The organism is Streptomyces sp. NPDC038200, from assembly GCF_055600785.1.
The window spans coordinates 223,826-265,165 of the sequence record NZ_JBVJYH010000013.1 but is presented as its reverse complement, the minus strand read 5'-3'; the positions used below and the strand labels follow the sequence as shown (position 1 = coordinate 265,165).

41 protein-coding genes and 3 tRNA genes (1 of these 44 running past the window's edge) are annotated in these 41,340 nt (G+C 69.0%); 39 read left to right on the top strand and 5 right to left on the bottom strand.

Going from position 1 to position 41,340, the window contains the following annotated elements; translation table 11 throughout:
- Positions 1–291 precede the first annotated feature (291 nt).
- The 4 genes from ACZ7KF_RS26170 (at position 292) to ACZ7KF_RS26155 (ending at position 2,222) form a co-directional block, all read left to right on the top strand.
- Entirely contained in the window at positions 292–1,026 is a 735-nt protein-coding gene (locus ACZ7KF_RS26170) for a GbsR/MarR family transcriptional regulator (protein WP_471079621.1), read from the top strand.
- 245 nt (positions 1,027–1,271) lie between these two features.
- On the top strand, positions 1,272–1,625 hold the full coding sequence (locus ACZ7KF_RS26165; protein ID WP_471079618.1) for a DUF6233 domain-containing protein: 354 nt from the start codon (positions 1,272–1,274) through the stop codon (positions 1,623–1,625).
- A gap of 44 nt (positions 1,626–1,669) precedes the next feature.
- A complete protein-coding gene (locus tag ACZ7KF_RS26160; RefSeq protein ID WP_225824972.1) occupies positions 1,670–1,894 on the top strand; it encodes a hypothetical protein in 225 nt (74 codons plus the stop codon).
- Between the two features lie 115 nt (positions 1,895–2,009).
- Complete coding sequence (locus ACZ7KF_RS26155) at positions 2,010–2,222, top strand: hypothetical protein (RefSeq protein WP_471079615.1); 213 nt, start codon at positions 2,010–2,012, stop codon at positions 2,220–2,222.
- A 318-nt stretch (positions 2,223–2,540) separates the two neighbouring features.
- Here the strand turns inward: ACZ7KF_RS26155 and ACZ7KF_RS26150 are convergent, their stop codons facing one another.
- On the bottom strand, positions 2,541–3,197 hold the full coding sequence (locus ACZ7KF_RS26150; RefSeq protein ID WP_471079612.1) for an NAD(P)H-binding protein: 657 nt from the start codon (positions 3,195–3,197) through the stop codon (positions 2,541–2,543).
- 296 nt (positions 3,198–3,493) lie between these two features.
- On the bottom strand, positions 3,494–4,759 hold the full coding sequence (locus ACZ7KF_RS26145; protein WP_471079609.1) for an amidohydrolase family protein: 1,266 nt from the start codon (positions 4,757–4,759) through the stop codon (positions 3,494–3,496).
- 578 nt (positions 4,760–5,337) lie between these two features.
- Between ACZ7KF_RS26145 and ACZ7KF_RS26140 the strand changes: the two genes are divergently transcribed.
- The 8 genes from ACZ7KF_RS26140 to ACZ7KF_RS26105 all read left to right on the top strand — a co-directional run bounded on the left by ACZ7KF_RS26140 (position 5,338) and on the right by ACZ7KF_RS26105 (position 10,460).
- A tRNA-Thr gene (locus ACZ7KF_RS26140) sits at positions 5,338–5,410 on the top strand.
- A gap of 46 nt (positions 5,411–5,456) precedes the next feature.
- Positions 5,457–5,529, top strand: a tRNA-Met gene (locus tag ACZ7KF_RS26135).
- A gap of 90 nt (positions 5,530–5,619) precedes the next feature.
- Complete coding sequence (gene rpmG, locus ACZ7KF_RS26130) at positions 5,620–5,784, top strand: 50S ribosomal protein L33 (RefSeq protein ID WP_003948671.1); 165 nt, start codon at positions 5,620–5,622, stop codon at positions 5,782–5,784.
- A 156-nt stretch (positions 5,785–5,940) separates the two neighbouring features.
- Positions 5,941–6,393 carry an FAS1-like dehydratase domain-containing protein gene (locus ACZ7KF_RS26125; RefSeq protein WP_471079606.1) on the top strand — a complete coding sequence of 151 codons (453 nt, stop codon included), beginning with the start codon at positions 5,941–5,943 and terminating at the stop codon, positions 6,391–6,393.
- Between the two features lie 7 nt (positions 6,394–6,400).
- The gene (locus tag ACZ7KF_RS26120) at positions 6,401–6,829 is read left to right on the top strand and encodes a MaoC family dehydratase (protein WP_471079604.1); all 429 of its coding nucleotides are present in this window, start codon (positions 6,401–6,403) and stop codon (positions 6,827–6,829) included.
- Positions 6,830–6,948: 119 nt separating this feature from the next.
- The gene (locus ACZ7KF_RS26115; RefSeq protein WP_471079601.1) at positions 6,949–7,518 is read left to right on the top strand and encodes a TetR/AcrR family transcriptional regulator; all 570 of its coding nucleotides are present in this window, start codon (positions 6,949–6,951) and stop codon (positions 7,516–7,518) included.
- Positions 7,519–7,615: 97 nt separating this feature from the next.
- Entirely contained in the window at positions 7,616–9,082 is a 1,467-nt protein-coding gene (locus tag ACZ7KF_RS26110) for a DHA2 family efflux MFS transporter permease subunit (protein WP_471079598.1), read from the top strand.
- Positions 9,083–9,404: 322 nt separating this feature from the next.
- On the top strand, positions 9,405–10,460 hold the full coding sequence (locus ACZ7KF_RS26105) for a UDP-N-acetylmuramate dehydrogenase (protein WP_471079595.1): 1,056 nt from the start codon (positions 9,405–9,407) through the stop codon (positions 10,458–10,460).
- A gap of 10 nt (positions 10,461–10,470) precedes the next feature.
- Here the strand turns inward: ACZ7KF_RS26105 and ACZ7KF_RS26100 are convergent, their stop codons facing one another.
- Positions 10,471–11,103 (bottom strand): NAD(P)-dependent oxidoreductase, encoded by a 633-nt coding sequence (locus ACZ7KF_RS26100; RefSeq protein WP_471079592.1) that lies wholly within the window; start codon positions 11,101–11,103, stop codon positions 10,471–10,473.
- Between the two features lie 104 nt (positions 11,104–11,207).
- Here ACZ7KF_RS26100 and ACZ7KF_RS26095 point away from each other — a divergent pair, with 104 nt between their 5' ends.
- Entirely contained in the window at positions 11,208–11,819 is a 612-nt protein-coding gene (locus ACZ7KF_RS26095) for a TetR/AcrR family transcriptional regulator (protein ID WP_471079589.1), read from the top strand.
- A 2-nt stretch (positions 11,820–11,821) separates the two neighbouring features.
- Here ACZ7KF_RS26095 and ACZ7KF_RS26090 read toward each other — a convergent pair whose 3' ends face one another.
- The gene (locus ACZ7KF_RS26090) at positions 11,822–12,862 is read right to left on the bottom strand and encodes an adenosine deaminase (RefSeq protein ID WP_471079586.1); all 1,041 of its coding nucleotides are present in this window, start codon (positions 12,860–12,862) and stop codon (positions 11,822–11,824) included.
- 126 nt (positions 12,863–12,988) lie between these two features.
- Complete coding sequence (locus ACZ7KF_RS26085) at positions 12,989–14,215, bottom strand: pyridoxal phosphate-dependent aminotransferase (protein ID WP_471079583.1); 1,227 nt, start codon at positions 14,213–14,215, stop codon at positions 12,989–12,991.
- Positions 14,216–14,476: 261 nt separating this feature from the next.
- Between ACZ7KF_RS26085 and ACZ7KF_RS26080 the strand changes: the two genes are divergently transcribed.
- From ACZ7KF_RS26080 to rpsC, 26 genes are all read left to right on the top strand, one after another.
- Positions 14,477–14,549 (top strand) — tRNA-Trp (locus tag ACZ7KF_RS26080).
- A gap of 106 nt (positions 14,550–14,655) precedes the next feature.
- Positions 14,656–14,943 (top strand): preprotein translocase subunit SecE, encoded by a 288-nt coding sequence (secE, locus tag ACZ7KF_RS26075; RefSeq protein WP_471079580.1) that lies wholly within the window; start codon positions 14,656–14,658, stop codon positions 14,941–14,943.
- An 80-nt stretch (positions 14,944–15,023) separates the two neighbouring features.
- Entirely contained in the window at positions 15,024–15,893 is an 870-nt protein-coding gene (gene nusG / locus ACZ7KF_RS26070; RefSeq protein WP_471079577.1) for a transcription termination/antitermination protein NusG, read from the top strand.
- Positions 15,894–15,919: 26 nt separating this feature from the next.
- Complete coding sequence (locus tag ACZ7KF_RS26065; protein WP_471079574.1) at positions 15,920–16,375, top strand: hypothetical protein; 456 nt, start codon at positions 15,920–15,922, stop codon at positions 16,373–16,375.
- A 141-nt stretch (positions 16,376–16,516) separates the two neighbouring features.
- Positions 16,517–16,951, top strand: a complete 435-nt coding sequence (gene rplK, locus ACZ7KF_RS26060) for a 50S ribosomal protein L11 (RefSeq protein ID WP_037858373.1) — start codon at positions 16,517–16,519, stop codon at positions 16,949–16,951.
- A gap of 82 nt (positions 16,952–17,033) precedes the next feature.
- Positions 17,034–17,759 (top strand): 50S ribosomal protein L1, encoded by a 726-nt coding sequence (gene rplA, locus ACZ7KF_RS26055; protein WP_225824988.1) that lies wholly within the window; start codon positions 17,034–17,036, stop codon positions 17,757–17,759.
- Between the two features lie 166 nt (positions 17,760–17,925).
- A complete protein-coding gene (locus ACZ7KF_RS26050; protein ID WP_471079570.1) occupies positions 17,926–18,837 on the top strand; it encodes an SCO4651 family lipoprotein in 912 nt (303 codons plus the stop codon).
- A 462-nt stretch (positions 18,838–19,299) separates the two neighbouring features.
- On the top strand, positions 19,300–19,830 hold the full coding sequence (gene rplJ, locus ACZ7KF_RS26045; protein WP_100569727.1) for a 50S ribosomal protein L10: 531 nt from the start codon (positions 19,300–19,302) through the stop codon (positions 19,828–19,830).
- Positions 19,831–19,946: 116 nt separating this feature from the next.
- Positions 19,947–20,333, top strand: coding sequence for a 50S ribosomal protein L7/L12 (rplL, locus tag ACZ7KF_RS26040; protein ID WP_471079567.1), 387 nt, complete (start codon positions 19,947–19,949; stop codon positions 20,331–20,333).
- Positions 20,334–20,923: 590 nt separating this feature from the next.
- Positions 20,924–24,409 carry a DNA-directed RNA polymerase subunit beta gene (gene rpoB / locus ACZ7KF_RS26035; protein ID WP_471079564.1) on the top strand — a complete coding sequence of 1,162 codons (3,486 nt, stop codon included), beginning with the start codon at positions 20,924–20,926 and terminating at the stop codon, positions 24,407–24,409.
- A gap of 99 nt (positions 24,410–24,508) precedes the next feature.
- On the top strand, positions 24,509–28,408 hold the full coding sequence (locus ACZ7KF_RS26030; protein WP_471079561.1) for a DNA-directed RNA polymerase subunit beta': 3,900 nt from the start codon (positions 24,509–24,511) through the stop codon (positions 28,406–28,408).
- Between the two features lie 846 nt (positions 28,409–29,254).
- Entirely contained in the window at positions 29,255–29,626 is a 372-nt protein-coding gene (rpsL, locus tag ACZ7KF_RS26025; protein ID WP_003948652.1) for a 30S ribosomal protein S12, read from the top strand.
- Between the two features lie 2 nt (positions 29,627–29,628).
- The gene (rpsG, locus tag ACZ7KF_RS26020) at positions 29,629–30,099 is read left to right on the top strand and encodes a 30S ribosomal protein S7 (protein WP_003992340.1); all 471 of its coding nucleotides are present in this window, start codon (positions 29,629–29,631) and stop codon (positions 30,097–30,099) included.
- Positions 30,100–30,138: 39 nt separating this feature from the next.
- Positions 30,139–32,265, top strand: coding sequence for an elongation factor G (gene fusA, locus ACZ7KF_RS26015; RefSeq protein ID WP_471079558.1), 2,127 nt, complete (start codon positions 30,139–30,141; stop codon positions 32,263–32,265).
- Positions 32,266–32,426: 161 nt separating this feature from the next.
- Positions 32,427–33,620, top strand: a complete 1,194-nt coding sequence (gene tuf, locus ACZ7KF_RS26010; protein WP_471079555.1) for an elongation factor Tu — start codon at positions 32,427–32,429, stop codon at positions 33,618–33,620.
- A 309-nt stretch (positions 33,621–33,929) separates the two neighbouring features.
- Positions 33,930–34,289, top strand: a complete 360-nt coding sequence (locus ACZ7KF_RS26005; protein WP_471079552.1) for a hypothetical protein — start codon at positions 33,930–33,932, stop codon at positions 34,287–34,289.
- Between the two features lie 16 nt (positions 34,290–34,305).
- The gene (locus tag ACZ7KF_RS26000) at positions 34,306–36,354 is read left to right on the top strand and encodes a hypothetical protein (RefSeq protein ID WP_471079549.1); all 2,049 of its coding nucleotides are present in this window, start codon (positions 34,306–34,308) and stop codon (positions 36,352–36,354) included.
- On the top strand, positions 36,351–36,887 hold the full coding sequence (locus ACZ7KF_RS25995) for a hypothetical protein (RefSeq protein WP_471079546.1): 537 nt from the start codon (positions 36,351–36,353) through the stop codon (positions 36,885–36,887). Before ACZ7KF_RS26000 ends, ACZ7KF_RS25995 begins: the two co-directional genes overlap by 4 nt.
- Before the next feature lie 757 nt (positions 36,888–37,644).
- Positions 37,645–37,953, top strand: coding sequence for a 30S ribosomal protein S10 (gene rpsJ / locus ACZ7KF_RS25990; protein WP_003948644.1), 309 nt, complete (start codon positions 37,645–37,647; stop codon positions 37,951–37,953).
- Positions 37,954–37,970: 17 nt separating this feature from the next.
- Positions 37,971–38,615, top strand: coding sequence for a 50S ribosomal protein L3 (gene rplC, locus ACZ7KF_RS25985; protein ID WP_020135811.1), 645 nt, complete (start codon positions 37,971–37,973; stop codon positions 38,613–38,615).
- Between the two features lie 8 nt (positions 38,616–38,623).
- Positions 38,624–39,277, top strand: a complete 654-nt coding sequence (gene rplD, locus ACZ7KF_RS25980; RefSeq protein ID WP_471079543.1) for a 50S ribosomal protein L4 — start codon at positions 38,624–38,626, stop codon at positions 39,275–39,277.
- The gene (gene rplW, locus ACZ7KF_RS25975) at positions 39,277–39,696 is read left to right on the top strand and encodes a 50S ribosomal protein L23 (RefSeq protein ID WP_225825001.1); all 420 of its coding nucleotides are present in this window, start codon (positions 39,277–39,279) and stop codon (positions 39,694–39,696) included. Before rplD ends, rplW begins: the two co-directional genes overlap by 1 nt.
- 40 nt (positions 39,697–39,736) lie before the next feature.
- Complete coding sequence (gene rplB / locus ACZ7KF_RS25970) at positions 39,737–40,573, top strand: 50S ribosomal protein L2 (RefSeq protein WP_471079541.1); 837 nt, start codon at positions 39,737–39,739, stop codon at positions 40,571–40,573.
- Between the two features lie 12 nt (positions 40,574–40,585).
- On the top strand, positions 40,586–40,867 hold the full coding sequence (gene rpsS, locus ACZ7KF_RS25965) for a 30S ribosomal protein S19 (protein WP_023547380.1): 282 nt from the start codon (positions 40,586–40,588) through the stop codon (positions 40,865–40,867).
- A 45-nt stretch (positions 40,868–40,912) separates the two neighbouring features.
- On the top strand, positions 40,913–41,260 hold the full coding sequence (gene rplV, locus ACZ7KF_RS25960; RefSeq protein WP_019329637.1) for a 50S ribosomal protein L22: 348 nt from the start codon (positions 40,913–40,915) through the stop codon (positions 41,258–41,260).
- On the top strand, positions 41,260–41,340 hold the 5' end (the start) of the coding sequence (gene rpsC / locus ACZ7KF_RS25955; RefSeq protein WP_003998826.1) for a 30S ribosomal protein S3. 741 nt of this gene lie beyond the right edge of the window; the window shows 81 of its 822 coding nt (coding positions 1–81); the start codon lies at positions 41,260–41,262; the stop codon falls past the right edge of the window. Before rplV ends, rpsC begins: the two co-directional genes overlap by 1 nt.

Genomic DNA, 41,340 nt, shown 5'->3' with positions numbered 1-41,340 from the left:
GTCCAGGACGGCGGTCACCTGGGCGGGGGTGTCGAACTTCTGCATCGTGGCTCTCCTTCTTCCGCACCGTGCGCTCCTTCGGCGCGGTGCTTTCTTATGACGGAAAAGCTACGTTGCGTTCGCGTGATCGGCAACGTATTCATTGCGTGATTCCGCAATAAGCGCAGGTGAGAGCCAGAAAATCGTTGCAACGCTCTGCGGCGTAACGCAACAGTAGCCCGCTCCTCCGTTGCAATGGATTGAAAGTGAACGCTATGCTGGAAGGCGTCGGAGACCACGAAGGAGGCCGCGATGCCGGGAGGCAGGCTCACGCAGCAGGAACGCCAGCAGATCGCACTGGGGCTGGCCGACGGCCTCGCCTACGCCGAGATCGCCAGGCGGCTGGAGCGTCCGACCTCGACGATCACGCGCGAGGTGATGCGCAACGGCGGCCCCACCGCCTACCGCGCCGACCTCGCCCACCGTGCCACCGAACGCCGCGCCCACCGCGGCAGACAGGCCGCGCCCCGGGGCCCGAAGGCGCCCCCGCACGCCCACGGGCGCGACGCCGAGGCGGTGCGCGAGTACGAGGAGACGTTCACCACCGTCCTCATGCAGTCGGGCACGCCCAAGATGATGGCCCGGGTGCTGGCCTGCCTGTGCATCAGTGACGCGGGCAGCCTCACCGCGTCCGAACTCGTCCAGCGCCTGCAGGTCAGCCCGGCGTCCGTCTCCAAGGCGGTCGCGTTCCTCGAGAGCCAGGGTCTCGTCCGCCGGGAGCGCGACGAACGCCGCCGTGAGCGCTACGTCGTCGACGACGACGTCTGGTACCAGTCCATGATGGCCAGCGCCCGCGGCACCGCCCAGGTCGCGGAGACCGCGCGGCAGGGCGTCGGCGTCCTCGGCTCCGGCACCCCGGCCGGCACCCGCCTGGAGAACATCGCCCGGTTCGTCGACTTCGTCTCCGAGAGCATCATTCGCGCCGCGGATCAGGCCCGCGAAGTCCTCCACACCAAACCGGAACCGACCTCGGACGGCACTACGTGACCCCTGTGCGGTCCGCTCGCGGGTGCCTGGCTCGCGCCTCGCGCCCGTCTTGCAGCCGTCGCCGTCGCCGCGCTCGCTGTTCTGGCCCCTGGCCGGCCTCCCCTGCTTCGCCCGCGCGCTGAGGCTCTCCCCGCGGTCGTGACCGCCCGCTCCCGAGCCGGACGCGCGATCGGTGCGGCGTCCAGGGCACCGGGTGGGAGGGGCCGATGCTCGCGCTTCCCGCCGACTTGACTAGAATCGAACGTGTGAACGAGGACCGTCCGCTGACGCGTCTCGACATGCTGCGCTTCGCCCGCCGCGTCGTCGAACATCAGGCTGCCAGGCAGCTTGCGTTGATGGACCGGTGGATCGCCGACGAGGAGCGGCGGGACGCCGAGCGGCAGCGCGGTCTCACCGCCCGGCGGAAGGCTCCGGAGTGGACCATCGAGCGGGGCCTGAACGGGCGCAGCGCGGTGTACGTCCATGTCGGCGGCTGCACCGGCGCCGGCGGACGGGCGAAGGGTGTCGGCCGGGAGCAGGCGGTACGGGCCCTCACTGACGGAGGTGTCCCGGCGTGCCCGCTGTGCCGGCCGGACACCGTGCTGGGGATTCTCGAATGACCGGCCGGGGTGCGGGCCCGGGCGGTCCGGATGATGCTGGAGCCATGGCCGGGAAACGTCCGATCATCGTGCACCTGCCGTCCCCGACCGGCGGTCGCCGGGTGCGGGTGGACGGCGAGATCCTCGGCCTCGCGCACAACGTGCGGGACCTGGTGGAGTTTCTGCGCCGGGCGGGGCTGGAGATCGAACCGGAAGACGTGGCCGACTCGCCGCTGATCGACTGGCGTGGAGTGGGCCCCGACCGGTGGGAAGTGGAGACCCGGACCTGAACGCACCACCGCACTCGCCGGGCGCCCGCGCACAACGGCCTCTTCCGGGGGCCGGCGTGCCGCAGTACTCGTTCGGGGCAGGCGCCCGACGGCCTGTTCCGGGCACACTGGCGACATGTCCTCCCGACGCAGAACCTGCCCCGTGTGCCGCCGCGAAATCGCCGTCGTGGCGGGCCGCTTCGCGCGGCACGACCCGCCCGGGACACGGGAGAGCGGCGAACTCGTCTCCTGCACCGGGTCACGGCTGCAGGCACAACTCGGTGCCGTTCAGCCCTCCCTGGACGGCTATGCCGTGCCGGACTTCCCGGGGCAGTTGCCGCTGTTCTGAACGCCGACGGGTCGACGGCCGGCCGGTAACCGCATCCGACGGGTCGCTCGCCACTCGGCAGCCGAAACCGACGGGCGGACAGCGGGGCGTACCGGAGCGGGCGACAGTGCTCCGACAGAGCGTCAGCAGGGAGTCGGAGGAGGCGCGCAGCGGGCCGGAGCCGCCCGCTCGGTGCTGCCCGCCGGTCCGTGCTGCGGGGCGTGCACTGGCACGGGCGTGCAGCGGGAGGTGCAGCACGGGCGACGGTTACCTCGGGGCGAGCGGGTCTTGTCGCGGGTCGTGCGGCGGGTTCGACCCGTCAACGGACGGCGGCCGGTCTCAGTTCCCGGCCACCGACTTGACCGCGACCGACACCGGCGTCGACCCGCTGATCAGCTCCAGCGTGAGACCGGCCGTCGCCGGCGTGTCCACGAGTTCGGCGAGGACGGCCGCCACGTCGTCCCGAGGGATCGAGCCGCGTCCGGTGTGCGCCTCCATGCGGACCAGACCGGTCCCCGCGTCGTTCGTCAGCGAGCCCGGCCGCAGGATCGTCCAGTCCAGCGCCTCCTGCCGGGTGACGTAGGCGTCGGCCTCGCCCTTGGCGCGCAGGTACGCGTCGAAGACCTCGTTCCCCTGGTGCGCGGGGTCCGCGCCCATCGAGGAGACCACCACGAAGCGTCGTACGCGCGTGCGTACGGCCGCGTCCGCGAACAGCACCGCCGCGCCCCTGTCCACCGTGTCCTTGCGGGCAATGCCGCTGCCCGGGCCCGCGCCGGCCGCGAAGACCGCGGCGTCCGCGCCCTGCAGGTGCGCCGCGACCTCCTCCAGCGACGCGGACTCCAGGTCGAGCAGGACCGGTTCGGCGCCGGCCTCCCGCAGATCGTCGCCCTGTTCGGGCTTGCGGATGATGCCCGCGACCTCGTCTCCGCGCGCGGAGAGCAGACGCTCCAGCCGCAGCGCGATCTGTCCATGACCACCAGCGATGACAATGCGCATGATTCCGACCGTACGCCCGAAGGGGCGCAGCCGCCGCACGACTTAACCGGCGTGACCCGAGCGCGCCGGGCCCCCGCGACACAGGCACTCCGACACGCCGGGCGCACGGACGTCCCCGCACTCCGCGCCCGCCCCGCCCCACACCGGCCCGCACGCTCAGGACCGCTCCCTACGCCGACCCGAACGCTCAGGACCGCTCCCCACGTCGGCTCACACGCTCAGGACCGCTCCCCACCCCGGCTCACACGCTTAGGACAGCTCCCGGACGGCTCCCCACCCCCCGGCGGCCCCCACGCTCACGACAGCTCCCCACGCCCCTGCCGCGGCAGCCCCAGTTCCGCTGCCGCCGCCGAGTTGCAGTACTCGCGGACCGCGCTGGTGCGGGCCACCACCCGGCCCCTGTGCACCACGATCCGGCTGTAGGCCAGGGAGAGCGCTCCGGCGAGATGGTCACCGCGCACGGCCAGCAGTTCGGCGGGGAAGCCCGCCTCCACGCGCACCTCCGGCAGCCCCAGCACCGTGCGGGCGGAGGCGCACACGGCGTCGTAGGCGTCCTCCGGGCGCAGGCCGTGGAGGGAGGCGAGGTGGTAGGCGGCCTCCAGGGGGTCCCCGCGGCCCACCGGGTTCGAGACATCGCGCAGCGCGCCGCTGCCGGCCGCCACCCGCACCCCGGCCGCGCGCAGCAGCCGTACCGGCGCCGTGCCCCGCCGGTCGGCGCCGCCGCAGCGCCCCTGGGGCAGGCACACCACCGTCACACCGGCCGCGGCGAGCTGGTCGGCGACGCGGGAGGCGGCCTCGGCGGGCAGGCGCGCGAGACCCGCGCACGGTCCGATCGTCACACCGGGGCGCAGGCCCCCGGCCATGGCCGCGAGCCGGGACAGCCGGGCCGAGTCGGCGGCATCGGTGTGCAGGTCCACCGGGCAGCCGTGCTCGGACGCCACCTCCAGGACCGTCTCCACGTAGCCCGTGGGGTCCGGGTCCAGATCGGGGCAGCCGCCCACCACGGAGGCGCCCATCTTCACGGCGTCCCGCAGTATCGCGAGCCCGTCGGCGCCGGCCGCACCGGTCAGCAGCCGCGGCATCGCCACCGTCGTCAGCTCGGCCAGCCCACGCAGCGACCGCCGTGCCTGAAGGACCGCGCCGAGTGCGCCGAGTCCCTGCACGTCGCCCACGCGCACGTGCGCGCGCACCGCCGTAGCCCCGTGCCCGAGTTGCAGCAGGGCGGCCTCCGTCGCCCGGCGCTGGACGTCCTCGGGGGCGTACGACACCGGGCCCGGGCGTTCGGCGGACAGGGCCGTGTCGCCGTGGGCGTGCGGTTCGGCCGGCGCCGGCAGGAGCAGGTAGCCGGTCAGGTCCACGCGCATGACGCCCTTCCGGGCCGGCCCCGGGGCGAGACTGCCGGTCGTGCCCACCGCCTCGATGCGCCCCCCGCCGAGCCGCACGTCCACGGTCCGGCCGTCGGTGAGCCGCGCCCCGCAGAGCAGGAGGGCGGCCGGTTCGGACGGCCCCGAGGAGCCCGACGAGTTCGACGGCGGTTGCGGCTGCGGCTGGCTGTCGGGCATCGCGCTCCAGGGTCGGGCCGGCGGCTCGGGCGGGCCGGCGTGAGGGATTCGAGGCCGTACGTCGATTCGAGGCCGTACGTCGCCCCAAGATCACGCAGAGTGAGTCGAGCCTAGGGTGGCGAGCAGCGCACAACGCGGAGGAGCGCAATAGTCGTACCGGCGTGGCCCGCCCCGGGAGGCGCCCGCCGACGCCCCCGCGCGCGTGCCGCTCACGCCGTGCAGCCGATGCCCCTGCGTGCGTGCCGCTCCCGCCGGGCTCGCCGACGCCCACGCCTAAGCCCACACGCGCGCGTGCCGTGCCCGCCCACGCCCACGCCCCCCGCGCGTGTGGGTGCCTTCACCGCGCGGCGCGGCTCACCGCCCGGCTCCGACCTGGCTCACGGCCCGCCCCACCGCCACCACCCCCGCCCCAGGTCGTAGGCCCGCGGTCGCCCTTCTGCCCGTCCGGACGGCGCGTGAGGGCCACCGGCCGCAAGGGGCCCAGGGGGCTGCCGAGAGCGCTGGGAGGAGGGCCGCGGTGGGCGGTGGGATAAGGATTTGGGCGAACGGCGGCGGACCGTGTAATGTCTTCATCGCTCGCCCCAATAGCTCAGTCGGCAGAGCGTCTCCATGGTAAGGAGAAGGTCAACGGTTCGATTCCGTTTTGGGGCTCTGGTGTGAGAGGTTCCCGTCGCAAGGCGGGGACTGATCTCATCAAAGCGGTGTAGCTCAGTCGGTAGAGCAAGCGGCTCATAATCGCTGTGTCACCGGTTCAAGTCCGGTCACCGCTACTGACAGTAGCCGATTGCGGGGTCGGTCCTTCGATCGGCTACTCTTTCTTGCGTTGAATTAGTCCATCCGTTCGTCTTAGGAGCACTCACGTGGCTGCCACCGACGTCCGCCCGAAGATCACGCTGGCCTGCGTGGAGTGCAAGGAGCGGAACTACATCACCAAGAAGAACCGGCGTAACAACCCGGATCGTCTTGAGATGAAGAAGCACTGCCCGCGTTGCAACGCGCACACCGCGCACCGCGAAACGCGATAAACAGGCTCGTCCGTGAGGCCGTCCCCTTCCGAGGGGGCGGCCTCACGGCGTTTCACCGGCTCGGCACCCACTTCGCCGCACCGGCCCGGGCACATTCCGTGGCGGGTTTCCGGCTAATTTGGGGACAGCACAGCAGACATCAGGAGGTGCCGGGCCATGGCGCTCGACCAGTCCTTCGTGGGACGGACCTACCCGCCCACCGCGCCCTATGAGGTGGGCCGGGAGAAGATCCGCGAGTTCGCCGAGGCGGTGGGCGAGAGCAACCCGGTGTACACGGACCCCGAGGCCGCCAAGGCGCTCGGTCACCCCGATGTGATCGCCCCGCCGACCTTTGTGTTCTCCATCACCTTCCGGGCCGCCGGACAGGTCGTCGAGGACCCCCAGCTCGGGCTGGACTACAGCCGAGTGGTGCACGGTGACCAGAAGTTCGCCTACGCCCGCCCGGTGCGCGCGGGCGACCGGCTCACCGTCACCTCCACGATCGAGGCGATCAAGTCCCTCGCGGGCAACGACATCCTGGACATCCGCGGCGAGGTGCACGACGAGGCCGGCGAGCACGTCGTGACCGCCTGGACCAAGCTCGTGGCCCGCGCGGCCGAGGAGGCGTGAGGGCCTGATGACGGCGAAGATCGCGTACGACGACGTCGAGGTCGGCACCGAACTGCCGGCGCAGAGCTTCCCCGTGACCCGAGCCACGCTCGTGCGGTACGCGGGAGCCTCCGGGGACTTCAACCCGATCCACTGGAACGAGAAGTTCGCCAAGGAGGTGGGCCTGCCGGACGTCATCGCGCACGGCATGTTCACCATGGCCGAGGCGATCCGCGTGGTCACCGACTGGACCGGGGACCCGGCCGCGGTCGTGGAGTACGGCGTCCGCTTCACCAAGCCCGTCATCGTCCCGAACGACGACCAGGGCGCCCTCATCGAGGTCAGCGGCAAGGTCGCGGCCAAGCTGGACGACCACACGGTGCGGGTGGACCTGACGGCGAAGAGCGACGGCCAGAAGGTGCTGGGCATGTCCCGGGCGGTCGTACGACTGGCCTGACGGCCCGGCCGCAGTGCAACCGATGTAAGGGGCGTCCTTCCTGAGAGGGCGCCCCTTACGCGCATCCCCGCGCGGAAGCCGCCCTTGCAGAGTTAGTGATTGAGTACTAACTTACTCGCATGGTCAGGATGAGTGCGGAGGAGCGGCGCGAGAGCGTCATTCGCGCGGCGACGGCCGAGTTCGGCCGTGGCGGATACCACGGCACCTCCACCGAGGCGATCGCCAAGCGGGTCGGGGTGTCGCAGCCGTATCTCTTCCGGCTCTTCCCGGGCAAGAAGGCGATCTTCCTGGCGGCGGCGGAGCGCTGCGTGGACGACACCATCCGGACCTTCGAGGAGGCGTCCGAGGGGCTGCGGGGCGAAGAGGCCCTGCACGCCATGGCGAACGCGTACACCAGGGTCATCGCGGAACGGCCCGAGCGGCTGATGATGCAGATGCAGATGTACGTCGCGGTGGCCGCGGCCGAGGAGGAGGGCGACCGGGAGTTCGGCGAGAGCGTCCGGGCCGGCTGGCTGCGGCTGTGGGACGCGGTCCATCTGCCGCTCGGCGCGGACGTCAACGAGACGACCACCTTCCTGGCCTACGGAATGCTCATCAACTGCCTGGTGGCCATGGGCTTCCCGCCGCAGCACCGGGTGTGGGAAGGGCTCTACCCGTCGGCTCGGGCGACGGGGCGCCTGGAGAAGTAGGAGTGCGGGCCGGGCGGGGCGGTGTCGTTCCGTCTGCCCGAAGAAGTTAGTCAGCAATAACTAACAGGGGTAACCAGAGATCACTCCGGGGGGAGCGATGGCACAGCAGACCGCAGCACCCAGCACCACCTCCGCCACCTCGCGCGCGGGGGCCGTGTGGGCCCTGATCATCACCAGCGTCGCCGGATTCATGGCGGCCCTGGACAACCTCGTCGTCACCACCGCCCTGCCCTCCATCCGCGAGGACCTCGGCGGCGCGCTGGACGACCTGGAATGGACCGTGAGCGCCTACACGCTCACCTTCGCCGTCCTGCTGATGTTCGGCGCCGCGCTCGGCGACCGCTTCGGGCGCCGCCGGCTCTTCATCGCCGGACTCGCCGTGTTCACCGGTGCCTCCGCCGCGGCGGCCATGGCACCCGGCATCGGCTCCCTGATCGCCGCCCGCGCGGTCCAGGGCGTCGGCGCGGCCGTGATGATGCCGCTCACGCTGACCCTGCTGACCGCGGCCGTGCCCGCCGCCAGGCGTGGCAAGGTGTACGGCATCTGGGGCGCCGTCAACGGGCTCGCCGTCGCCTCCGGGCCGCTGATCGGCGGCAGCCTCACCGAACACGTCTCCTGGCACTGGATCTTCTGGCTGAACGTCCCGCTCGGACTGGCCGTGCTGCCGCTCGCCCGGCTGCGCCTCGCCGAGTCCCACGGGACCGGCGGCCGGCTCGACGTCCCCGGCACGCTGCTCGCCAGCGGGGGCCTCTTCGGGATCGTGTACGGGCTGGTCCGCGGGCCCGCCGACGGCTGGACCGACTCCGTGGTGCTCACCGCGCTGATCGCGGGCGGGGCGCTGCTGGCGGGCTTCGTGCTCTACAGCTCCCGCGCCGCCGAACCCATGCTGCCGATGCGCCTGTTCCGCTCCCGCGCCTTCGCCGGGATCAACGCGGCCAGCCTGCTGATGTTCGTCGGCATGTTCGGCTCGATCTTCCTGCTCAGCCAGTACATGCAGGGCGTCCTCGGCTACTCGCCCACCGAGGCCGGGCTCAGGATGCTCCCGTGGACCGGCATGCCGATGCTCGTCGCCCCCGTCGCCGGGATCCTCTCCGACCGTGTCGGTGGCCGGCCGGTCGTCGCCGCGGGCCTGTTCCTGCAGGCGGCCGGTCTCGGCTACATGGCCTGGGTGGCGACCGCCGACGCCTCCTACGCCGTCCAGCTGCCCGCCCTGATCATCAGCGGCGTGGGCATGGCCCTGTACTTCGCACCGGCCGCCAACCTGGTCATGTCCAGCGTCCGCACGCAGGAGCAGGGCGTCGCCTCCGGGGCGAACAACGCGCTGCGCGAGGTGGGCGGCGCACTCGGTATCGCGATCATGTCGTCGATCTTCTCCGCGCAGGGCGGCTACGAGTCCGCGCAGAGCTTCGTGGACGGTCTGCGGCCGGCCCTGGTCACCGGTTCCGCGGTGGTCGCCCTCGCCGCGGTCGCCGCCCTCGTGATCCCCGGCCGCCGGAACGCCGAGCGGACCGGCCCGACGGCCCGGCAGACGCCCGCACCGGTCCTGGAGACCACCACTTCCTGACCGCTGCGGCGCCCACCCGCCCGCCTCCCGTGCCCCGGCCACCGGGCGGCTGAACCACCGTGCACGCGCGCGTGGACCCATGGCTCACCATGGTTCACGCGCGCGTGCGTGCCTCTGCGTCGGCTTCCGCGCGCGTGCTTCTCCGTGCGCACAGTCAGGCGGCACAGGTGCGCGCCACCCTCTCGGAGGGGTCGCGCGGGCCTGCTCGGGTGGCGCGGCACGGGCGCGGTGCTCGGGCAGGGCACGCGTGCGCGTGCCGGCCGCACAGTCCCCCCGCCCTGCCCGTACGGCGCTGTCGGACGGGTCTCGTAGTCTTGGGCCCGTGCAGGTACTCCACGACGCCCCCCTTGCCCCGCTGACCACCTTCCGGCTGGGCGGTCCCGCGACGCGGCTGGTGACCGCCGCGACCGACGCCGAGGTGATCGCCGCCGTCCGCGAGGCCGACGAGAGCGGCACCCCGCTGCTGCTCATCGGCGGCGGATCGAACCTGGTCATCGGAGACAAGGGCTTCGACGGCACCGCCCTGCGCATCGCCACGCGCGGTGTCGAGCTGCGCGGCACGACCCTGGAGCTGGCGGCCGGCGAGGTGTGGACCGACGCGGTCGCCCGCGCCGTGGAGGCCGGCCTCGCCGGGATCGAGTGCCTGGCCGGCATCCCCGGATCCGCGGGCGCCACGCCGATCCAGAACGTGGGCGCCTACGGCCAGGAGGTCTCCTCGACGATCACGGAGGTGATCGCGTACGACCGGCGGGCCGGCGAGACCGTCACACTGACGAACGAGGAGTGCGCCTTCTCGTACCGTCACAGCCGCTTCAAGGCCGACCCCGAGCGCTACGTCGTGCTCCGGGTCCGCTTCGAGCTGGAGGACGCGAGCGGGCTGTCCGCGCCGGTCAAGTACGCCGAGGCGGCCCGTGCGCTCGGCGTGGAGCCCGGCGACCGGGTGCCGCTGGCCGACGCCCGCGAGACCGTGCTGAAGCTGCGCGCCGGCAAGGGCATGGTGCTCGACCCCGACGACCACGACAGCTGGTCGGCCGGTTCCTTCTTCACCAACCCGATCCTCACCGACGAGCAGTTCGCCGCGTTCCACGCGCGCGTGCGCGAGCGGCTGGGCGACGGCGTCGAGCCGCCCGCCTACCCGGCGGGGGAGGACCGCACGAAGACCTCCGCGGCCTGGCTGATCGACAAGGCGGGCTTCACCAAGGGCTACGGCACCGGACCCGCCCGCATCTCCACCAAGCACACCCTCGCCCTCACCAACCGCGGCGAGGCCACCACGGAGGACCTGCTGGCCCTGGCCCGCGAGGTGGTCGCCGGTGTCCGCGAGGCCTTCGGCGTCACGCTGGTCAACGAGCCGGTGACCGTGGGCGTGAGCCTGTAGCCGGCCCGGCTCAGTAGGCCACCCCCACCCCCTGCCGCACGGTCTCCCCGGCGTCGACCATCGACAGCATCGCGTGCGCGACGTCCGCGCGCGCGATGAAGCGGCCCTTGGCCGGGAAGCCGCCGACGACGGTGCGGTAGCGGCCCGTGAGCGGCTTGTTCTGCAGCCGCGGCGGCCGTACGCACGTCCAGTCCGTGCCGCTGCGGGCCAGCTCGGCCTCCATCTCGCGCAGGTCGGCGTACACGTCCTTCAGGATCGCCGACACGATGCCGCGCATCCCGCGGTCCAGCGCGCCGTCGTCCGCCGGGGCCGGGCCGACCGGCGCGGCGCTGACCACCAGCAGCCGGCGGACGTCCTCCGCCTCCACGGCGTCGAGCACCGTACGGGTCAGCCGGGCGGCCACCCCGGCGTCCTTGCGGCGGCGCGCGCCGAGACCGGACAGGACGGCGTCGCGGCCCCGGACGGCGGCGCGCAGCTCGTCCGGACCGGTCAGGCCGCTGCGGACGACCTCCAGGCGATCGCCGCCGACACCGAGCCGGGCGGGGTCCCGTACGACCGCCGTGACCGCGTGACCGGCGTCCAGGGCCTGGCGGACCAGCTCCCGGCCGATCCCCCCGGTCGCACCGAAAACCGTGAGCTTCATGGTGACTCCTCCGCTCCCTCATGAGGTGGGTGAGTATTCACTCACCCTGCTGTCCCCTAGAGTGGGTAAGCATTCACCCACCCGTCAAGCAGCAGGGGAGCCCCATGGAGAAGAGGCCGGCGCGCGTCCGCATCCTCGACGCCGCCCACGAGCTGATGCTCACCGTCGGCCTCGCCCGCGCCACCACCAAGGAGATCGCCCGCGCGGCCGGCTGCTCCGAAGCGGCCCTCTACAAGCACTTCGACAGCAAGGAGGACCTGTTCGTACGGGTCCTCGCCGAGCGCCTGCCCCGGCTGGCCCCCCTGCTCGGCAGCCTCGCCGCCGCACCCGGACAGGGCACCCTGGAGGAGAACCTCACGGAGATCGCCCGGCAGGCCGCCCTCTTCTACGAGCAGAGCTTCCCGATCGCCGCCTCCCTGTACGCCGAGACCAGCCTCAAGCAGCGCCACGACGACGCCCTGCGCGCCATCGGCTCCGGCCCGCACCTGCCCATCCAGGGCCTGGACGCCTACCTCCGCGCCGAACAGGCCGTCGGCCGGGTCCGCGCCGGCGCCGACACCTACGCCGCCGCCTCGCTCCTCCTCGGCGCCTGCGCCCAGCGCGCGTTCGCCTACGACGCCACCGAGAGCGGCGAACGGCCACCCGCCCAGGAGTTCGCCGCCCGGCTGGCCAGGACCCTGCTGGGCGGGATCTCCGCCGCCGAGCCCGCCGTGTGACCTCAGGCGGGCGGGCGCGCCAGCCAGTCGTCCACGCCCGCCAGCAGCCGCGTCCTGACCTCCTCCGGAGCGGCCGACGCCCGCACCGACTGCCGGGCCAGCTCCGCGAGCTCGGCGTCCGAGAAACCGTGGGCGTGGCGCGCGATCTCGTACTGCGCGGCGAGCCGGGAGCCGAACAGCAGCGGGTCGTCGGCGCCCAGGGCCATCGGGACGCCCGCCTCGAAGAGGGTGCGCAGCGGGACGTCCTCCGGCTTCTCGTACACACCGAGCGCCACGTTCGAGGCCGGGCACACCTCGCAGGTCACACCCCGGTCGGCCAGCCGCTTCAGCAGCCGCGGGTCTTCGGCCGCCCGCACCCCGTGCCCGATCCGCGTGGCGTCCAGGTCGTCCAGGCAGTCCCGGACCGACGCCGGGCCGGTCAGCTCGCCGCCGTGCGGGGCCGACAGCAGACCGCCCTCGCGCGCGATGTGGAAGGCCCGGTCGAAGTCCCGCGCCATGCCCCGCCGCTCGTCGTTGGAGAGCCCGAAGCCGACCACGCCCCGGTCCGCGTAGCGCACCGCCAGCCGGGCCAGCGTGCGCGCGTCCAGCGGGTGCTTCATACGGTTCGCGGCGACCAGGACGCGCATGCCGAGACCGGTCTCCCGGGACGTCGTGTCCACCGCGTCCAGGATGATCTCCAGAGCCGGGATCAGACCGCCCAGCCGGGGCGCGTACGACGTCGGATCGACCTGGATCTCCAGCCAGCCCGAACCGTCCTGCAGATCCTCCTCGGCGGCCTCCCGCACCAGCCGCCGGATGTCCTCCGGCTCGCGCAGGCAGGAGCGCGCCGCGTCGTACAGCCGCTGGAAACGGAACCAGCCCCGCTCGTCCGTGGCACGCAGCCTGGGCGGTTCACCGCTGGTCAGGGCCTCCGTCAGGGCATCGGGCAGACGTACGCCGTACTTGTCGGCCAGCTCCAGGACGGTCGTCGGCCGCATCGAACCGGTGAAGTGCAGGTGCAGATGGGCTTTCGGTAGCTCAGAGAGGTCACGTACACGCTCCATCCCAGGATCCTGCCGTACACCCCCGCCCCACCGGTAGCCGTTTCCCCGTACGTGGTCTTGCTCGCACACAGAAGCGGGCCGCCTCCCCGGAGGGAAACGGCCCGCCACGCGCGCGTGGAGCGGGGGCTAGTCCCGCGCCTCGGCCAGCAGCTTCTGGATCCGGCTCACGCCCTCGACGAGGTCCTCGTCGCCGAGCGCGTACGACAGCCGCAGGTAGCCCGGCGTACCGAAGGCCTCACCCGGGACGACCGCGACCTCGGCCTCCTCCAGGATCAGAGCGGCCAGCTCGACCGTGTCCTGCGGACGCTTGCCGCGGATCTCCTTGCCGAGCAGCGCCTTGACCGAGGGGTACGCGTAAAACGCGCCCTCGGGCTCCGGGCAGACCACACCGTCGATCTCGTTGAGCATCCGCACGACGGTCTTGCGGCGCCGGTCGAAGGCCTCGCGCATCTTCGCGACGGCGTCCAGGTCACCGGAGACGGCGGCCAGGGCGGCCACCTGCGCCACGTTCGAGACGTTGGAGGTGGCGTGCGACTGGAGGTTCGTCGCGGCCTTGACGACGTCCTTCGGGCCGATGACCCAGCCCACGCGCCAGCCGGTCATGGCGTACGTCTTCGCCACACCGTTGACGACGACGCACTTGTCGCGCAGCTCGGGGAAGAGCGCCGGCAGGGACACCGCGGCGGCGTCGCCGTAGACCAGGTGCTCGTAGATCTCGTCGGTGAGCACCCACAGGCCGTGCTCGACGGCCCAGCGGCCGATGGCCTCGGTCTCGGCCTCGGAGTACACCGCGCCGGTCGGGTTGGACGGGGAGACGAAGAGCACGACCTTCGTCTTCTCCGTGCGCGCCGCCTCCAGCTGCTCCACGGTGACGCGGTAGCCGGTGGTCTCGTCGGCGACGACCTCCACGGGGACACCGCCGGCCAGGCGGATCGACTCCGGGTACGTCGTCCAGTACGGCGCCGGGACGATGACCTCGTCGCCCGGGTCGAGGATCGCGGCGAACGCCTCGTAGATGGCCTGCTTGCCGCCGTTGGTGACGAGGATCTGCGAGACGTCGGGCTCCCAGCCGGAGTCGCGCAGCGTCTTCGCGGCGATCGCGGCCTTCAGCTCGGGCAGGCCGCCGGCCGGGGTGTAGCGGTGGTACTTCGGGTTCTTGCAGGCCTCGACGGCCGCCTCGACGATGTAGTCCGGGGTCGGGAAGTCGGGCTCACCGGCGCCGAAGCCGATCACCGGACGCCCGGCGGCCTTGAGGGCCTTGGCCTTGGCGTCCACGGCGAGGGTGGCGGACTCGGAGATCGCGCCGACTCGGGCGGAGACCCGGCGCTCGGTGGGAGGGATTGCAGCGCTCATGCGGCCCATCGTTCCAGACCGGAAATCCCCCCGGCACGCGGGTTTCACAGACTGAACAGCAAGGGGTCGAGGGGTGAACACGGGTCCGAATCCGGTCTTCGGCCAGGACGATCTTCAGCCGACCGGTCCCGAACGGGCGCTTTCTGTTCGACGCCGGGCCGTGGACCACGTACACTCCTACCTCGTTGGCCTTCAGCAGCCGCCACCGGACCGGTGCACACCGAGCATCCGGTCGGATGCGGTACGTTGGGGGACACACAAAGGGTCGTAGCTCAATTGGTAGAGCACCGGTCTCCAAAACCGGCGGTTGGGGGTTCAAGTCCCTCCGGCCCTGCTACACACACCGCCAGGATGTGTGCGCATGTACGTACAGCAATGCACCGCCGTGCGGCTCAGAAACCGGGCGCGGCACGGCCACGACCCGGGACCAGGTGAGGATAATGACGGACGCCGTGGGCTCCATCGACACGCCTGATGCCCAGGATGAGCTGCCCGAGTCCAAGAAGAAGGCTCGCAAGGGCGGCAAGCGCGCCAAGAAGGGCCCGCTCAAGCGCCTCGCCACCTTCTACCGCCAGGTCATCGCGGAACTCCGCAAGGTCGTCTGGCCGACGCGCAACCAGCTGACTTCGTACACCACTGTGGTGATCTTCTTCGTCGCCATCATGATCGCCCTGGTGACCGTGATTGACTATGGGCTCAACCACGCGGCCAAGTACGTCTTCGGCTGAGCCAAGAGCGAAGGGCGCCGTGGCACCGGCGCCCGTTTTCGCATGTTCCACCCCTATGTATCCAGGAAGAAGCAGCCATCGTGTCTGACCCGAACCTGAACGACGACGCCACCGAGCCCCGCGGGCTGGCTGCCGAGACGGCGGATGACGAGCTCGACATCGTCGAGGGCGCGGACGAGCAGGACGAGTTCGAGGCTGCCGAGGCCGAGGCGGGTGAGCCGGCCGAGGAGGCCGCCCTGCACGTCGAGGACGAGGACGAGGGCGAAGAGGCCGACGAGGACGACGAGGAGACCGTCGTCGAGGAAGCCGCCGAGGAGGAGCCGGCCGCCCCGGTCGACCCCATCGCCGCCCTGCGTGAGGAACTCCGCACCCTGCCCGGCGAGTGGTACGTCATCCACACCTACGCCGGCTACGAGAACCGCGTGAAGACCAACCTGGAGCAGCGCGCCGTCTCGCTGAACGTCGAGGACTACATCTTCCAGGCCGAGGTGCCCCAGGAAGAGGTCGTCCAGATCAAGAACGGCGACCGCAAGACGATCAAGCAGAACAAGCTGCCGGGTTACGTCCTGGTCCGCATGGACCTGACCAACGAGTCCTGGGGCGTCGTCCGCAACACCCCGGGCGTCACCGGCTTCGTCGGCAACGCCTACGACCCGTACCCGCTGACCCTGGACGAGATCGTCAAGATGCTCGCCCCGGAGGCCGAGGAGAAGGCCGCCCGCGAGGCCGCCGAGGCCGAGGGCAAGCCCGCCCCGCAGCGCAAGGTCGAGGTCCAGGTCCTGGACTTCGAGGTCGGCGACTCGGTCACCGTCACCGACGGCCCGTTCGCCACGCTCCAGGCGACCATCAACGAGATCAACCCCGACTCGAAGAAGGTCAAGGGCCTGGTGGAGATCTTCGGCCGCGAGACCCCGGTCGAGCTGTCCTTCGACCAGATCCAGAAGAACTGAGCACACGTTCCGAGGGCGCCCCACCGGTGAGTACCGGGCCGGGGCGCCCTCGCCGTGTCCGGCCCGCCGTCGCCGGGACCGTGGCCGCCCTGCTGGCGCTGCTCGTGCTGACGTACGCCGTGTTCCTCCCGGCGGCCTGGCGGCGGACCGAGGTCCGCGGCGCCGAGCCGGCCACGGCCACCTTCCACGACGGGGCGTGCTTCCTCGGCGGCTGCGGCGTGACCTTCTCCGTGGCGGGCGAGGAGCTGACGGCCGACCTGCCGTTCGGCACGCGCGCGCGTGGGCACGCGGACGGAGACACCGTGGAGGTGCTCCACGCCCCCGGCGAGCCGTCACGGGTCGCGCTCGCCGACGACACCGGGCGCGGGACCGTGGCCGCGCTGCTCGCCGTACCGGGCTTCGCGACCCTGTTCGCGCTGCTCGCGGCGGCCGTGCGGGTGCTGCGCGGCCGGCGCCCCGAAGACCCCGCGCATACCGTCTGACCTGGACGATTTCTTGTCCTGAGGGGACAGCGGCTATCGTTGTGCGGTATGCCATCTGCGGATCATGCAACGCATGGATCCGGATCACCTGGATCCGGATGGCAATGGCAATCAACCTCTCAGTAAGGACCCGGAGAGAGCATGCCTCCCAAGAAGAAGAAGGTCACGGGGCTCATCAAGCTCCAGATCAACGCCGGTGCGGCGAACCCGGCCCCGCCGGTCGGCCCCGCGCTGGGCCAGCACGGCGTCAACATCATGGAGTTCTGCAAGGCCTACAACGCCGCGACCGAGTCGCAGCGTGGCTGGGTGATCCCGGTGGAGATCACGGTCTACGAAGACCGTTCCTTCACCTTCGTCACCAAGACCCCGCCGGCCGCGAAGATGATCCTCAAGGCCGCTGGTGTCGAGAAGGGCTCCGGCGAGCCGCACAAGACCAAGGTCGCCAAGATCACCGAGGCGCAGGTCCGCGAGATCGCCCAGACCAAGCTCCCCGACCTGAACGCCAACGACCTGGACGCCGCGTCGAAGATCATCGCCGGCACCGCCCGCTCCATGGGCATCACGGTCGAGGGCTGAACCCCACCTTCGTAGAACCACCGTGGTAGGGCCTGCTCGGCCCGTACACCACGACTCCTTTCAGAACACACAGGAGCAAGTTGTGAGCAAGCGCAGCAAGGCTCTCCGCGCTGCGGACGCCAAGGTCGACCGGGAGAAGCTCTACGCCCCGCTCGAGGCCGTCCGTCTCGCCAAGGAGACCTCCACGACCAAGTTCGACGGCACCGTCGAGGTCGCCTTCCGTCTGGGTGTCGACCCGCGCAAGGCCGACCAGATGGTCCGTGGCACCGTGAACCTGCCGCACGGCACCGGCAAGACTGCCCGGGTCCTGGTCTTCGCGACCGGTGACCGTGCTGCGGCCGCGGAGGCCGCGGGCGCCGACATCGTCGGCTCCGACGAACTCATCGACGAGGTGGCGAAGGGCCGTCTGGACTTCGACGCCGTCGTCGCCACCCCGGACCTCATGGGCAAGGTCGGCCGCCTCGGCCGCGTCCTCGGCCCCCGTGGTCTGATGCCGAACCCGAAGACCGGCACCGTCACCCCCGACGTCGCCAAGGCCGTCACCGACATCAAGGGCGGCAAGATCGAGTTCCGCGTCGACAAGCACTCGAACCTGCACTTCATCATCGGCAAGGCGTCCTTCGACGACGCCAAGCTGGTGGAGAACTACGGCGCCGCGCTGGAGGAGATCCTCCGTCTGAAGCCGTCCGCCGCCAAGGGTCGCTACATCAAGAAGGCCGCCATCACCACCACGATGGGCCCCGGCATCCCGGTCGACCCGAACCGCACCCGCAACCTCCTCGTCGAGGAGGACCCGGCCGCCGTCTGAGCCCACAGCTCAGCCCGGTAGCCGCGTCAGGTACGCGTAAGGAAAAGGGCGGGCCCTGGAACCTCCGAGGTTCCGGGCCCGTCCTTTCTTTGTACGACCTTTCGGACGACCGTCAGTGGCCTGGGTTACGGTGACGTCACAGGACACGCATGTGGGGTGGGAGTAGATGAACAGCACTGCTGTGCGCCGGACGAGCCTTTCCATCGCGGTGGTGGCCGCACTGACCGGGGTGGCCGCCTGCGGTACCTCCGACGGCAAGGGCGGCGAGAAGGCGGCTGACAAGACCGGGATACACGTCAGCCCCATCGCCGCTCTGCGCTCCGCCGAGAAGTCCACCGACAAGGCCGACTCGGCGAAGGTGCGCTCCACCACGTCCGTCGGCGACATCATGGCCATGACGGCCAATGGCGCCCTCACCTGGAGCGACGGCCTCAAGGGCAACCTCACCATCACCTACACCGGCGGCCAGATGGCCGAGATGATGAAGAAGGCGGGCACCCCCTCCATGGAGGCCCGCTACCTGCCGGACGCCTACTACGCGCACATGAGCGACGCGTACGCCCAGCAGACCGGCGGCAAGCACTGGCTCAAGTACTCGTACGACGACCTCGCCAAGCTCGGCGGCGCCTCCGGTTCGTACATGAAGGACCAGATCCAGAACGCCACGCCGAACCAGTCCGTGAAGATGCTGCTGGCCTCCGGCGACGTCAAGAAGGTCGGCGAGGAGACCGTCTCCGGCGCCCACACCACGCACTACTCGGGCACGGTGAACGTCGCGGAGCTGGCCGACAAGACCAGCAACCTCAGCGCCGAGCAGATGTCGGCCCTGAAGAAGCAGCTCAGCCAGGCCGGCGTCACCACCGACAAGGTCGACCTCTGGATCAACGACCAGGACCTGCTGGTCAAGAAGGCCGAGAAGGCCGACACGGCCAACGGCACCATGACCAACACCACCTTCTACAGCGACTACGGCGTCAAGGTCACCGCCGAGGCGCCCCCGGCCGGTGACACCAAGGACTTCGCGGACCTGCTGAAGTCCGGCGGCACCGCCGCGGGCGGCACCGGCACCGTCTCCTGACACCGACGGCACCCCCGGGACTCCCCGAGGTCCGCGCCCCGAGGCGCCCTGCGCCGCCCTGACGGGGCCGGCGCTCCTCGGGGAGTCCCCCCGGGCCGGACGGGCCCCGTACGGGGCGTGTGCGCCCCGCACAGCAGGCCGCCACGCCGGCCGTGAGCGGCCCCGCCGCCGGCCGCGAAGAGCCCGATTTGCTCGTCGGCGCCCCGGTCCCGTACTCTCTTCGAGAAGCCAAAGACCGCTGGTCGTTGCCGTGCGCTCCAACGAGGGTGCGGTGGCCGAAGGATCCGCTGAAAAGTGGACGACCCGCGCAGGTGACTGAGGAAGAACTCCCGGAGTGCGCGCGCCGAGCGCGTGTGCGGCCGGTCGAGTCCGCCCCGAGCGCCTGCGCCGGGGCGTTTCGTTTTACCCAGTCCTCCTTCGGGTCCGCGCGGTCCGAATCACCCGGAAGGAGGCCGAGGCTCTATGGCGAGGCCCGACAAGGCTGCCGCGGTTGCGGAGCTGACGGACAAGTTCCGCAGCTCCAACGCCGCCGTGCTGACCGAGTACCGCGGTCTCACCGTGGCGCAGCTCAAGACGCTGCGCCGGTCGCTCGGTGAGAACGCCCAGTACGCCGTGGTGAAGAACACGCTGACCAAGATTGCGGCCAACGAGGCCGGGATCACGCTGGACGACCAGCTCTTCGCTGGTCCGACGGCCGTCGCCTTCGTCACCGGTGACCCGGTGGAGTCGGCGAAGGGTCTCCGTGACTTCGCCAAGGACAACCCGAATCTCGTCATCAAGGGCGGTGTCCTTGACGGCAAGGCGCTGTCCGCCGACGAGATCAAGAAGCTTGCGGACCTCGAGTCCCGCGAGGTTCTGCTCTCCAAGCTGGCCGGTGCGTTCAAGGGCAAGCAGTCCCAGGCTGCCTCTGTCTTCCAGGCGCTCCCGTCGAAGCTCGTCCGCACCGTGGACGCGCTTCGGGCCAAGCAGGACGAGCAGGGCGGTGCCGAGTAATTCGGCTCGCTTTCTGATCCTGGCCGCACGACGCGGCGAGGGTCTCAGCGGGCCGACGTACGCCCGCCTTACCCAGTACATCCGGCACCTGCCGATTTAGTGGAAGGACCGCCATCATGGCGAAGCTCACCCAGGACGAGCTGCTTGCCCAGTTCGAGGAGATGACCCTCATCGAGCTCTCCGAGTTCGTGAAGGCCTTCGAGGAGAAGTTCGACGTCACCGCCGCCGCTGCCGCGCCGGTCGTCGTCGCCGGTGGTGCCGCTGGTGGCGCCGCCGAGGCCGTCGAGGAGAAGGACGAGTTCGACGTCATCCTCACCGGCGCCGGCGACAAGAAGATCCAGGTCATCAAGGTCGTGCGTGAGCTGACCTCGCTGGGTCTGAAGGAGGCCAAGGACCTCGTCGACGGCACCCCGAAGCCGGTCCTCGAGAAGGTCAACAAGGAGGCCGCTGACAAGGCCGCCGAGGCCCTCAAGGGCGCCGGTGCCTCCGTCGAGGTCAAGTAAGACCTTTCCGGGTCCACAGGGCTCGAACGCGCGCTGAACACGGTCTCGCGGGGCGCTGAACCCAGCGTCCTCGGGCTGTAACGCGAACGCACCGAAGAGCGATCATCCATCCGGGTGGTCGCTCTTCGGCGTATCCGGGGACCCGACCACGGTTGCCTTGCACTCGCGACGGCGAGGGGTATGGTGATCTTCGTTGTGTCTCCGGAGGCCGGGCTTCGGGCTGGGGGGCCTTGACGAACCGCACGCAGCGCGCAATTCTCAGGACGCGTCGTCACAAGGATCCGAATCCGAGGCATGGATCGACGACGAAGAGGGCAGTATGAACGTGCGTTGAGGGCAGCATGCCGAGGGCGTTGACAAGGGCGTTGAGCACAACGAGGGTCTTCGAAAACCCGCACTGGACATCAGTGTGCCAAGTGGCTACACTGACCCTTTGCGCTGCCTGTTAGCTGTCCCCTGCCCGTCACCAGGGGTCTGCCCTCACTTGAGCACAGTCGACCGTAACCCCCCTGACCTGGGGTTTCCGTCCCTGTGTGTAGGGAGGGACCGGTACGCGCGTAGTGAGTCCGAGCCCTCGGAAGGACCCCCTCTTGGCCGCCTCGCGCACTGCCTCGACCGCGAATACGAACAACGGCGCCAGCACCGCCCCGCTGCGCATCTCCTTTGCAAAGATCAAGGAGCCTCTCGAGGTTCCGAACCTGCTCGCGCTGCAGACCGAGAGCTTCGACTGGCTGCTCGGCAACACCGCCTGGCAGAGTCGGGTCGAGGAGGCTCTTGAGAACGGTCAGGACGTCCCCACCAAGTCCGGTCTGGAGGAGATCTTCGAGGAGATCTCCCCGATCGAGGACTTCTCCGGGTCGATGTCGCTGACGTTCCGGGACCACCGCTTCGAGCCGCCGAAGAACTCCATCGACGAGTGCAAGGAGCGCGACTTCACGTACGCCGCCCCGCTCTTCGTCACCGCCGAGTTCACCAACAACGAGACCGGTGAGATCAAGTCCCAGACGGTCTTCATGGGCGACTTCCCGCTCATGACGAACAAGGGCACCTTCGTCATCAACGGCACCGAGCGTGTCGTTGTGTCTCAGCTGGTCCGTTCCCCCGGTGTCTACTTCGACTCCTCCATCGACAAGACGTCCGACAAGGACATCTTCTCCGCCAAGATCATCCCGTCCCGGGGTGCCTGGCTGGAGATGGAGATCGACAAGCGCGACATGGTCGGTGTCCGCATCGACCGCAAGCGCAAGCAGTCGGTCACCGTTCTGCTGAAGGCGCTCGGCTGGACCACCGAGCAGATCCTCGAGGAGTTCGGCGACTACGAGTCGATGCGCGCCACCCTGGAGAAGGACCACACCCAGGGCCAGGACGACGCGCTGCTCGACATCTACCGCAAGCTGCGTCCGGGCGAGCCCCCCACGCGTGAGGCCGCGCAGACGCTGCTCGAGAACCTCTACTTCAACCCGAAGCGCTACGACCTCGCCAAGGTCGGCCGCTACAAGGTCAACAAGAAGCTCGGCGCGGACGCTCCGCTCGACGCCGGCATCCTGACCGTCGAGGACATCATCTCGACGATCAAGTACCTGGTGCAGCTGCACGCCGGCGAGACCGAGACCACCGGTGACAGCGGCGACACGATCGTCGTCGAGACGGACGACATCGACCACTTCGGCAACCGTCGTCTGCGCAGCGTCGGCGAACTCATCCAGAACCAGGTCCGCACGGGTCTGGCGCGTATGGAGCGAGTCGTCCGCGAGCGCATGACCACCCAGGACGTCGAGGCGATCACGCCGCAGACCCTGATCAACATCCGGCCGGTCGTCGCCTCCATCAAGGAGTTCTTCGGCACCAGCCAGCTGTCGCAGTTCATGGACCAGAACAACCCCCTGTCTGGTCTCACGCACAAGCGTCGTCTCTCGGCGCTCGGCCCCGGTGGTCTGTCCCGTGAGCGGGCCGGCTTCGAGGTCCGAGACGTGCACCCCTCGCACTACGGCCGTATGTGCCCGATCGAGACGCCCGAAGGCCCGAACATCGGTCTGATCGGCTCGCTCGCCTCCTACGGTCGCGTCAACGCGTTCGGTTTCGTCGAGACGCCGTACCGCAAGGTCATCGACGGCCAGGTCACCGACGAGGTGGACTACCTGACCGCCGACGAGGAGGACCGCTTCGTCATCGCGCAGGCCAACGCGCCGCTGACGAACGACCTCCGCTTCGAGGAGAGCCGCGTCCTGGTCCGCCGCCGCGGCGGCGAGGTCGACTACGTCGGCCCCGAGGACGTGGACTACATGGACGTCTCGCCGCGCCAGATGGTGTCGGTCGCGACCGCCATGATCCCCTTCCTCGAGCACGACGACGCCAACCGTGCCCTCATGGGCGCGAACATGATGCGCCAGGCCGTTCCGCTCATCAAGTCGGAGGCCCCGCTCGTCGGCACCGGCATGGAGTACCGCTCCGCCGTCGACGCCGGCGACGTCGTCAAGGCCGAGAAGGCGGGTGTGGTCCAGGAGGTCTCCGCGGACTACATCACCACGGCCAACGACGACGGCACGTACATCACGTACCGCCTGCACAAGTTCGCCCGGTCCAACCAGGGCACCTCGGTCAACCAGAAGGTCGTCGTCAACGAGGGCGACCGGATCATCGAGGGCCAGGTCCTCGCCGACGGCCCGGCCACCGAGAACGGTGAGATGGCCCTCGGCAAGAACCTGCTCGTGGCGTTCATGCCGTGGGAGGGTCACAACTACGAGGACGCGATCATCCTGTCGCAGCGCCTCGTGCAGGACGACGTCCTCTCCTCGATCCACATCGAGGAGCACGAGGTCGACGCCCGTGACACCAAGCTCGGCCCCGAGGAGATCACCCGGGACATCCCGAACGTCTCCGAGGAGGTCCTCGCGGACCTCGACGAGCGCGGCATCATCCGTATCGGTGCCGAGGTCATCGCCGGCGACATCCTCGTCGGCAAGGTGACCCCGAAGGGCGAGACCGAGCTGACCCCCGAGGAGCGCCTGCTGCGCGCGATCTTCGGTGAGAAGGCCCGCGAGGTCCGTGACACCTCGCTGAAGGTGCCGCACGGCGAGACCGGCAAGGTCATCGGCGTCCGCGTCTTCGACCGCGAGGAGGGCGACGAGCTTCCCCCGGGCGTGAACCAGCTGGTCCGCGTCTACGTCGCCCAGAAGCGCAAGATCACCGACGGTGACAAGCTCGCCGGCCGGCACGGCAACAAGGGTGTCATCTCGAAGATCCTGCCGATCGAGGACATGCCGTTCCTGGAGGACGGCACCCCGGTCGACATCATCCTCAACCCGCTGGGTGTGCCGTCCCGAATGAACCCGGGACAGGTCCTGGAGATCCACCTCGGCTGGCTCGCCAGCCGCGGCTGGGACGTCTCCGGCCTCGCGGACGAGTGGGCCCAGCGCCTCCAGGCCATCGGCGCCGACCAGGTCGCCCCGCGCACCAACGTCGCGACCCCGGTCTTCGACGGTGCCCGCGAGGACGAGCTGGCGGGTCTGCTGCAGCACACCATCCCGAACCGCGACGGCGAGCGCATGGTGCTCCCGTCCGGCAAGGCGCGGCTGTTCGACGGCCGCTCCGGTGAGCCGTTCCCGGACCCGATCTCGGTCGGCTACATGTACATCCTCAAGCTGCACCACCTGGTCGACGACAAGCTGCACGCCCGCTCGACCGGTCCGTACTCGATGATCACCCAGCAGCCGCTGGGTGGTAAGGCCCAGTTCGGTGGCCAGCGGTTCGGTGAGATGGAGGTGTGGGCCCTCGAGGCCTACGGCGCCGCGTACGCCCTCCAGGAGCTGCTGACCATCAAGTCCGACGACGTCACCGGCCGCGTGAAGGTCTACGAGGCCATCGTCAAGGGCGAGAACATCCCTGAGCCCGGCATTCCCGAGTCCTTCAAGGTGCTCATCAAGGAAATGCAGTCCCTGTGCCTCAACGTGGAGGTGCTGTCCTCGGACGGCATGTCCATCGAGATGCGCGACACCGACGAGGACGTCTTCCGCGCTGCGGAGGAGCTCGGTATCGACCTGTCCCGGCGCGAGCCGAGCAGCGTCGAAGAGGTCTGACGGGAGTCCGGCGGGGCCCTCACCCTTTGAGGGCCCCGTCGACCCCCAGGCCCCCGTTTCAGACCACAGACTTTCGACCCTGAGAGGGATTGACGCATAGTGCTCGACGTCAACTTCTTCGACGAGCTCCGGATCGGCCTGGCCACCGCTGACGACATCCGTCAGTGGAGCCACGGCGAGGTCAAGAAGCCCGAGACCATCAACTACCGCACCCTCAAGCCCGAAAAGGACGGACTCTTCTGCGAGAAGATCTTCGGTCCGACCCGGGACTGGGAGTGCTACTGCGGCAAGTACAAGCGCGTCCGCTTCAAGGGCATCATCTGTGAGCGCTGTGGCGTCGAGGTCACGCGCGCCAAGGTGCGCCGTGAGCGGATGGGCCACATCGAGCTGGCCGCGCCCGTCACCCACATCTGGTACTTCAAGGGTGTCCCCTCGCGCCTCGGCTACCTGCTGGACCTGGCGCCCAAGGACCTCGAGAAGGTCATCTACTTCGCGGCGTACATGATCACGTTCGTCGACGAGGAGCGCCGCACCCGCGACCTGCCCTCCCTGGAGGCGCACGTCTCGGTCGAGCGCCAGCAGATCGAGAACCGTCGCGACGCCGACCTCGAGGCCCGCGCCAAGAAGCTCGAGACCGACCTGGCCGAGCTGGAGGCCGAGGGCGCCAAGGCCGACGTGCGCCGCAAGGTGCGCGAGGGTGCCGAGCGCGAGATGAAGCAGCTGCGCGACCGTGCGCAGCGCGAGATCGACCGCCTCGACGAGGTGTGGAACCGGTTCAAGAACCTCAAGGTCCAGGACCTCGAGGGCGACGAGCTGCTCTACCGCGAGCTGCGTGACCGCTTCGGCACGTACTTCGACGGTTCGATGGGTGCCGCGGCGCTGCAGAAGCGCCTGGAGTCCTTCGACCTGGAGGAGGAGGCCGAGCGCCTCCGCGAGATCATCCGCACCGGCAAGGGCCAGAAGAAGACCCGTGCCCTGAAGCGGCTGAAGGTCGTCTCCGCGTTCCTGCAGACCTCCAACAGCCCCAAGGGCATGGTCCTGGACTGCGTCCCGGTCATCCCGCCGGACCTGCGTCCGATGGTGCAGCTGGACGGTGGCCGCTTCGCGACCTCCGACCTGAACGACCTGTACCGCCGTGTGATCAACCGCAACAACCGCCTGAAGCGGCTTCTCGACCTCGGTGCGCCCGAGATCATCGTCAACAACGAGAAGCGCATGCTCCAGGAGGCGGTCGACGCCCTCTTCGACAACGGTCGTCGTGGCCGCCCGGTGACGGGCCCCGGCAACCGTCCGCTGAAGTCCCTCAGCGACATGCTGAAGGGTAAGCAGGGTCGATTCCGTCAGAACCTGCTCGGCAAGCGAGTCGACTACTCGGCGCGCTCCGTCATCGTCGTCGGCCCGCAGCTGAAGCTGCACCAGTGCGGTCTGCCCAAGGCCATGGCGCTGGAGCTGTTCAAGCCGTTCGTGATGAAGCGTCTGGTCGACCTGAACCACGCGCAGAACATCAAGAGCGCCAAGCGCATGGTGGAGCGCGGCCGTACGGTCGTGTACGACGTCCTCGAAGAGGTCATCGCCGAGCACCCGGTTCTGCTGAACCGTGCTCCCACCCTGCACCGCCTCGGCATCCAGGCCTTCGAGCCGCAGCTGGTCGAGGGCAAGGCCATCCAGATCCACCCGCTCGTCTGCACCGCGTTCAACGCGGACTTCGACGGTGACCAGATGGCCGTGCACCTGCCGCTGTCCGCGGAGGCGCAGGCCGAGGCCCGCATCCTGATGCTGTCCTCGAACAACATCCTCAAGCCGGCCGACGGCCGCCCGGTGACGATGCCGACCCAGGACATGGTCCTCGGTCTGTTCTTCCTCACCACCGACGGCGAGCTGCGTGACACCAAGGGCGAGGGCCGCGCGTTCGGCTCCACGGCCGAGGCGATCATGGCGTTCGACGCCGGCGAGCTGGCGCTGCAGTCGCCGATCGACATCCGCTTCCCGGTGGGCACCATCCCGCCGCGCGGCTGGACCCCGCCGGCGCGCGAGGAGGGCGAGCCCGAGTGGCAGCAGGGTGACTCGTTCCGCCTGCGCACCACCCTGGGCCGCGCGCTCTTCAACGAGCTGCTGCCCGAGGACTACCCGTTCGTCGACTACTCGGTGGGCAAGAAGCAGCTCTCCGAGATCGTCAACGACCTGGCCGAGCGCTACCCCAAGGTCATCGTGGCGGCGACGCTCGACAACCTGAAGGCGGCCGGCTTCTACTGGGCGACCCGTTCCGGTGTCACCGTGGCCATCTCCGACGTCGTCGTTCCCGAGGCGAAGAAGGAGATCGTCCGCGGCTACGAGGCGCAGGACGAGAAGGTCCAGAAGCAGTACGAGCGCGGTCTGATCACCAAGGAAGAGCGCACTCAGGAGCTCATCGCGATCTGGACCAAGGCGACCAACGAGGTCGCCGAGGCGATGAACGAGAACTTCCCCAAGACGAACCCCATCTTCATGATGGTTGACTCGGGTGCCCGAGGAAACATGATGCAGATGCGGCAGATCGCCGGTATGCGTGGTCTGGTGTCGAACGCGAAGAACGAGACCATCCCGCGTCCGATCAAGGCGTCCTTCCGTGAGGGCCTGTCCGTGCTGGAGTACTTCATCTCCACGCACGGTGCCCGTAAGGGTCTGGCGGACACCGCCCTGCGTACCGCCGACTCGGGTTACCTGACCCGTCGTCTGGTGGACGTCTCGCAGGACGTCATCATCCGCGAGGAGGACTGCGGCACCGAGCGCGGCCTCAAGCTGGCCATCGCCGAGCGTGGCGCCGACGGCGTCCTGCGCAAGGCGGACAACGCCGAGACGTCCGTGTACGCGCGCTGCCTCGCCGAGGACATCGTCGTGGACGGCAAGGTGCTCGCCCCGGCGGGCGTCGACCTCGGTGACGTCCTCATCGACCAGCTGGTCAAGGCGGGCGTCGAGGAGGTCAAGACCCGCTCGGTCCTGACCTGTGAGTCCGCCGTCGGCACCTGCGCGATGTGCTACGGCCGTTCGCTGGCCACCGGCAAGCTGGTCGACATCGGTGAGGCGGTCGGCATCATCGCCGCCCAGTCCATCGGTGAGCCCGGTACCCAGCTGACGATGCGTACCTTCCACACCGGTGGTGTGGCCGGTGACGACATCACCCAGGGTCTGCCCCGTGTCGTCGAGCTCTTCGAGGCCCGTACCCCGAAGGGTGTCGCCCCGATCTCCGAGGCCAACGGCCGCATCCGGATCGAGGAGACCGAGAAGACCAAGAAGATCGTCGTCACCCCGGACGACGGCAGCGACGAGACGGCGTTCCCGATCTCGAAGCGTGCCAAGGTCCTGGTGCGCGAGGGCGACCACGTCGAGGTGGGCCAGCAGCTCACCGTGGGTGCCACCAACCCGCACGACGTGCTGCGCATCCTGGGTCAGCGTGCCGTCCAGGTCCACCTGGTCGGCGAGGTCCAGAAGGTGTACAACTCGCAGGGTGTGTCGATCCACGACAAGCACATCGAGATCATCATCCGGCAGATGCTCCGCCGCGTGACGATCATCGAGTCCGGCGACGCCGAGCTGCTGCCCGGCGAGCTGGTCGAGCGCTCGAAGTTCGAGACCGAGAACCGTCGCGTGGTCCAGGAGGGCGGTCACCCGGCCTCCGGTCGTCCGCAGCTGATGGGTATCACCAAGGCCTCGCTGGCGACGGAGTCCTGGCTGTCGGCCGCCTCCTTCCAGGAGACGACCCGAGTCCTGACGGATGCGGCGATCAACGCCAAGTCCGACAGCCTCATCGGCCTCAAGGAGAACGTCATCATCGGTAAGCTCATCCCGGCCGGTACGGGTCTGTCCCGCTACCGCAACATCCGGGTCGAGCCGACCGAGGAGGCCAAGGCCGCGATGTACTCGGCCGTCGGCTACGACGACATCGACTACTCGCCGTTCGGCACGGGCTCCGGCCAGGCCGTTCCGCTGGAGGACTACGACTACGGTCCGTACAACCAGTAAGCGGGCAGTTTGAGGTGAAGGGCGGTCACCCCGTTGCGTACGGGGTGGCCGCCCTTCGGCGTGTCGTGGGCGGTGGCCGGCCGATGCCGGAGCGGCGGCGCGGGATCCGCGGGGCCGTCGTCCGGCCGAGCGCGCCTGAGTCGAGCGCGCCTGAGTCGAGCGCTCCCGAGTCGAGCGCGCCTGAGTGGAGTGTGTCCGCGCGGGGGCGCCGTCCTCACCCTCAGAGGCCGTCAGGGCCTCCCTGAGCGCCTCGCCGGCCTCTCCCTGGCCGACGGGCGGGCTCCGGGCGAGCGAGGTCGCCGTGGACCCGCTGAGCGCGGTGGGCCCGGCGAGCGGTAGGCCCACCGCGTTCAGGTGCCGACCGCGGGAGACTTTCCTGCTCGGCTCGAAGCGGCACCGTCCCGTCACCCAGCGTCAGTGCCGGGTGATCTTTCGCTGCGGGTGGAGGCGCCGGCCACAGGGCGGCGGGGGTCGCGAGCCGCGGCGTGGCGCCGGATTTCGCGGGGCGGCGGGGGCCGCGCGGGCCTAGCCGTTCGATGTGACCAGGGCGTGAAATCGAAGATCATGTACGGCGTAGGGACTTGACATGCTCTGCCTGGCGCTGCGGGTGCGGCCCATTTGTTTTGACCACAGCGAATGAGGTAGGTACGCTCAGACCTTGTGCCTGGGGTGTGCCCTGGCTCCTGTGCGTGCCTGCAAACCGCATGGCGAGCCGCGACTGGCCACCGTAATCTGCGCCCTTTTCGCCTTGCGGCGGGAGTCTGGCGGATTCGACACACCCGACCGCGTGGGTCGGTGGCGTTCCAGGTTAGCTGTACCTATCGGCACACAGAAACCGGAGAAGTAGTGCCTACGATCCAGCAGCTGGTCCGTAAGGGCCGGCAGGACAAGGTCGAGAAGAACAAGACGCCCGCACTCGAGGGTTCCCCTCAGCGTCGTGGCGTCTGCACGCGTGTGTTCACGACCACCCCGAAGAAGCCGAACTCGGCCCTGCGTAAGGTCGCGCGTGTGCGTCTGACCAGTGGCATCGAGGTCACCGCTTACATTCCGGGTGAGGGACACAACCTGCAGGAGCACTCCATCGTGCTCGTGCGCGGCGGCCGTGTGAAGGACCTGCCGGGTGTTCGCTACAAGATCATCCGCGGTTCGCTCGACACCCAGGGTGTCAAGAACCGCAAGCAGGCTCGCAGCCGTTACGGCGCCAAGAAGGAGAAGTAAGAATGCCTCGTAAGGGCCCCGCCCCGAAGCGCCCGGTCATCATCGACCCGGTCTACGGTTCTCCTCTGGTGACCTCCCTCATCAACAAGGTGCTGCTGAACGGCAAGCGCTCCACCGCCGAGCGCATCGTCTACGGCGCCATGGAGGGTCTGCGTGAGAAGACGGGCAACGACCCGATCATCACGCTGAAGCGCGCGCTGGAGAACATCAAGCCGACCCTCGAGGTCAAGTCCCGCCGTGTCGGTGGTGCGACGTACCAGGTTCCGATCGAGGTCAAGCCCGGTCGTGCCAACACGCTCGCCCTGCGCTGGCTGGTCGGTTACTCCCGCGCCCGTCGCGAGAAGACCATGACCGAGCGTCTGCTCAACGAGCTTCTCGACGCCTCCAACGGCCTGGGTGCCGCTGTGAAGAAGCGCGAGGACACGCACAAGATGGCCGAGTCCAACAAGGCCTTCGCGCACTACCGCTGGTAGTCGCTACCCACATCGAGACCGAGAGAAGACTGAAGCCTTATGGCTACCACTTCACTTGACCTGGCCAAGGTCCGCAACATCGGGATCATGGCCCACATCGACGCGGGCAAGACGACCACCACCGAGCGGATCCTGTTCTACACCGGTGTGTCGTACAAGATCGGTGAGGTCCACGACGGCGCTGCCACCATGGACTGGATGGAGCAGGAGCAGGAGCGTGGCATCACGATCACCTCTGCTGCCACCACCTGCCACTGGCCGCTGGAAGACGTCGACCACACCATCAACATCATCGACACCCCGGGACACGTCGACTTCACCGTCGAGGTGGAGCGCTCCCTGCGCGTGCTCGACGGTGCCGTGACGGTGTTCGACGGCGTCGCCGGCGTTGAGCCCCAGTCCGAGACGGTGTGGCGTCAGGCGGACCGCTACGGCGTTCCGCGTATCTGCTTCGTCAACAAGCTCGACCGCACCGGTGCCGAGTTCCACCGCTGCGTCGACATGATCTCTGACCGCCTCGGCGCTCAGCCGATCGTGATGCAGCTCCCGATCGGTGCCGAGGCCGACTTCAAGGGCGTCATCGACCTCGTGACGATGAAGGCCCTGGTCTGGTCCGCCGAGGCCACCAAGGGCGAGATGTACGACACCGTCGACATCCCGGACACGCACGCCGAGGCTGCCGAGGAGTACCGCGGCAAGCTGCTCGAGGCCGTGGCCGAGAACGACGAAGAGATCATGGAGCTGTACCTGGAGGGCAACGAGCCCTCCGTGGAGCAGCTGTACGCCGCGATCCGTCGTATCACCATCGCGTCCGGCAAGGGCACCGGCACCACCGTGACCCCGGTGTTCTGCGGTACCGCGTTCAAGAACAAGGGCGTCCAGCCCCTGCTCGACGCGGTCGTGCGCTACCTGCCGTCCCCGGTCGACATCGAGGCCATCGAGGGCCACGACGTCAAGGACCCCGAGGTCGTCGTCAAGCGCAAGCCGTCCGACGACGAGCCGCTGTCGGCGCTGGCGTTCAAGATCATGAGCGACCCGCACCTCGGCAAGCTCACCTTCGTCCGGGTGTACTCGGGCCGCCTGGAGTCCGGCTCTTCGGTGCTGAACTCCGTCAAGGGCAAGAAGGAGCGCATCGGCAAGATCTACCGCATGCACGCCAACAAGCGTGAGGAGATCGAGTCGGTGGGCGCCGGCGACATCGTCGCCGTCATGGGCCTGAAGCAGACCACCACCGGTGAGACGCTGGCCGACGACAAGAACCCGGTCATCCTGGAGTCCATGGACTTCCCGGCACCGGTCATCCAGGTCGCCATCGAGCCCAAGTCGAAGGGTGACCAGGAGAAGCTGGGCGTCGCGATCCAGCGCCTGGCCGAGGAGGACCCGTCCTTCCAGGTCCACTCGGACGAGGAGACCGGCCAGACCATCATCGGTGGCATGGGCGAGCTGCACCTCGAGGTGCTGGTCGACCGTATGCGCCGTGAGTTCAAGGTCGAGGCCAACGTCGGCAAGCCGCAGGTGGCCTACCGCGAGACGATCCGCAAGGCCGTCGAGCGCGTCGACTACACCCACAAGAAGCAGACCGGTGGTACCGGTCAGTTCGCCAAGGTGCAGATCGCGATCGAGCCGATCGAGGGCGGCGACGCCTCGTACGAGTTCGTGAACAAGGTGACCGGTGGCCGTATCCCGAAGGAGTACATCCCTTCGGTCGACGCCGGTGCGCAGGAGGCCATGCAGTTCGGCATCCTCGCCGGTTACGAGATGACCGGCGTGCGCGTCATCCTGATCGACGGTGGCTACCACGAGGTCGACTCCTCCGAGCTCGCCTTCAAGATCGCCGGCTCGCAGGCCTTCAAGGAGGCCGCGCGCAAGGCTTCGCCCGTGCTCCTGGAGCCGATGATGGCCGTTGAGGTCACCACGCCCGAGGACTACATGGGTGAGGTCATCGGCGACATCAACTCCCGCCGTGGCCAGATCCAGGCCATGGAGGAGCGGGCTGGTGCCCGCGTCGTGAAGGGCCTCGTGCCCCTGTCGGAGATGTTCGGCTACGTCGGCGACCTCCGCAGCAAGACGTCGGGTCGCGCAAGCTACTCGATGCAGTTCGACTCCTACGCCGAGGTTCCGCGGAACGTCGCCGAGGAGATCATCGCGAAGGCCAAGGGCGAGTAACGCACCGCGTTCCCACGCTTTAGGCTTGACTCCGGAGCCTCCAGGGGCAAACAGCCGCAAAACCACACGGATGTTTGCCCCCTGGTTCCGGGCTTTAACAGCAAAGATCACCTGGCGCCGATGAAGTAAGGCGTACAGAACCACTCCACAGGAGGACCCCAGTGGCGAAGGCGAAGTTCGAGCGGACTAAGCCGCACGTCAACATCGGCACCATCGGTCACATCGACCACGGTAAGACGACCCTCACGGCCGCCATTACCAAGGTGCTGCACGACGCGTACCCGGACCTGAACGAGGCCACCCCGTTCGACAACATCGACAAGGCGCCCGAGGAGCGTCAGCGCGGTATCACCATCTCCATCGCGCACGTCGAGTACCAGACCGAGGCGCGTCACTACGCCCACGTCGACTGCCCGGGTCACGCGGACTACATCAAGAACATGATCACCGGTGCCGCGCAGATGGACGGCGCGATCCTGGTGGTCGCCGCCACCGACGGCCCGATGCCGCAGACCAAGGAGCACGTGCTCCTGGCCCGCCAGGTCGGCGTTCCGTACATCGTCGTCGCCCTGAACAAGGCCGACATGGTGGACGACGAGGAGATCCTGGAGCTCGTCGAGCTCGAGGTCCGTGAGCTCCTCTCCGAGTACGAGTTCCCGGGCGACGACGTTCCGGTCGTCAAGGTCTCCGCTCTGAAGGCCCTCGAGGGCGAGAAGGAGTGGGTGGACTCCGTCCTCAACCTGATGAACGCCGTCGACGAGTCGATCCCGCAGCCGGAGCGCGACGTCGACAAGCCGTTCCTCATGCCGATCGAGGACGTCTTCACGATCACCGGTCGCGGTACGGTCGTCACCGGCCGTATCGAGCGTGGTGTCCTGAAGGTCAACGAGACCGTCGACATCATCGGCATCAAGACCGAGAAGACCTCCACCACGGTCACCGGCATCGAGATGTTCCGCAAGCTGCTCGACGAGGGCCAGGCCGGTGAGAACGTCGGTCTGCTGCTCCGTGGCATCAAGCGCGAGGACGTCGAGCGCGGCCAGGTCATCATCAAGCCGGGCTCGGTCACCCCGCACACGGAGTTCGAGGCGCAGGCCTACATCCTGTCCAAGGACGAGGGTGGCCGCCACACGCCGTTCTTCAACAACTACCGCCCGCAGTTCTACTTCCGCACGACGGACGTGACCGGCGTGGTGACCCTCCCCGAGGGCACCGAGATGGTCATGCCGGGTGACAACACCGAGATGAAGGTGGACCTCATCCAGCCCGTCGCCATGGAGGAGGGCCTGAAGTTCGCCATCCGTGAGGGTGGTCGCACCGTGGGCGCCGGCCAGGTCACCAAGATCCTCAAGTAAGCTCCGCTTGCTTCGAGGTCATCTGACCTAGGAGAGGCCCGTACGACTCCGGTCGTACGGGCCTCTTCGTCTGTCTCGCGCCGCCCCGTCCGCGGAGCCCCCGGCACCGACCGCGGCACGCGACTCGGACCACGTCAACGCGACCGCGGCGAAACACCCCGTGACGAAGATCGGCGTCCACCGGTTGAAGTTCCGGACGGTGGATCCGGCGGTGGTGCCGCAACAGCCCGCTGATCGACACGGCGGCCGCCCGGCGCTGCGCCCGGGTCCGCCGGAGAGCCGGCGGTTGCGGTAGGGCGAGGAGTGGTGATGAGCGGTGTGTCCGGCCCCCACGGGACGAGGGACCTGAAATCCGTACCGGCCGTGAAACGAGCGGCGGCCAAGGCCCTGCACGACCACATCGAGCCGGACAGCCGCACGGCCGGCGCGTGGGCGGACGACGAGACCGGCGCGGCGGTGAAGGCGTTGGGCCCGCGGGACGGCGACGGCTGGCTGACCTCGGGGGCGCTGCGCGCGGCCCACGAGACCTGGACCGGCCAGGTCAAGAACCTGATGGACCGGCTGGGCGCGGAGAAGGACGCGCTGCGGGCCACCAACACGGTGCTGACCGGCGCGGACATCGGCGTCGGCGGGGCACTGCGGCAGCTGTCCGCGCTGGACCGGTACTGAGGGGACCGGCCCGGGGATGCCGACCTACCACGAGATCATGGCCGCCGACCTCGGCACGCTCACCACCGCCGCGGAGCGCTGGGAGGGCATGGCGGGGGAGTTCGAGAAGCAGGAGAAGGCGTACCGCCGGGACGTCCACGACGTCTCCGCCGGCCCCGCGTCCTGGGCCGGCATGAGCGCGGAGGCGGCCCACGGGCGGTTCGCCGTCACGCTGAAGGAGTTCCAGTACGCGCAGCGGGAGGCCAAGGCGATCGCCGCGTTGCTGCGCGACGCGCACGCCCGGTTCGTGGAGCTGCGCGGGCGGGTGAAGGCGGTGCGCGGCGAAGCGCTGGCGGCGGGGATGCGGGTGTCGGAGCGGGGCCTGGTGGCTCCGGACCCGGACGCCGAAGGGCCGGGGGAGGACGAGTCGGCCGCCCGCTCCTGGCAGGACCGCCTCGACAAGGCGGTACGGGACGTCACCGACGCGGACGGGGGCGTGCGGACCGCGCTGACGGCGGTGGTCGTGGACTCCGAGCCGCTCGTCGGCGGCCGTGGCTTCAACGGCCGCGCCCTCGGTGACGTCGAGAAGTACGAGGCGCTGGCGGCGGAGGACGCGCTGGCGAAACTCGCCCGGGGCGGGCGTCTGTCGGCGCGGGAACTGGCCGAACTGGAGCGGACGTTCCGCGACAACGCCGACGACGAGGCGTTCGCCCGGACGCTGCTGGAGGACCTGGGCCCGCGGGGCACGATCCGGCTGACGAACCGACTGAACGACCTGCTGCACGTCCGGGACGGACAGCCCGGGCCGGCCCTGCGGTCCTGGTCGCTGATCGAGTCCGGCCTGGCGGACTCCCTGGCCACGGCGACCCGGGACACGGACTCGGAGTGGTACCGGCACTGGCGGACCGACATGCGGCACGCGGGCGCCGAGCGCTACGCCACGGAGGCGCAAGGGGCGCGACTGGACCGGGCGGTGGGCTACCAGTCGCTGGCGACGCTGATGCGGGCCGGGCACGGATACGCGCCGACGATGCTGGAGAACCTGACCGACGACATGATCGCCACGGAGAAGAGCCATCCCGGGATCTGGCAGCTGAAGGGGACCTATGCCGGCCACCACGGAGGCTGGTTCGCCAACGACCCCGTGGACGCCACCCTGGGCCTCATGAGCCGGGACCCGGGGGCCGCCGCGCATTACCTCTCTTCGGACGCGCACATGAGGTATCTGATGAAGGAGAGGGACTGGAACGTCACGCTGCACGTGAGGCAGACGGCGACGGCCACGATGTACGCGGAGGGCCTCGACAGGGACGACCGGGCGGGGTTCGCGGCGGCACTCCGGTCGGCGGCGACCGGGATCGACCCCTCGGACCGGCATGCCCACCCTGTGCCGCACGGGGCACGGAACGAGGCCGTCCTGCGATCCGCCCTGGCCTACGCGGCGGACGCGGGTGACGACCTTCCCCCGGCGCTCCGCAAGCCCCTGGCCGACATCCTGGTGAACCACGGTGAGACGGTCCACGCCGCCATGAGCGAGATCGACATCGCCCGCTCCCCGCTGAAACAGGACCAGCTGTTCGAGGTGGCGAAACAGCTCTCCAAGGACAAGGACGCCTACGGCACGCTGAACGGCGGACTCAACCACGCGATGGTCGCCGAGATCCACCACGACCCTTCACACTCGGACGAGTCCCTCCTCCGCGCGGGCCGCACGGTCGGATTCCTGGAAGAGGCCCGGGTCCAGTCCCAGGGCGACCCGAAAACAGCCGACTTCGAGGCGAAACCCCTTTTCGACAAGGCCATCAGCTTCATTCCGGTGGCTGCGGACGACGTCCAGGAAGGGTTCGACTACGTGACGGACCAGTGGTTGGCGGACGAGCAGAAGAGGCTGGATGATCGGCAGGCCGACATGAACTTCCAGGCTTACTCCAGAAGGAATGGTCAGCTGATGGCACTCGCCGAGGAATGGAGGAAAACCCATCCTGCGGGAGGTTCCTCGAACTTCGACGCAAGAGAGGCGATCAGTGGGTCTGCCGGGTCCGGAATCGACCATGCGCGAGGTGTGTCCGGGGTGCAGCCCACGTGATGAAGAACCTCCGCACGGTTCTCGTCGGCATGGCGGTGCTGGCGCAGTGCCTCGTGGTCGCCTGTGACCGGTCGGATGACCAGGCGATCCCGGCGAAGATCTGCGGTACCCACGTGACTCCCGAGCTCACGCGCCCGCTTGTATGGCCCACGAAGGACTTGTACGAGTTCACTCGGGTCGATCGAGCGGAAGCAGTGGCCGCACCCTGCATGCTTCTGTCGGACAACCGTGCGGTCCTCGGGCTTCGCTTCTCCTGGGGTGAATACCCGACGGACCTCATGTATCTGGCAACGGGCACGGGCACGGTATCGAATGTCACCGATCCCCGCCCCGTCGCCTTCCGCTACAAGACGATCGTCGGCAATGACGGCGCAATCTCGCAGGCCCCCTGCAAAACCAAACGCGGCAACTACTTCACCCTCACCCTCCAGCTCCCCCGGATCAAGCTCACCGATCAGTCCCACCGCAAGGACATCGAGAAGTTCATGCGGGCCTATTTCCCCGCGACCGTCGAGACCCTGCGGTGCTCCTGAGGGTGAGCGCCGGGTACGTGGCCCACGGGAGCGGGGCCGGGTGCTTCCCAGGCGGCGACAGGGCGCACACGGTCGTCTCGGTGAAGGGCCTGACGCAGATCATGCGAGGACGTCTTTGATAGGGCGACGCGGTGGACTCCTGAGCCGCCTTCCCGTGGACGCGTGGGGCAGGCCCTGCGGGCTCGGCGTCGATGCACGGGGCTCCTTCCGCGGGAGCGCCGGAGCGCCCGTTCACCGCACGCGGCCAAGCACTGCGTGACCTGTTCCGAGGCGGGGTCCGGAGCTCGGAGGCGAGGGGGATCGGTGCGGCGCTCCGCTGAGGCGCTCGCGTCCCGCGTTTGACCTACGTCACCTTCGGGGTAATCTCTTCGGCTCGATTGGCGGTCTGCCTGCCCCATATGGCAGACTGTCCGAGTTGCTCGGTCGAGTGTTGATGCTGCGCGCCTCCCGCCGGGAGGACCGGAAGCGAGTCCCACAGTACTCGTCGCCCTAACTGCCTGCGGGCAGCGCTGGGGCGGACGTACGGGAATCTTCCGGGAAGTGTGAGCGCGGCACCGGCCAGGCGCCCGGTGGGCCCGAGGTCCCCGGTCTGCGGTTCCGGAAGGGCCGTGTGCATTCCCGCAGGGATGTTCGGACAAGGGGCATCTGTGTCAGCGGGAGCGCGACACGCCCGACCGCGTGGGTCGGAGAAACGACGGCAGCAAGAAGGAATCCACCGGGTTCCGGAGCGTAAGAGAGACAGGACTACTGAGTAGCCATGGCGGGACAGAAGATCCGCATCCGGCTCAAGGCCTACGACCACGAGGTCATCGACTCCTCGGCGAAGAAGATCGTCGAGACGGTGACCCGCACTGGTGCGTCGGTCGCGGGCCCGGTGCCGCTGCCCACTGAGAAGAACGTGTACTGCGTCATCAAGTCGCCGCACAAGTACAAGGACTCGCGCGAGCACTTCGAGATGCGCACGCACAAGCGCCTGATCGACATTCTCGACCCCACCCCCAAGACCGTTGACTCTCTGATGCGACTCGACCTCCCGGCCGGTGTCGACATCGAGATCAAGCTCTGAGGGTCGGTGAGCTGAGAATGGCTAAGCAGATCAAGGGCATCCTGGGCGAGAAGCTCGGCATGACGCAGGTGTGGGACGAGAACAACCGCGTTGTTCCGGTCACCGTCGTCAAGGCCGGCCCCAACGTCGTCACCCAGGTCCGTACGAACGATGTCGACGGCTACGAGTCCGTCCAGATCGCTTTCGGCGAGATCGACCCGCGCAAGGTGAACAAGCCCCTCAAGGGCCACTTCGCCAAGGCCGACGTCACTCCCCGCCGCCACCTCGTCGAGATCCGTACCGCTGACGCCAGCGAGTACACCCTCGGCCAGGAGATCACCGCCGAGGTGTTCGAGGCCGGCATCAAGGTCGACGTGACCGGCAAGAGCAAGGGCAAGGGCTTCGCCGGTGTCATGAAGCGTCACAACTTCAAGGGCCTCGGCGCCGGACACGGCACCCAGCGCAAGCACCGCTCGCCCGGTTCCATCGGTGGCTGCGCCACCCCGGGCCGCGTGTTCAAGGGCCTCCGCATGGCGGGTCGCATGGGCAACGAGCGGGTCACCACCCAGAACCTGACCGTCCACGCCGTTGACGCGGAGAAGGGTCTGCTGCTCATCAAGGGCGCGGTTCCCGGTCCGAACGGCGGCCTCGTCCTGGTCCGCACCGCGGCCAAGGGGGCCTGAGGTAACCGATGAGCACTGTTGACATCCTTTCGCCGGCGGGCGACAAGGCCGGTTCCGTCGAGCTCCCCGCGGAGATCTTCGACGCCAAGGTCAGCGTTCCGCTGATCCACCAGGTCGTCGTCGCGCAGCTGGCCGCTGCCCGTCAGGGCACGCACAAGACCAAGACTCGCGGCGAGGTCCGTGGTGGTGGCAAGAAGCCGTACCGCCAGAAGGGCACCGGTCGCGCCCGTCAGGGCTCGACCCGCGCGCCGCAGTTCGCCGGTGGTGGCGTCGTGCACGGTCCCGTGCCGCGTGACTACTCGCAGCGCACCCCGAAGAAGATGAAGGCCGCCGCCCTGCGCGGTGCCCTCACCGACCGGGCGCGTCACAACCGCATCCACGTCGTCTCCGGCGTGGTCGAGGGCGCGAACCCCAGCACCAAGGCCGCCAAGTCGCTGTTCGGCAAGATCTCGGAGCGCAAGAACCTGCTCCTGGTCGTCGACCGCGCCGACGAGGCCGCGTGGCTGTCCGCCCGCAACCTGCCCCAGGTCCACATCCTGGAGCCGGGCCAGCTGAACACGTACGACGTTCTCGTCTCGGACGACGTGGTCTTCACCCAGGCCGCTTTCGAGTCCTTCGTGTCTGGCCCCAAGGCCGCTGACACCGAAGGGAGCGAGGCCTGATGGCTACGCGTCACCCGAGCATTGCCTCGAAGGCGGCCAAGGCCGCCAAGGCCGCGCGCGTCGCCAAGGCGCGTCGCCACGCCACCGAGGGCAAGAACACCGTCGAGACCCCGCTGAGCAAGTCCTTCACGGACCCCCGTGACGTGCTGCTCAAGCCGGTCGTCTCGGAGAAGAGCTACGCGCTCCTCGACGAGAACAAGTACACGTTCGTCGTCGCCCCGGGCGCCAACAAGACCCAGATCAAGCAGGCCGTCCAGGCGGTCTTCGACGTCAAGGTCACCGGGGTCAACACGATCAACCGTCAGGGCAAGCGCAAGCGCACGAAGACCGGCTTCGGCCAGCGTGCGGCGACCAAGCGCGCGATCGTGACCCTCGCCGAGGGCGACCGTATCGACATCTTCGGCGGTCCGACCGCCTAAGGGCGGTCCGGATCGTCCGATATCGGACGAGGACTGAGAAATGGGAATCCGCAAGTACAAGCCGACTACGCCGGGCCGTCGTGGCGCCAGCGTCGCCGACTTCGTCGAGGTCACGCGGTCCACGCCGGAGAAGTCGCTGGTCCGTCCCCTGCACAGCAAGGGCGGCCGTAACAACGCCGGTCGTGTGACCGTTCGCCACCAGGGTGGCGGACACAAGCGCGCCTACCGTGTGATCGACTTCCGTCGTCACGACAAGGACGGCGTGCCGGCGAAGGTCGCGCACATCGAGTACGACCCCAACCGCACCGCGCGCATCGCGCTGCTGCACTACGCGGACGGCGAGAAGCGCTACATCCTCGCCCCGCGCAACCTGCAGCAGGGCGACTCCGTGGAGAACGGTCCCGGGGCCGACATCAAGCCGGGCAACAACCTGGCCATCCGCAACATCCCGGTCGGTACCACGATCCACGCGATCGAGCTCCGTCCCGGTGGCGGTGCCAAGTTCGCCCGCTCCGCCGGTGCCTCCGTGCAGCTGCTCGCGAAGGAGGGCTCCATGGCCCACCTGCGCATGCCGTCCGGTGAGATCCGCCTGGTCGACGTCCGCTGCCGCGCCACCGTCGGTGAGGTCGGCAACGCCGAGCAGAGCAACATCAACTGGGGTAAGGCCGGCCGTAAGCGGTGGCTGGGCGTTCGCCCGACCGTCCGTGGTGTCGTGATGAACCCGGTTGACCACCCGCACGGTGGTGGTGAGGGCCGGACCTCCGGTGGTCGCCACCCTGTGTCCCCGTGGGGCAAGAAGGAAGGCCGTACTCGTTCGCCCAAGAAGGCGTCGAACAAGTACATCGTCCGCCGCCGCAAGACGAACAAGAAGCGCTAAGGACGGGTTGAGATGCCTCGTAGCCTGAAGAAGGGGCCCTTCGTCGACGACCACCTGATCAAGAAGGTGGACGCCCAGAACGAAGCCGGCACCAAGAACGTCATCAAGACCTGGTCCCGCCGCTCGATGATCGTCCCGGCCATGCTGGGCCACACGCTCGCGGTGCACAACGGCAAGACCCACATCCCGGTGTTCGTCACCGAGTCGATGGTCGGCCACAAGCTCGGCGAGTTCTCGCCGACCCGCACCTTCCGGGGCCACGTCAAGGAAGACCGGAAGTCGAAGCGCCGCTAGTAGCGGATCGCATTCAGACACGTAAGTAACTCTGAAGGGACAACCATGGAAGCCAGGGCCCAGGCGCGGTACATCCGCGTCACGCCCATGAAGGCCCGCCGTGTGGTGGACCTCATCCGTGGCATGGATGCCACGGAGGCCCAGGCTGTTCTGCGATTCGCTCCGCAGGCAGCCTCCGTGCCGGTCGGCAAGGTGCTGGACAGCGCCATCGCCAACGCCGCGCACAACTACGACCACACCGACGCCGACAGCCTCTACATCTCCGAGGCGTACGTCGACGAGGGCCCGACCCTGAAGCGGTTCCGGCCGCGCGCCCAGGGCCGTGCCTACCGGATCCGCAAGCGGACCAGCCACATCACCGTGGTCGTCAGCTCCAAGGAAGGAACCCGGTAATGGGCCAGAAGGTAAACCCGCACGGGTTCCGGCTCGGTGTCACGACCGACTTCAAGTCGCGTTGGTACGCCGACAAGCTG

Coding starts and splice junctions, on each gene's coding strand:
- rpsJ (WP_003948644.1), top strand. CDS start 37,645: ATGGCGGGACAGAAGATCCGCATCCGGCTCAAGGCCTACGACCACGAG.
- rpsG (WP_003992340.1), top strand. CDS start 29,629: ATGCCTCGTAAGGGCCCCGCCCCGAAGCGCCCGGTCATCATCGACCCG.
- ACZ7KF_RS26110 (WP_471079598.1), top strand. CDS start 7,616: ATGGCACAGCAGACCGCAGCACCCAGCACCACCTCCGCCACCTCGCGC.
- secE (WP_471079580.1), top strand. CDS start 14,656: ATGACGGACGCCGTGGGCTCCATCGACACGCCTGATGCCCAGGATGAG.
- ACZ7KF_RS26120 (WP_471079604.1), top strand. CDS start 6,401: ATGACGGCGAAGATCGCGTACGACGACGTCGAGGTCGGCACCGAACTG.
- rplB (WP_471079541.1), top strand. CDS start 39,737: ATGGGAATCCGCAAGTACAAGCCGACTACGCCGGGCCGTCGTGGCGCC.
- ACZ7KF_RS26160 (WP_225824972.1), top strand. CDS start 1,670: ATGGCCGGGAAACGTCCGATCATCGTGCACCTGCCGTCCCCGACCGGC.
- ACZ7KF_RS26090 (WP_471079586.1), bottom strand. CDS start 12,862: ATGGAGCGTGTACGTGACCTCTCTGAGCTACCGAAAGCCCATCTGCAC.
- ACZ7KF_RS26115 (WP_471079601.1), top strand. CDS start 6,949: ATGGTCAGGATGAGTGCGGAGGAGCGGCGCGAGAGCGTCATTCGCGCG.
- fusA (WP_471079558.1), top strand. CDS start 30,139: ATGGCTACCACTTCACTTGACCTGGCCAAGGTCCGCAACATCGGGATC.
- ACZ7KF_RS26150 (WP_471079612.1), bottom strand. CDS start 3,197: ATGCGCATTGTCATCGCTGGTGGTCATGGACAGATCGCGCTGCGGCTG.
- rplC (WP_020135811.1), top strand. CDS start 37,971: ATGGCTAAGCAGATCAAGGGCATCCTGGGCGAGAAGCTCGGCATGACG.
- ACZ7KF_RS26005 (WP_471079552.1), top strand. CDS start 33,930: ATGAGCGGTGTGTCCGGCCCCCACGGGACGAGGGACCTGAAATCCGTA.
- ACZ7KF_RS26170 (WP_471079621.1), top strand. CDS start 292: ATGCCGGGAGGCAGGCTCACGCAGCAGGAACGCCAGCAGATCGCACTG.
- rplK (WP_037858373.1), top strand. CDS start 16,517: ATGCCTCCCAAGAAGAAGAAGGTCACGGGGCTCATCAAGCTCCAGATC.
- rpsS (WP_023547380.1), top strand. CDS start 40,586: ATGCCTCGTAGCCTGAAGAAGGGGCCCTTCGTCGACGACCACCTGATC.
- ACZ7KF_RS26085 (WP_471079583.1), bottom strand. CDS start 14,215: ATGAGCGCTGCAATCCCTCCCACCGAGCGCCGGGTCTCCGCCCGAGTC.
- ACZ7KF_RS26050 (WP_471079570.1), top strand. CDS start 17,926: ATGAACAGCACTGCTGTGCGCCGGACGAGCCTTTCCATCGCGGTGGTG.
- rplJ (WP_100569727.1), top strand. CDS start 19,300: ATGGCGAGGCCCGACAAGGCTGCCGCGGTTGCGGAGCTGACGGACAAG.
- ACZ7KF_RS26095 (WP_471079589.1), top strand. CDS start 11,208: ATGGAGAAGAGGCCGGCGCGCGTCCGCATCCTCGACGCCGCCCACGAG.
- rplV (WP_019329637.1), top strand. CDS start 40,913: ATGGAAGCCAGGGCCCAGGCGCGGTACATCCGCGTCACGCCCATGAAG.
- ACZ7KF_RS26155 (WP_471079615.1), top strand. CDS start 2,010: ATGTCCTCCCGACGCAGAACCTGCCCCGTGTGCCGCCGCGAAATCGCC.
- rplL (WP_471079567.1), top strand. CDS start 19,947: ATGGCGAAGCTCACCCAGGACGAGCTGCTTGCCCAGTTCGAGGAGATG.
- rplW (WP_225825001.1), top strand. CDS start 39,277: ATGGCTACGCGTCACCCGAGCATTGCCTCGAAGGCGGCCAAGGCCGCC.
- ACZ7KF_RS26100 (WP_471079592.1), bottom strand. CDS start 11,103: ATGAAGCTCACGGTTTTCGGTGCGACCGGGGGGATCGGCCGGGAGCTG.
- rplD (WP_471079543.1), top strand. CDS start 38,624: ATGAGCACTGTTGACATCCTTTCGCCGGCGGGCGACAAGGCCGGTTCC.
- ACZ7KF_RS26000 (WP_471079549.1), top strand. CDS start 34,306: ATGCCGACCTACCACGAGATCATGGCCGCCGACCTCGGCACGCTCACC.
- ACZ7KF_RS26145 (WP_471079609.1), bottom strand. CDS start 4,759: ATGCCCGACAGCCAGCCGCAGCCGCAACCGCCGTCGAACTCGTCGGGC.
- ACZ7KF_RS26125 (WP_471079606.1), top strand. CDS start 5,941: ATGGCGCTCGACCAGTCCTTCGTGGGACGGACCTACCCGCCCACCGCG.